Raw genomic sequence first — 40,428 nt, 5'->3', positions numbered from 1 at the left:
AAGCGGAGGATAAAACAAGATATCTCCATAATATTATGGCACTATATTACGTATTTGAGCGTGCCACAAAATACAAAGCTTTGTATATCAGTTAGTTAGAAATATACGAAACGGAAAAAGGGAGAGAATTTAGCAGGATGAGGTTAAAGATGGGCTAGAAGTCCCGCCAATACTGGGTAAACGGACAATAAAAAAACCTCAACCGAGAATGGTTGAGGTTTGGTTGTTGGTGGAGGCGGCGGGAATCGAACCCGCGTCCGCAAGTCCTCTACAGACAGTTCTACATACTTAGCCAAGTTATTTGATTTAACCTTTCACCCGCCAACCGGCAGGCTGGTGAAAGGCGAGTTACCTATTTTTTAGTATTTTGCAAAGTAACCCTACAAAATACGATCCTCGTTAGTGACTCCACTGTCTGTTGCCAGACCCGGCGTTGAGGCCCACCGGTGTGGAGTTCAGCCGAATTAAGCGGCTAAAGCGTAGTTTTCGTCGTTTGCGACTATTTTTTTTCAGATGTATTTACGAGGTAACTGATCCTCGGTATGCCCTGCGCTGCTTTGCAACCCACGTCGAAGCCGGATCGCCCCCGGCATAATTTATACTGTTTAATAAGATTGTGTTGAGACGAAAAAGTTCAAGTGGGTGATTCTAACAGAATCTCAGAAATGATTCTAAGGGGGTATCCTAGATATAATTGAGCAGATCTTCGGGCTGATCAATGAGATGATCTGCTCCCCAGGATTCAGGTGGCGCATCGTTACCCAGATAGCCATAACGGGCCACGATGGGTATTATGCCGGCAGCCAGACTAGCTTTGACATCCCGTATGTCGTCGCCGAGATAAATACAGTTCTGGGGTAAGGCATTGATTTGACGGCATGCGGTGAGAAGTGGTTCCGGATGCGGCTTGGTATTCACCGTATCATCACCACTGATGATACAGGCTGCGCGTTGATGTAGTCCGAGTGTTCGCACGAGTGGTTGAGTGAAGCGAGCAGGTTTGTTGGTCACGATTCCCCAAGGTAAATGATTGGCATCCAGTCGATCAAGCACATTGGCCATGCCTGGAAACAGGCAAGTATCGTGACATAGGCGCTCTGCGTAAAAGCGAAGAAATTCATCGCGCATCGCCTCATATTCTGAATCATCTGGCTTGAGATTGAAACCAAGATTCAGTAATCCACGAGAACCCGCCGATGCTTGAGTGCGAATAAGTCCAATGGGCAAGGGAGGTAATCCTCGTGCGAGGCGCTGCCGATTGAGTGCATGACCCAGATCAGGCGCGGTATCGGCAATGGTGCCATCAAAATCGAAAAGAATCGCTTCAATCATCTATGGTTTAGCAGGCTCTAAGCTCGGAATGCCATGATGTAGTTGACGCTGGTATCGGATTCGAGTGCATAAACTTTGGTAAGGGGATTGTAGGTCATGCCAATAATCCTGGCGTCATTTAGTCCTGCTGCACGCGCCATGCGCGCGAGTTCAGATGGTTTGAGGAATTTCGCGTATTCATGGGTGCCGCGTGGTAATAGTTTAAGGATATATTCAGCGCCAAGGATCGCATAGAGATAGGCCTTAGGATTTCGATTAATGGTCGAGAAAAAGACCCAGCCACCGGGTTTGGCTAGTTGAGCACATGCTCGTATTACGCTGGCAGGATCAGGCACATGTTCAAGCATTTCCATACAGGTGACGGTATCAAAATGATGCGGCTGCTCTTTGGCGAGCATCTCAACGGTAATTTTTCGATAATCAACTTGGTGACCGCTTTCGAGTAAATGGAGTTTGGCGACTTTCAGTGCTTTATCGCTCAAATCAATTCCTGTCGTGTTTGCTCCGCGCGCAGCCATTGCTTCAGAAAGTATGCCGCCGCCACAGCCAACATCTACGACAGTTTTTCCTTCCAACCCACCGCTCAGTTGATCAATGTAATCCAGTCGTAGTGGATTAATTTCATGCAGTGGTTTAAATTCGCTATTAGGATCCCACCAACGATGGGCGAGTTGACTGAATTTCTCCAGTTCCATCGGATCTGCATTAATACCATCATTTTCCATGCGATTTCTATCCTTTATTTTTAGCTATTGAGGCGCTTCTGCCAGTGTATTGCTCGATTGATCAATTCCATTTCGTTCAGATTAACAAGTTCTCCCTCATCCAGCAATAGCTTGCCGTTGACCCAGACGTGGCTGACATGTTCTCGTCCAGCGACATAAACAAGATGTGAAACGGGATCAAAACAAGAGGAAAGTGTAAGTCCGGAGAAATCAACGGCGGTGATGTCTGCGGCTTTGCCAGTCGATAGAGATCCCGTGATTTTATCGAGTCCCAATGCAATGGCCCCATTTAGAGTGGCCATGCGTAGCGCTTGGCGAGCAGGGAGTACTTCTGCTTTGTTACTATTGGCTTTGGCAAGTAAGGCGGTAAGGCGCATTTCTTCGAACATATCAAGACGATTGTTACTCGCGGCGCTATCCGTGCCAATACCGACATTGATTCCATGTGCTAATAAATCAGTAACCGGAGCAAATCCACTCGCAAGCTTTAGATTGGATGAAGGGCAATGTGCAATATTACAATTTTGTTGTTTCAGCAAGCTTATTTCTTTGTTGGTCAAATGTACCATGTGCACCGCAATCAGGTTTGGGCTAAGTAAACCAAGTTGGTGTAAACGTGCGATTGGGCGGAGCCCAAAGGTATCCAGACTGTTCCTGATTTCATCGATAGTTTCATGCAGATGAATATGTACAGGCAAATTGAGCTGCTCGGCGTAAGTCATGATATTGGCTAAGGTTTTGTCACTCACAGTATAGGGTGCGTGGGGTGCAAAACAGAATGACAGCAGTGGATGCTGCGGATATTGATCACGCAGTACCAGTCCTTTTGCCAGATAATCATCGGCGTCGCTGGCATAGGAAGAAGGCAAATCAATGGTGATTAATCCGATAGCTGCGCGCATACCCATTTCAATGGCGGCTTTTGCAGTGATTTCCGGAAAGAAATACATATCATTGAAACAAGTAATCCCTCCTTTAAGCATTTCTGCGCAGGCCAGCGTTGCGCCATCCAGTACAAAATTTGCATCAACAAATCGGGTTTCTGCAGGCCAGATGTGATGATTAAGCCATTCCATTAAAGGCAGATCATCGGCTAAGCCACGCATTAATACCATTGCTGCATGAGTGTGCAAATTGATCAATCCTGGGATGATCGCATGATGATCCAGGGTGATATGGTTAAGCGGGGTAAACTGTGAGCATGCTTGCAAGCTTGGAACGATAGCTTTGATGATGCCATCATCAATCACAATGGCATGATCGATCAATACAGTTTTCTCTGGTTCGACTGGAATGATCCAGCGCGCTTCGATGACTGTATCAACGATGACAGGAGGGATCATTTTTAAAGTAAGCTAACAAAAAAGCCCTGCGCAATGGCAGGGCCTCTTTTCCTTAAGCCAGACTTAGAAACTAATCTTAATTCTCTTATCGTGTACCTGCTACTTCAATTTCTACACGACGGTCAGGCGCCAAGCAGTTAATCAATGCTTTAGTTTTTTGGGTACCCGGGCAACTATCGCCCGTTATTGGATTAGCTTCTCCTTTGCCGTCCGTAAAAATACGATCTGGACTAATCCCTTTGGCGGTTACCAGATAGTTCTTAACTGCTTCAGCACGTCTCATGGAGAGTTGCTTGTTATAGTCTTCCGAACCAATACGATCGGCATAACCAACGGCAATGATAAGATCATAGTTGATATTTGCTAGCTTATCTGCGAAATCACTTAAAGACTGTTTGCCTTCGGGTTTAAGCACGGCTTTGTCAAAATCAAACAATGCATCTGCAGAAAAAGAGATTTTTTCCGGTTCAGTTAGAGGTGCAGGAGCAGGAGCTGGGGCCTCAACTTTTTTTTCTATCTGACATTTTGGGAGCTGTGGATCGCATTCACAGGTTGCTGTTTCTTCGTTCCATTCCCTTGTGCGCCAACAGAGATTGCCTAAATCGGCGGAACTTCTTGATACGGCTCCACGATCATTCACATTGTAAGCTTTTACTTTCTCGGCATCACTTTCGCCTTGCCTATAGGGTGATTCTGCCGTCACTATTGTCGAAAATAACAGTGCTGACAAAACAGCAAGTACTCCTATTAGATACTTTCTGGTCGATACTATCTTTTTCATGCTATTGTCCTTTTCCGTAATTTGGGTTCACTCAAAATCAGTCAACTTCACAAAATCATTTGTTACTGATGCGATCTCGTGACACTTATCGATATATTGATCATTAATACACTACTTGGACGGATTATGCGTTCATGTTTTTATTTTTGTCAAACCAGCTTGTTGCTATTATGCAACACTGTGGCAATCAATTGAAATGGACTGATAGAATAGACTGGTATTATCTCAGGCAATGATTTGGCGGGATGTACGAAACTTAGAATTCGGTATTCGAGAAAATAGATGAGAGCAACTTAGATGAGAACAACTCGTCTAGTATTCAATTGCGTCGAAATATCCATAAAGTGTTTTGCTTGATTCGGGGCAATCAAGAAAGAAATAAATATTGGTAAACCCACTTCTGCTAGTCGGTGAAGTGAGAACGCCTAATTTAACAGTTGATTAATTTTGAAAATGAGTACGCTCGTGAATGATTCCATTCCCAATGTGACTATTTCTGCTCATAACTTGAGCCGCAGATTTGGTAACCATATTGCCGTGCGCAGAGTCGATCTGGAATTAAAGCGAGGTGAGGTATTGGGTTTGCTGGGTCCCAATGGTGCGGGAAAAAGTACGACCATGCAAATGCTAACGGGTAACTTGGCACCAACGAGTGGCAGTGTGCAAATTTGTGGTATCGATTTACTTAAAAATCCTCGTAAGGCCAAGCGCTATATTGGCTATTTGCCTGAGAACCCACCGTTGTATAAAGAACTAACAGTGGACGAATATCTCCGATTTGCTGCCAGATTGCACAATGTCGATTTGTCTAGAATCGATTTTGTGTTGACCGAAGTCAAACAACGCTGCGGGCTGAGTGATATTGGGCAGCGTCTGATCAGTGCGCTGTCCAAGGGTTATCAACAACGTGTAGGCGTTGCGCAAGCGATCATTCATCAACCTGAGATTATCATTCTTGATGAGCCTTCTGTGGGATTGGATCCTAATCAGATACGAGAAATTCGTACTCTAATTCGAGAGCTTGGTAAATCCTGTAGTGTCATTCTTTCTACCCATATTCTCCCGGAAGTCGAAAGTGTATGCGATCGTGTGCAAATCATGAATCAAGGCGTTATGGTGTTTAGTGCTGCGCTAACTGAGCTTAAACAGAAAGGCCTCAGCCTGGAGCGAATTTTTGAACAATTGACCCTGAAGAATGCAAATACTGGAAATTAATAAGATGATTTTGACTATTGCCAGGAAAGAATTGAAGTTATTGTTTGTCTCGCCCCTAGCCTGGACCTTTCTCGCGCTGATCCAATTAATATTAACCTGGGTTTTTTTGGGGCGTCTCGATGCTTTTTTAGAACTGCAAGCGCAGCTCATGCAGATTGCCAATCCACCTGGCGCGACAGAAGTGATCATCGTGCCGGTATTTGCGGTGGCATCAATAGTATTGCTGATGACAACACCTTTATTGACTATGCGCCTCATGGCAGAAGAGTGGCGTAACCATACCATGGCTTTGTTAATCTCTGCGCCAATTTCAATGACGGCCATCGTGCTGGGTAAGTTTCTAGGGTTAATGGTTTTCTTTTTATTAGCAACGTTACTTGCCGTAGTGTTGTCGCTTTCTCTACTCGTCGGGGGAGCAATGGATTTGGGCTTACTCGTGAGTAATGCTATCGGCTTATTATTGCTGGCTGCCTGTTTTGTTTCTATTGGACTCTATATTTCTAGTTTGACTTCTCATCCAGCGATTGCTGCGCTAGGGACGTTAGGCATATTACTAGCTTTATGGATAGCAGATATCGTTGTAAGTGATGTGAGCGGCGTTATACAGAATTTTTCATTGCTCAGGCATTACGAAAACTTCAATCGTGGTTTGATTGATTCATTTAGCTTTGCTTTTTTCACCCTTTTTATCGTTACTTTTCTGATATTGACGGTTCGTCGACTGGATGGAGAACGGCTTCATGGGTGAATTTGATTTGCCAATGATTTTGAGTGAATGATCTAGATGATTACGGTTAATAAAAAATTGCGACTGCATCTGCTGCTGCAGAATGGACTATTTGTGGTACTACTCTTGATATTGGTGGGTATGCTGGGTTATCTGGCGATAGAGTTTCGTACTCAATGGGATATTAGTCAAAATGGTCATAATAGCTTGAGTGAAGCAAGTCGCGATGTATTACAAAAATTAGATGGTCCGGTAAGTGTTACAGTTTATGCCACTACGCAGGATGCCCAGCTAGGCGATATCAGAAAAATCATCAGTGAGTTTGTGGCTGTCTACCAGCGAATTAAGCCTGATCTTGTGCTCAACTTTATTGATCCAGTTGAGCAGCCTAACCTTGCACAAGAAGCCGACGTTAGAATGAACGGTGAGATGGTGATGACCTTTAATGACCGAGCCGAGCATCTCACGACTATTAATGAGCAAACGTTTACCAACGCATTGATGCGATTGGTACGATCTGATCAAAAACAATTGATGATGCTTTCTGGTCATGGCGAACGTAAGCTTGATGGTATTGCCAATCGTGATATGGGAGAGTTTGGCAGAAAATTAACAGAAGCCGGCTTTAAAGGTGAAGCTCTGAATCTTGCCAGTACACAGGAGATCCCATCCAATACAAGTGTGCTCATCATCGCCTCTCCGCAAACTGATTTGTTGGCTGGTGAGGTAGATAAGCTACTCGATTATATTGAGCACGGCGGCAATTTGCTGTGGTTGGTAGATCAGGAATCTTTGTATGGCTTGTTGCCGCTAGCCGAAAAATTGGGCTTGACTTTCACGCCCGGTGTAGTGGTTGATCCGCAGGCTAAGCGGTTGAGATCGCCTGTCACATTTGCATTGGGAACGATTTATGGACAGCATGCTATTACCGAGAATTTTGATTTTATTACCGTATTTCCATTTGTACGACAAATTATTTTTAATGAAAATGAGGAGTGGCATGGTGTTTCGTTGGTTGAAGTAGCACCGCAGGGCTGGGTGGAGGTCAGTAAGTTGAATGATGAGGCCACTTTTGATGAAGCTAACGATATGGCGGGTCCGGTTAGCGTAGCAGTAGCACTCGATCGTACTATTGATGATCGTGAGCAGCGTATCGTTGTTGTCGGGAATGGACATTTTCTTGCCAATACCTATCTTGGGAATGGCGGCAATATCGATTTTGGAATTAATCTGATTAACTGGCTTGCGGGTGATGAGGATTTGATCACCATTCAGCCTCGTGCAACCATTGATAGTCAACTAATATTGAGCGAATCTGCATTAACTGCGATCGTAATTGGCTTCCTCATTGCGCTTCCCTTGCTGTTCCTAATGAGCGGACTAATCATTTGGTGGCGTCGAAGGAGAAGGTAAAGGTATGCATTCCCATTCCTGGCTTAATCTGATTATGTTTGCCACAGCTGTTGTGCTTGCAGCGTTTCTCTATATCAAACCTTCATTACAGGAAGAAGCGGCGTATAAAATTTCGTCGCTTTCGGCGGAATCAGTGCAGCATATCCGTATCGATAGGCAAGACACCTCGATTGAATTAAGTCGGTCTAATAATCGCTGGTACATGAAAAAACCTGTACAGGGTAAAGTGAACGAAGTAAATGTTGAGCGCATTCTGGAAATTCTATCTGCGACAAGCCAGCATCTTTTGCCATTAGAGAATCTAGATCGCTACGGTCTGGCCTCACCTGTTATTAGACTGCAAGTCGATCAAGAGTCATTTGATTTTGGTAACTTTGCACCCATCACCAACGAGCAATATATGGCAACTAGGCAACAGGTATTTCTGGTTTCACCACGCTACGCTGCTACGCTGTCGGCGTTGCCTACCGATCTCTTAAGTTCTAATGATCAAACGGTCTTTGTTGAATAATGCCCGAGTTACCCGAAGTCGAAGTTACGCGACAAGGCCTTGAACCATATTTATTAAATCAGCGTGTTGTGCACGTTACTGTTAGAAATTCACGTTTGCGCTGGCCGATTCCAAGCAATCTTGATGAGACGCTGGCAGGGCAGGAAATAGTCTCGATAGCGCGGCGTGCAAAATATCTCCTGTTCATTTGCAGCAAAGGAACATTGATTGTGCATTTAGGCATGTCTGGCAGCTTGCGTCTAGTGTCTGTTCCAGTACCAGCACAGAAACACGATCATTTTGACCTGGAACTTGCCAATGGTGTAATACTGCGTTTCAGAGATCCCCGTCGTTTTGGGGCAATTCTGTGGAGTACAGGAGATGTTATGCGACATCCATTACTGGCGCAGCTCGGAGATGAGCCGCTGTGTTCATCCTTTGATGGGAAGAGCTTGTATGAGAAGACGCGGCATCGGATCGTCAGCGTTAAGCAAGTGCTTATGAGTAATCAGATTGTAGTGGGTATAGGTAATATCTATGCTAATGAGGCATTATTTCGTGCTGGGATACATCCTAGAACATTGGCCGGTAAAATTGGTCTGAATCGGTATGAGAGACTGGCCTGCTCCATCAAGACAGTCCTTAAGGCAGCGATTGGAGCAGGTGGCAGCAGTTTACGGGATTTTGTTAAGTGCGATGGTAATCCGGGATATTTCCAGCAACAATATTGGGTGTATGGCCGGATAAACCAGCCATGTCGAATATGTGGCAGCTTGATTGAACAAATTAAGCAAGGGCAGCGTTCAAGTTTTTATTGCCCAAAATGTCAGAAGTGAGTTTGGTGGTTAACTGTAAAGGTTGATGGCGAGGCACTTCAACCTTTTTGATGCAAACATTATTGTAGAGTATGGATTTTATGGCACGGTGGATCATGATTGCTGGTGCAATCTTGCTTATTCTGGGTGCAATAATGCATTTGGCTCCTTGGCTATTAAGTTGGTTTGGCAAATTACCTGGTGATATCAGGATAGAATCAGAGCGGGGAAGGGTTTTTATACCCATTACCTCTATGATTATTGTGAGCATTGTGCTCACAATAATCATAAACATATTCAAACGATAAGTCGGGTTGCTTAGGGTGAGCAAAACAATGTGTAGTCAGAGAGTCTCATTGGGGCTGATTTATTAAAGTTATCTAGCGCGAAGTGGTTACTCGCTTAGAAAAACACGGAGTATGGGAATAATATGAGCATTACGTTTGTTGGCGGAGGCAATATGGCTAGCGCCTTAATTGGTGGACTGTTGCAGCAAGACTATCCTGTAACACAAATACGTGTTGTAGAAATAAGCCCTGAAATCCGTGACAAAATCAAACATCGATTCGGAGTGGCAACTGCTACCGAGCTTGAGAAGGGGGTTGCCGGTTGCGATATTATCCTCCTGGCAGTTAAGCCGCAGCAGCTTTTTACTGTAGCAGAACAACTCGCTCCTTTACTCACTGGTCAATTGGTTATTTCTATTGCGGCTGGCATCCGCACGCTCGATTTGTCTCGCTGGCTGGGTGGTTATAGTTGTATTGTACGTGCCATGCCCAACACCCCTTCCTTGATTCGTGCCGGAGTCACGGGTCTATATGCGCTACCTGCGGTCGCAATTCAACAGAAGGAAAAGGTTACCAATATTCTTAGTGCGGTAGGGTCAGTGTTGTGGGTAGAGCAGGAAGCGCTATTAGATGCCGTGACTGCTATCTCAGGTAGTGGTCCTGCCTATGTTTTTTATTTTATTGAGGCAATGCAGCAGGCTGGTGTGGAATTGGGTTTGAGCATGGAGCAGGCGAGGCAACTGACTTTGCAAACTTTCTTGGGCGCAGTGCAACTAGCAAATCAGAGTGAGGAAGATGTCGTTATCTTACGGTCCCGGGTAACTTCGAAAGGAGGGACGACCGAGCAGGCGCTGCAAAAGATGGATCAGGATGACATTAAAAATGCAATTGTGCGTGCAATTCATGTGGCTTTCAAGCGTGCTCAACAAATGGGTGATGAATTAGGTAGCAAATAGCCTTTATCTTCAAGCATCAAAATCTTCAGAGAGTAAAAAATGTCCAGTCAAATATTAGTATTTCTTATAGATACCGTGCTTGGCCTGCTTTCCCTTGCGTTACTGCTACGTTTCTATATGCAATTGTTACGCGCTTCTTACTATAATCCACTATCAAAGTTTCTGGTTGCCATCACCAATTTTATCGTGCTGCCTGTGCGTCGGGTAATTCCTAGTTGGAAGGGTTTTGATCTTTCCACATTAGCGCTAGCCTGGTTTACTCAGTTTGTTATCCTGGCTGGAGTGAACATTTTGCAGGGCTATGAGTTTGATTCATCCGCTGGAAGCACATTCATTGGGTTTGGGTTACTGGCATTAATTGAGCTTATTAGAATGACTTTGTACATTATTATGATCATGATTATTGTACAAGCAGTACTCTCTTGGATTAATCCTTATAGTCCATTAGCACCGATACTAGATAGTTTTACCCGGCCGATTCTAGGGGTTTTCCAACGTCGTATCCCTCCCATCGCCAATGTCGATCTGTCACCTTTGTTCGCCATTATTGTGGTGCAATTGCTATTAATGGTAGTGGCGGGCGTGCAACAGGAAATTTCAGTCATGTTCTGATGAGTTGGTATCGAAGTGATGGTAATCACAGTCTCATTTTGACACTTTACATTCAGCCCGGGGCAAAGCATACCGCATCGGTCGGATTGCATGGTAATGCGCTTAAAATAAAACTTTCCGCTCCACCTATTGAAGATAAAGCTAATAAAGCGCTATTAAAGTTTCTTGCTGAACGTTTCCAAGTACCATTACGACAGGTATCACTCAAGCAGGGGGCGCAGTCCCGCTACAAGATAGTCGAAATTTATCAGCCCACTGTGGGGCCGCAAGTACTTCTTGCAGATGATTGTTTAGAGTAGATCGGATTTGTGTTGGCTTATTAGCTTACTTCGCCGGATGGCGTGGTGCATTGATCCGCTTGCCTTGTGATTGTTTCCTTGGGATGGATATGTTTAATCCGATGCGATACTTCTCAAAAGTCTTTATCAATGGCTAAACTTGTTAGCGGCAATCGGTATACTTGATGTCTCATGCTTTCCCAAAATCGTTTCATCATAAGAAATTCCGATTCCTTTTACAGCTTTTCTTACGTTGAATTCACGTTATGTAGTTGACTACAATGGATAGGTGTAACTAAGAAAGCCAGTTTTGCTACACCTAAAATATTTACAGATGGAACGATGACCCCGATAAAATGGCTGATCGGTATCAGTAGGACGTGATAGTGGTACCCCGCAATTGATTAAGAATGAATCTGGATAATGCTTATTACTAGACCAGTGCAGCACTTGGTTACGGTGTGCAAACTGCTCAGCTTCCCCTGGAAAGGTTGGCACAGTAACAGATTGAAAGAGTTCCTTGCGCAAAGAATCGATATCTTATGAGCCTGCATCCTGTACTTTTTCTCTACAAAAACTTTCCACCAATCAATTCTTTTTTAGCATTTTATGGCTAATAAAAAACTTGCTTGTATGCCATTTATATTATTGAATGGCTAGTTTGTGTTTTACTAGTAAACAAATAGCGTATCCTTTTCTTAATGAATAAAAAGATCTGTAATCAAATAAATGAAAATTCAGTGAAATATTTGGATTGATGGCAGAATGTACCGTGGTAAAACGGCCATTCATTTAATTTTAGAGGAGAATATAGAGGATGAAGTACAAGAGTATTGAGGAGTTCAGAAATTATGTTTCTGAACGTAACCCCGGTCAGCCAGAATATATGCAAGCTGTTACTGAGGTTATTGAGAGTTTGTGGCCGTTTATCACCAGTAATCTACGCTATGCCGAGCATGGCTTGCTAGATAGAATCGTCGAGCCAGAACGCATAATTATATTTCGGGTTGCCTGGGTCGATGATAGCGGTGAAGTAAAAGTCAATCGTGGTTATCGTATACAACATAATTCAGCGATTGGCCCATATAAGGGAGGTATTCGTTTCCATCCTTCAGTTAATCTCTCCATTCTCAAGTTTTTAGCATTTGAGCAAACGTTCAAGAACGCTTTGACAACTTTACCCATGGGAGGCGGTAAAGGAGGCTCAGATTTTGATCCTAAAGGGAGAAGTCCTAATGAAATCATGCGTTTCTGCCAAGCTTTTGTGAGTGAGTTATTTCGTCACATTGGTGCTGATACGGATGTGCCTGCAGGCGATATTGGTGTGGGTGGCCGGGAAGTCGGTTACATGGCGGGTATGGTCAAAAAATTGACTAATCGTTCAGATTGTGTGTTTACCGGTAAAGGGATCAGTTTTGGGGGATCATTGATACGTCCGGAAGCTACGGGTTATGGTACGGTCTATTTTGTTGATGAAATGCTTAGGCATGTTGGGCAATCATTGGATGGCTTACGTGTTGCCGTGTCAGGATCGGGTAATGTTGCGCAATATGCAATAGAAAAAGCAATGGCCTTTGGGGCAAAAGTAGTGACTGTTTCAGATTCGAGTGGCACGGTGATTGATGAGGCAGGGTTCACACCTGAAAAGCTCGCTATGTTGTCAGAAGTAAAAAATCGCCTTTATGGTCGTGTAAGTGATTATGCTGAGAGAATAGGAGCCAAGTTTATTCCAGGAGAAAAACCATGGCATGCGCCTGTAGATGTTGCGTTACCGTGCGCAACCCAGAATGAGATCAGTGAAGACGATGCGGCATTTTTGATTAAAAATGGTGTAATTTGTGTGGCAGAAGGCGCAAATATGCCTTGTACAGCTGGTGCTGTGAAGCGTTTCGAGCATGCTAAAGTTTTGTTTGCACCGGGTAAAGCGAGTAATGCGGGGGGGGTGGCTACCTCTGGCCTGGAAATGAGTCAACAAGCAATGCGGCTTTTCTGGACACACGAGGAAGTTGATGCGCGTTTACAGGAAATTATGAGGGCTATTCACCAAGCATGCTTGCAATATGGCGAGCAGGAAGATGGTCGTATCAATTATGTTGATGGCGCTAATGTAGCTGGTTTCGTGAAAGTGGCGGATGCAATGTTGGCTCAAGGGGTAATTTGAGGAATTGAGAGACTAATAACTTGATCATTCTAGTAATAATAAAGCTTTGTTGCTTCTAGTTGATGGGTTATCGCAACGAGGTGTCGCGATAACCTAGATTTAACCGATAAGAGTCTGTGATTTCGAATGATTCTTACTCTTGCGTATTTTGAATTCAAAAGCTAATAATTCTGGCATGAGAAAATTTTTAATTGGTTTATTCCTGATCTGTTACATGAAATCGCTTGCAGCCGGTCAAGGGGAAGATTTTTTGGCGATGCGGGAGGCATTCAGGGTGGGGGATGCTGCACGCGTGGCATTTTACGCCAAGCATCTGCAAAATCATGTGCTTGCACCGTATGCTGAATATTATCAATTGCGTTTATATCTGGAAACGATTGATATCGGCACAATTAGGGAATTTCTCGCGCGCCGCCAGGAGAGTCTTGTTGCAGATAAGTTGCGAGGGGACTGGTTAAGAATTCTTGGAAGAAAGCAGCAATGGGCGTTGTTTGCCGAAGAATATCCAAAGTTGAGCAATAAAGATGAGGGACTCATATGTTATTCCCTGCAGCAGCGCCTGGCTGCGGGAGATAGAGAAACGCCGAATGAAGCGCGATTACTTTGGTTTACTGAGCGTGATATGGCTGATAGTTGTACTCCAGTATTCAATATACTGGTTACGACGGGACGAATATCGACGGAAGATATCTGGTCTCGAATTAGACTCGCGCTTGAGGCAGGGAACGCAAGTGTAGCACTGCATGTTAGTCGCTATTTGCCAGCCAACCAAACGCTTAATGCGCAGAAGCTCAAAGAGGCTGCAAAGGATCCGCAACGTTATCTGGAGAAATACCAGAATGACTTTAGATCTCGGCATGATCGTGAGATTGCAATGTTCGCTTTATCGCAGCTACTGCGCAGCGGGATCAATCAGGCTTATGCCCGCTGGCATAAAATACGCAAACAGTTCTCAGAATATGATCAGTCCTACTTTATGAGTAGTCTGGCGTATCGGGCAGCCCTTAAACAAGATTCTCGGGCGCTTGGCTGGTTTCTAGAGGCTGCAAATAGCAAACAGGCCTATCCACTTACCGAAGCTAAACTTACCTGGAAAGCACGAATTGCACTTCGAGAGGGAAAATGGGATCTCGTTTTGCAATGTATAGATAGCATGTCGGCTGCGATGCAGCAAGCTGACGTATGGCGCTACTGGAAGGCGCGAGCGTTAAAAACAAAAGGCGAGCTAGCCGCGGCTAATGAAATTCTTGCACCGCTGAGTCACGAGCACAGCTATTATGGACAGATGGCAAAAGAAGAGTTGGGAGTTATGCTGAGTGTTCCAGCTGCCAACTATCAATCCAGTTTGGATGAAATCAGAACGATGCAGCAAGTGCCAGGAATTCAGCGGGCACTTACCCTGTACCAGCTTAATCTGCGTGTGGAGGCGAATCGTGAATGGGTTTGGACAATGCGTAAATTTAGTGATGCGCAATTGTTGGCTGCAGCAGAGGTGGCCTATCGCCATGGTTTATATGATCGAGCGATCAATACGGCTATCCAAACGGTATCACAACATAATTTCAATTTGCGCTATCTGGCGCCATACCGTGACCAGATGCGGGAAGTATTGAGATATCATGAGCTCGATGAAGCATTTGTGTATGGATTGATCCGCCAGGAAAGCCGCTTTATTGCTGATATTAAATCGAGTGCTGGCGCCATGGGCTTAATGCAATTAATGCCCGCTACTGCAAAATGGGTTGCAGAAAAATTGGGTATGCAGAATTTTCACAATCATCTCGTTACCGATATTAATACCAATCTCCGATTAGGGGTTTATTATTTAAAGCATGTATTGACTTTATTTGATAATCAGCCGCTATTAGCTGCAGCTGCCTATAACGCTGGGCCGGGCAGGGCAAAACAGTGGCGAGATGATATAAGGCCGCTAGAAGGGGCTATTTATGCGGAAACTATTCCTTTCAATGAAACGCGTGATTATGTCAAAGTAGTGTTGAACAATTCGATATATTATGCGAATAATTTTGGTCACCCGCATAAGCTTACATTAACGCAACGCCTAGGGACCGTTTCCCCAAAGCAGTAATTATTTTTTCATGAAAATTTATCGAGTAGGTGGTTCAGTACGTGATGAATTGCTGGGACTGCCGGTCAAAGATCATGATTATGTCGTTGTTGGCTCTAAACCGGAAGAAATGGTGCGGCTTGGTTTTCGCCCTGTCGGTAAGGATTTTCCGGTCTTCCTTCATCCTCAAACACAAGAACAATATGCTTTGGCGCGCACTGAACGCAAAATTTCACGTGGATACAAGGGATTCGAAGTCTATGCCTCCCCTGAGGTGACATTACAGGAAGATTTAGCTAGGCGTGATCTGACGATTAATGCAATGGCCAAGGACCAAAATGGAAATATTATCGATCCATTTAATGGGATCGCTGACCTTGAAGCGGGCGTGTTGCGTCATATCAGTCCGGCTTTTGTCGAAGATCCCGTTAGGGTGCTGCGTGTTGCGCGCTTCACTGCACGCTTGGGTTTTCATATTGCCCCTGAGACGCTGGATTTGATGAGGGAAATGGTGCATAACGGAGAAACTGAAGCACTCGTCCCAGAGCGGGTATGGCAGGAAATTGCACGTGGATTGATGGAACATCATCCCTCACGGATGTTTTATGCCCTGCGTGAATGCAGTGCGTTGTCGCGCATCATTCCTGAGGTTGATGCGCTATTCGGTGTTCCCCAGCCAGTGCAGTCTCATCCAGAGGTCGATACCGGGGTACATATCATGATGGCTATTGATTATGCAGCAACACGTCAGTATTCGTTGACTGTTCGCTTTGCTACGCTTACTCACGATCTTGGCAAGGGAACAACACCTCCAGACGAGTGGCCGCGGCATATTGGCCATGAAATGCGCAGCGTTGCATTAGTAAAAGATCTGTGTGAACGTATCAGAATTCCTAAGGAAGAGCGTGATTTAGCGCTGCTTGTTGCACGTTTCCATGGTGATGTGCATCGTGCTGAGGAGCTACGGTCAGCAACAATTGCTGATATGCTGCAGGCAACGGATGCATATCGCAAACCAAATCGCTTTGAAGCGTTTCTCCATGCCTGTGCGTGTGATTTTCATGGACGCCCGGGTTATGCTGATAAGTCTTATCCGCAGTTTGGACGATTAACCAAGGCATTTAGCGCAGCTAAAAGTGTTGATGCAGGTGCCATTGCTGCAGAACTCAAGCGCAGTGATGTCAATCTTGCAGACTTACCCGTTCTGATCAATGCTAAGGTACGCGAGGCACGTATTAACGAAATAACGAATGTTTTATCTAACCTGGAAACCATGGTCGGGTAATATGGTTTAGGGGGGGTTCAGCAATACAAAGATAAATCAGCTGTGGCTCCCCAGTTTAGTTGTATATCCATTAAACATTCTTAGTTTGCGCATCAGCTAATAGCTCTGCTTGCCCATTAGAAAGAATAAAAACACGATCAGCCGCATTAATAACCGCAGGTTGATGCGATACCGCGATAATCGTATAATCTCGTGTTAGTTTTTGCAGCGTTTCGCAAATTGTTTTTTCACTTTCCGGGTCAAGTGCGCTGGTTGGTTCATCTAGTAACAGTAGGAGGGGCTGATGCGCCAGTGCTCGAGCAATCGCGATGCGCTGACGTTGCCCGCCAGAAAGCATACCTCCTCGCTCACCAACGATCGTTTGTAACCCGTCTGGAAAAGTACTGACAAAATCCCACGCACCAGCCTGTTGTAATGCTCGTTCCGCATCGGCGGAATTCAGTGCAGGTGCACCCACGAGCACATTATTGAGTATTGTGTCATGGAGTAGTACGGTATCCTGAGATACGTACCCGATTAGATGTCGCCATTGTCGTAAATCAATATTATGTAATGCAACACCATCAATGAGAATTTCACCAGATTTAGGTTCAGCAAGTCCACATAGCAGGTCAAGCAAAGTGCTTTTGCCTACCCCAGAAGAGCCGATTACTGCTGTAAAGGATTTGACAGGAATATCAATATTGAGATCCTTGAAAATTGACTTCCGATCATAATCAAAGGCTATATGACGAAGGCTGATACCCTGTTGCAGGGAGGGTTGTAAAGTACCAGTTGCTCTTTCAGCTGCAGCCTGGGCTTCTTCTGCTGCTGTTCGTAGTGCCCAATACGCGCTTTCCTGAACTGTGAGTTGTTGATAACGACGTTGTGTTTTATTGAGTAGACCAAGGATCCGGGTTAGCAAGAAAACCATAACCATTACTTCAGGTAGGGAAAGTTTCCAAACGACTAAAGCGAGATATAAGCCGCTTGCTGTCAGTGTTGCGAGTATGGGTTCTTGTAGCGCAAGTAAAGCGGCCCTACTGATGACTTCTTTGCGAGTGGCTTTTTCTAGTTGCCAGGATTGATCATGTAAAATGGCATCAGCCACATTGTCCCGTGCCATTGCTTTTAAGGATTTTACCGAACTGAGTACATCGGATAAATAGCCCAATAAATGGCGCAGCAAGTGCGTCTGTTTTGTACCAGCCCGACGAGTCGCACGTACTAGGCGATGCAGTATGATAAACAAGACAATGCCAATAAAGAGAGATCCAATGGTTGCCTGCCAGGAAATGAATGCGGCAACAATAACATATACGATGACCTCGACGGATAAAGCAAGCACATTGACACTGTGCTCAAAACCGTTTGCTGCACGATAGGCTTCTGTAGCAACAGAATTAGCTAGCGCTCCAGTTGGTTGACGCAGAAAATATTGCCAGCGACTGGCAAGTAATGCTTCAATGAGGTTTAAGCGCAGAGTAGTTGCAACATGAGCGACGGTATACCCTACTTGTCTGTTCGTAAGAAGGAGAATGGCTCCTTTTATGAGCATGCCACCAACGATGATCAGCAAGATGATATCAATACTAGGTTCAATTCCGATGCGATGTAGGGTTTGAACCATGAATCGCCCAATACTGGACTCATCTGTCTCGCCTACAGCTACGGAAAGAAGCGGAAGTAGTGCTGTCAGGCTAAGTGCTTCGGCGACCCCTGCTAATAATAACGCAATCAAGACGAATGCGCTGCGCCGTGGGAAAACCATAATATAGGTAAGTAATGTGCGCATAGACTGATTTCTTTGTTTTACCTATTTTTGAAGTTGACTGAGGTTTGGGTAAAGCGAGTAAATGGAGGTGTGATAGCTATATCAGTAATCTTAAACGTACGATACTTCTTTATTTATCATGAGATACTGGTGAGAAACCAGGACACCTCGCTTCGTACTTCATATTTATTTGAGCCGTAACCCAGCCGGAGAGTAGCCATGAGAATTTTCTTGCCTGTGCATGCAGATCGTACACATTTTACGTCATTATTTTGTATTAGTAATTCGGTTTCCCTGGTCTTTTATCAAAGACTACCTGGGAAGGTATTTTCCGATGTTAGCCCAAATATTTCATAAATTGGCACGTGCCAATTTATGAAATATTTGGGCTAGTTCGATGGTAATTCGATAATTCCTTCAAAAACAGTGCTCACGGGTCCAGTCATCAAGACAGATTGGTCTTTTCCTTCCCACTGTATCCATAAATCGCCGCCATGGGTACTGACTTTGACTTTAGATGCGAGTAGACCGCGTTCAATGCCCGTGACCACAGCAGCGCAGGCACCTGTTCCACAGGCCAGTGTTTCTCCGGCATCGCGCTCAAAGACGCGTAATCGGATGTGATGTCGATCGATGATTTGCATGTAACCAACATTAACATGTTGTGGGAAGCGTGCATGTGATTCGATCTGAATCCCTTGGGTTGATATCGGCGCATCATCTACATTGGCTACAATTTGAACAGCATGAGGATTACCCATGGAAACAACACTAATCTCTATTTGTTTATTGTCAACGTCAAGCAGATAGGTCAAAGCGCGTTTCTCAGCCACAAAGGGGATATCTGCGGGTTCAAATCTAGGAATGCCCATGTTGACGGTCACTTTACCGTTTGCTTCCAGTCTTGGGAAGATTAAACCGCTTGCTGTTTCAACACAGATTTCTTTCTTTTTAGTTAAGCCTTGGTCATGTACAAAGCGTACAAAGCAGCGCGCACCGTTCCCGCACTGTTCTACTTCATTACCATTGGCATTAAAAATCCGATAACGGAAATCTGCATTACCGCTCGCTTTTTCAACTATTAACACCTGATCGCAGCCAACTCCAAAATGGCGATCAGCCAACCAGCGAATGTTTTCAGGAGTAAGTGAAATCAATTGACTGATACCATCAATGACCACGAAATCATTACCTAGTCCATGCATTTTGGTAAACTTTAGTTTCATATAGTGTTTATCTATTGTTCGTGATATTAATTCTAGTGGCTTAATCTCTGCCCGGCGTTAAATGTCTGGGCCTGTGTATACTCTATACAGTAAGTGCATTGACCGCCATAATTGTAATATGTTTTAATCCGCTTACATAAAGACGGCTAGCTCAGCGGTAGAGTATCACCTTCACACGGTAGAAGTCATTGGTTCGATTCCAGTGCCACCTGCCAATTTATTCCTGTTAACAAATTGATCTCTCTATCACTGTCTGGGAATTGCTTCGATTCCATTGGGGGATTATAGGGACTAATAGATTTGTATCTTGGCAGTGATCCTATAGTTATAGTGGATATATAAATGAATATTAGTCTCAGCCCTAGAATATGGCAGATCTTTTGGGATTCTCTCTTTTCTAAACGTTATATTTTCTTTTGGATTGGAATGTTGCTCGTGTCCCAGTCTTGTAATGCTGATCTCGTGCAGACGATAGAGCGAATTAAGCCGTCGATTGTGGGTGTAGGTACTTTCCAAAAAATGCGCTCTCCCCCCGTTAATTTCCTGGGGACTGGTTTTGTTGTTGACGATGGACGGTACATTGTTACCAATGCTCATGTTGTTCCAGATTCAATGGATACAGCAAGGAACGAATCATTGGTTGTATTAACAGGCAAGGGAAATAATCCCGAACTTAGGACCGCAACAATGGCTGCCCTTGATAAAGAGCACGATCTGGCTGTGTTTCGGATCAATGGAGCATCTTTACCCGCATTAAAGCTAGGCGATGCAGAAAAGATTCGTGAGGGGCAAGCGCTTGCTTTTACGGGATTTCCGCTAGGTATGATACTTGGTTTTTATCCAGTAACGCATCGAACTACGATCTCTTCGATTACCCCAATTATATTACCTGCTCATAATACTAAACAGCTTGATGCTGGAAAGATCAGGCAACTACAGAAATCAGCCTTCGAAGTATTTCAGCTTGATGGAACAGCTTATCCTGGTAGCAGTGGCAGTCCGCTTTATGATCCAGATAGTGGGGAGGTGTATGGTATTGTGAATATGGTGTTTGTCAAGGGAAAGAAAGAGTCGGCGCTAAGTAATCCAAGCGGTATAAGCTATGCAATTCCTGGTAGCTATATACGGGATTTATTGAAACGCAAGCAGCTTTAGTAAAGTGAGTCACTCATACAGCGTAATTTTCCTCGAACTAGTGCAGTTAGAAATTAGAAAATAACAATAAACGAGCCATATTATCAGTAATTAGCTATTTTTTATTTAAAGTAATATTGGGTAATTAGGGAGAGCTAAGGCACATTGAAGTTTTGTTACTTAAATAATTTTAACGAGGAGAGGTGTTTTGATTCGTGTTTATAACCATTACATTTCTAGATTTACGGTATTACTTATTAGCATTGAGATATGCTTGCTAATGATTATTTTTTTTCTGGGTGTTGGTATTCGTTTTCATTATTTGGAGACATCCTTCATTGATTTGCTTTTTTCTCAGTTACCGGGAGCCATTGTTTTTACTTTGGTAATGATTGCATGTATAGCTGCGATGGGTATGTATCAGCTAGATTCAAAGCTGGATATTGAATCTACATTGTGGCGTTTGATGCCATCTTTAGCAATAGGTTTTGCGATTATGACGCTGATTTTTTATCTATTTCCAGAGCTATATCTAGGTCGTGGCCTATTGGCAATAGTGATATCGCTTGCATTATTGTTAATTCTTATAACTCGAATGATCTTTTTTCGATGGCCTGGTCTGGAAGTTTTTCGATCACGTGCCATAGTGCTTGGAACAGGAAGCGGAGCAGAGGAGCTTTTGAGTATAGCAGAAGATAGCTCGATTTTACGTAATCTAAATATTGTTGGTTTTGTTCCATTTTATGGGGAAGATCGTCGCGTGCCTGTTTCGGTAGTATTGCCAAAACAGGGTTCACTGGCATCTTTGGTGAATCAGTGTGATGCTAGCGAGATAATCATTGCAACCCAGGAGCGGCGAGGAGGGGGATTTCCCATTCAGGAATTGCTGGAATGTAAGATGCATGGAATAAAGGTAACGGATATCGCTACCTTCTTTGAGCGTGAGCGTGGTCATATTCGTATGGATTCGTTTTACCCAAGCTGGCTAGTATTTGGTGGTGGTTTTGATCAAAGCTTTTTTAGAACTACGGTCAAGCGCATTTTTGATTTACTCGCAAGTTTAATGATCTTGCTTATTTCATTGCCAGTCATGTTGCTGGCAGTGGTTCTTATTTTAATTGAAGACGGTAGACCTATTTTCTATCGGCAGGAAAGAATTGGAAAGGGTGGGAAGATCTTCCAGGTAATTAAGTTTCGCAGTATGCGGAATAATGCAGAAAAAGGTGGTCAGCCGCAATGGGCGGCAGCAGACGATCCTCGCATCACTAAGATTGGGAAGATTATCCGCAAATTGAGAATTGATGAGCTTCCTCAGATTATTAATGTACTCAAAGGAGAAATGAGTTTTGTGGGACCTCGCCCTGAGAGACCTTATTTCGTCGATATGCTTACTGAGAAGGTGCCCTATTACAATGTGCGGCATAGTATTAAACCTGGAATAACTGGATGGGCGCAAGTACGCTATCCGTACGGTTCTTCAGTAGAGGATGCAATCGAGAAACTGCAATATGATCTGTATTATGTAAAAAATCATAGTTTATTTCTTGATCTCATCATACTAATAGATACTGTGGGTGTTGTTCTTTTTGGTAAAGGCGGGAGGTAAAGTCGGGTATTACTTATAATATGTTGACGACAATTGCTACGGCTGGCTATGTGACAGCAGCTGTGGCTTATTTTCTCTTATTTGTCCTTTTACTGACGAGTTGGCGCGGACGCCTGTATGGATTACTGTTGGCGATTGCTTGTCTAGTTTCTGTTTTCTGGGCTGCAGCTATCGCAGGCCAATTATACTGGGACTATCCATCTGTTTTCTTGATAGAAATCCTGGAAATTTTCCGGCATGCTGGTTGGTCCATATTTTTGATTACTTTACTGGGTCCTTTTCAGCCGAGAAAAGAAGATTCTACTCTCCTGAGAATAAGGCCAGCCGTAGTGGTCATTGCAGTGCTTTATCTTATTTTTTTCGTATTCATTATTTTTCTTAATAGTAGCAATAGTATCGAGTTTACCCCACATGGTCAGCTGCCCGGTTCTTTTGGTAATTTCTTTACTGGCCTGTTAATGGCCGTAATTGGCATGATTCTCGTTGAGCAGTATTACAGGAATACGTCACCCGAACAACGCTGGGGAATAAAGTTTATTTGCTTGGGAATGGGAAGTATCTTTGTATATGATTTTTACTTATTAAGTGATGCGCTGTTGTTCAGAAAGATAAATGTTGATATATGGATTGCTCGAGGATGGGTCAATACTTTGATCGTTCCTTTGATAGCACTCTCAGCTGCACGTAACCCAAAGTGGTCTGTGGGTATTTCGTTATCACGGCATGTTTTGTTCTATTCATCTGCCTTATTTGGTGCAGCCGTATATTTGCTTGTAATGGCAGCTGTTGGCTACTACCTAAGGCTTTCCGGAGGGACTTGGGGAGCAGTTTTACAGTTGACTTTTTTATCTGGCGCGATACTGCTTCTTATAATTCTATTGTTTTCTGGCACTACTCGTTCCTGGCTTAAAGTATTTATTAGTAAGCATTTTTATAGCTATAACTATGATTATCGTGAGGAATGGCTACGTTTTACACGAACTCTTTCGGAGGGTGAGCTCGAGTTAAGGGCGCGTGCGATCAAAGCGCTTGCTCAATTAGTGGAAAGTCCTGCAGGTGGACTGTGGTTTAGACAGGAAAATGGAAGGTATCAGTTAATTGCGGGTTGGAACATTTCTCTAAAGAAAGAAATTACCGAAGCTAAGAATAAATTTTGTCAATTCCTGGAAGAAAAGGCATGGGTTATCGATTTACGAGAATATCACGCAGATCCCAAAAAATATTCAGCTTTGGTGCTGCCAGATTGGTTGTCTGACATTCCAGAATCTCGGTTGATTGTGCCATTAATTTTGCATCGAGAATTGCTGGGATTTGTTATATTGATTGAGCCTAGGAGTGCTATCAATTTAAATTGGGAAGTTAGGGATTTGTTGAGGGTTGCGGGTACTCAGGCAGCGAGCTATTTGGCACAATACGAAGCTACCAATGCGCTTTCAATCGCGCGTCAGTTTGAATCTTTCAATCGCATGTCAACTTTTGTCGTGCACGATATCAAAAACTTGATTTTTCAATTATCTTTATTACTTTCGAATGCTGAAAAGCATAAAGATAATCCTGAATTTCAGAAAGATATGATTGAAACAGTGAATTTTTCAGTGAATAAAATGAAACGGCTGCTTGAAAAATTAAGCAGTGGAAATCAATCGGAAAAATCCAATATTCTTTACCTTGATCAATTGTTACAGCAAATTATAGAGAGGAAATCGTTCAATATGCCAAAGCCTCTGCTTGAAATTACTGATTCCGGATTGATGGTAGAAGCTGATTATTCTCGCCTGGAGAGAGTACTTAGCCACCTGATTCAGAATGCAATTGAGGCTACTCCTAAAAATGGGCAGGTTTGGGTTCGACTCACAAGAAAAGATAATTCAGCTGTAATAAAAATCGAAGATACGGGGCATGGCATGAGCGAGCAATTTATTCAGAAAAAGCTTTTTAAGCCTTTTGAGTCTACTAAAGCAGCTGGTATGGGCATCGGTGTTTTCGAGAGCAAAGAATATATTAACGAGCTTGAAGGACAACTTGCTGTTGATAGCCAAGAATTGGTAGGAACAACTTTCTCAGTTATGCTACCACTTTATCGAGAGCACCCGGAAAGCTAGTTTGATATTTAAAACTAACTTGTTTTTCTAGAATTAGTCGGGTTTCTTGCTTATTTTGATAAATTGCTTGTAAACAGAGTTTGTTATGATGCGTACTGTTTTTGGGTGTTATTGAAAATCTGTGCAGAGTAGGATTCTAATTTATTTTGCAAGGTATCAATATAACTTAATAACTTAGCTTTATGCGTTTTTAATGCAAATTCTGTTAATGTGTTGAGGCACTATATAAAAAATGAAAGCAAGTGATAGTCGAAGAAAATTGCTTGTGATCGAAGATGATCCAGGTTTGCAGAAACAATTACGCTGGAGTTTTGATGCTTACGATGTATCCGTGGCAACAGACCGCGAAAGCGCACTTGCGCAAGTCCGTCGACATGAGCCTGCGGTCGTAACCATGGATCTTGGTTTGCCACCCGATCCAGATGGGGCTTCGGAAGGATTGGCCACGCTGCAACAGATTCTTGCGCTTGCGCCTGACACCAAAGTAATTGTTCTGACAGGTAATCAGAATCATATAAATGCCCTGAAGGCAATAGAATTAGGTGCGTATGATTTCCATCAAAAGCCTTATGATCCCAAAATGCTGAGTTTAATTGTTGACAGAGCCTTTTATTTGTATGGCTTGCAACGAGAAAATCGCAGTCTGCTACTATCTCACTTAGATTCTCCAATTTCTGGAATTATTACGCGCGATCCGGACATGATTAAAATGTGCCGTAACGTTGAAAGGGTTGCGACCTCGAATGTAACCGTTATGCTGCTTGGTGAAAGCGGTACAGGTAAGGAAGTTTTGGCTAGAGCGCTGCACGAGCTGAGTGTTCGGAAAGAAGGACGGTTTGTCGCAATAAATTGTGCTGCTATTCCTGAAACTTTGCTGGAAAGTGAGCTGTTTGGTTATGAGAAGGGCGCCTTTACCGGTGCTATTAAACAGACGCTGGGGAAAATTGAGCTGGCTCAGGGGGGGACTTTTTTTCTTGATGAAGTAGGCGATCTGCCCCTATCATTGCAGGCAAAATTGCTTCGATTTCTCCAAGAGAGAGTGATCGAGCGAATTGGAGGGCGAGAAGAGATTCCGGTAGATGTGCGTGTTGTCTGTGCGACCCATCAGAATCTCAAGAAATTGATCGAAGAAAGTCGTTTTCGTGAGGACTTGTTTTATCGTTTAGGTGAGATTTCCATTAGAATTCCTCCCTTGCGCAATCGAGTGGGAGACGCAGTGCTGCTAGCGCATCATTTCAAGAACAAGTTTTGCATAAAAGAGGGGCGTCACTCATTGAGTTTTAGTCAGGAAGCGCTGACTGCAATTGAGGCTCACCATTGGCCAGGTAATGTTCGTGAAATGGAAAATCGTATAAAACGTGCTGTTATTATGGCGGAAGGGCCACAGATTAGTGCGGATGATTTGGAGCTTCAGGAGTCTCAAATCCTGATGGAGCCGATGAATTTACGTGAAGTTCGTGAAAGAGAAGAATGCAAGGCCTTGGTTAGGGCGCTTGCAAAAGTAGATGGTAATATTGCAAAGGCAGCCGAGCTACTCGGTGTCAGCCGGCCGACTTTATATGACCTAATGAATCGGCACGGTCTGAAATGAGTAATGTGGCGTTATCTGAAGATAATTGATAAGTTATCCATTACGCCTTAAATTCTGAAATGCCTCATCTTTTTCATGAATTGATTTTTAACACTGCAAATCGTAGTGTTAATACGGAGGGACTTGTATACCAGCAGCAGAGATTGGATTATGCTGCCTTGGCACGAGAAATTGAACTTGCTGCAGGTGCTCTGCTGGCTTTGGGATTAGGGCGGGGGGAACGTCTTGCTATTTATCTTGAGAAACGATTTGAAGCAGTCATTGCCATGTTTGGTGCTTCCGCAGCGGGAAGCGTTTTTGTGCCAATCAATCCGTTACTTAAAGCAGAGCAGGTTGCTTATATTCTTAAAAATTGTAACGTAAGGATATTGGTGACTTCAATTGAGCGACTTAATTTGCTCATATCAGTTCTGCCGGAGTGTCATGATCTTCATGTAGTGATCGTAGTTGGGTCAGCAGAAAATCTTCCAGTGATTTCAGGTGTATATATGATCCTCTGGCAAGAGGCACTGACTATGGCAAGATCAATCCATGCCCATCGGTGTATTGATAGTGACATGGCTGCAATCTTGTATACTTCTGGTAGTACAGGCAAACCTAAAGGAGTAGTACTTTCCCATCGTAATCTGGTAACCGGTGCAAAAAGTGTTTCCCAATACCTAAAAAATAATCAGGATGATCGAATTTTATCAGTACTACCGTTCAGTTTTGATTACGGATTGAGTCAGCTAGCAACGGCTTTTTATGTTGGCGCAACCAATGTGTTGATGAATTATTTATTACCGCGCGATATCATCGACGAAGTAATACGAGAAAGCATCAGCGGTCTTGCTGCAGTTCCTTCCCTATGGATTCAACTTGCTCAGCTAAAGTGGGAGAGGGCTACCTCGCTTCGCTATATTACTAATTCAGGAGGAGCAATGCCACGGGCAGCACTTGATCAGCTTCGTCGTAAGCTTCCAAATACCAGTATATTTTTAATGTATGGTTTGACAGAAGCGTTTCGTTCGACTTTTTTATCACCTGAGGAAGTAGATAGACGCCCAGACTCTATTGGCAAGGCTATACCCAATGTTGAAATATTAGTGTTACGTGAAGATGGTTCACAATGTGCGCCAGGTGAACCCGGGGAATTGGTGCATCGTGGGCCGCTAGTGTCCATGGGATACTGGAATGATGCTGAGAAGACTGAAAAATGTTTTAGACCTCTCCCGCGCCAGTCTGGTTTGACTATTCCAGAGATGGCTGTATGGTCAGGAGATACGGTACGTATGGATGAGGCGGGCTATTTATATTTCGTTGGTCGTCGCGATGACATGATCAAAACTTCGGGTTACCGGGTCAGTCCTACTGAAATCGAAGAAATTATCTACTCAACAGAGTGTGTTGTGGAAGCAGCGGCGATAGGTGTGCCTCACCCTACCTTAGGCCAGGCAATTATCGTGGTGGCGGTACCGCTTGGAGGAGTAGATTTGGATCCTGAGGCGTTACTGTTAGCCTGCAAGCGGCATCTTCCAGCTTTTATGGTGCCGAACCTGGTCACGTTGCGGAAAGATCATTTGCCACGTACTCCCAATGGCAAAATTGATCGTAGAAGTATAGCTCAGGAGCTTCAGCATACTTTTATGTCGATAGGCACATGACGGTCATGTGCCCGAAACATGCCCCCATGAGGCAATTTTCGGTTCGCGATAATTGCCTTCAGATAGGGGGCATCTCTCTTTTACGACTAGCGCGGCGTGTTGGTCAGACTCCTTTTTATGCCTATGATAGGCGATTGATTGCTGAGCGTGTCAACCTATTGCGTCGCTACCTACCTGAGGAGATTCATCTTCACTATGCGATGAAAGCTAATCCTATGCCCGCTGTTGTTCAGCATTTGGCTGGTCTGGTGGATGGTATTGATGTTGCTTCTGTCGGAGAGATGAAAATTGCGCTAGATACGGAAATGCCTCCTGAGAGAATTAGTTTTGCCGGTCCTGGCAAGAACGAGCATGAACTTGCTTGCGCTATTGCCGCAGGGATTGTTATTAACATGGAATCCGAGCGGGAGCTGGAGCGTATCGCGACGCTAGCCGCACAGATGGGTATTTGTCCTAAAGTTGCTGTTCGAGTCAATCCAGATTTTGAGCTTAGAGCATCTGGAATGAAAATGGGGGGAGGGGCGAAACCATTTGGTGTTGATGCAGAACGGGTTCCCGCTATGCTTATTCGTATAGGCAAACTGGGGTTGGATTTAGAAGGGTTGCACATTTTTTGTGGCTCACAGAATCTTAAGGCAGAAGCTATCCAGGATGCTCACGAAAAGACTTTACAGTTAGGCTTGCAACTTGCGCAAGCTTCGCCTGTTCCGATTCGCACATTAAATATCGGAGGTGGTTTTGGAGTGCCTTATTTTCCTGGCGAAATGCCACTTGATCTCGTTGCGGTGGGAGAGAATCTGCAGCATTTATTAACTAAAGGAAAACTGGTACTTCCTGGAACGCGGTTTGTGATTGAACTGGGACGCTACATTGTGGCAGAGGCGGGTATCTATGTATGTCGTGTATTAGACAAAAAAATGTCGAGAGGACGGGTATTTCTGGTGACAGATGGTGGATTGCACCATCATCTTGCTGCTTCAGGCAACTTTGGTCAGGTCATCCGTAAAAATTACCCAGTGATTGTCGGCAACAAGGTAGAAACTTCTGAAACAGAAATTGCATCGGTAGTGGGTCCATTATGTACACCACTCGATTTGCTGGCCGATGAGATGGAATTGCCCAAGGCGGACATTGGAGACTTTATTGTCGTATTTCAGTCTGGTGCGTATGGCTTGACAGCAAGTCCAACAGCTTTCCTAAGTCACCCCATTCCGCAAGAGGTGTTAGTCTAGCTTCTTCTAAAGAATGGCTGTCATAATTTATTTTCAGGATAGTCACGCACCTAAATCCTATTTAGATAGGATGTCTGAGATTCTTTAGCATGGGTTTAAGAAACTGGGCTTATTTATAGCTCGGGATTAATCAAAATATACATTCGATGATCATCAAAAGAGGAAACCAATATGAGCGGATTATGCGGATGGGTCGGATATAGCAGTACTGATGATGAGATTCAGCAACTCATTGAACGAATGGTTTATCCACTTATTCGATTTGATGGCAGCCAAGCTCGATCCTTGACTGGAAATAGCGCTGCTCTGATTATTGCTGCGAGCAATCGATACACTCACGTTTACCAAAAAGATGGGTGGTTAGTTGGGTTATGGGGATATGTTAGATTCCGAAATACTGAATTGAATCAGCTTGCGGGTGTTGAGGGAGTAGCGAAGATTCTGGCAGATCAATGGCAGAAAAAAGGGGAGAAAATACTGGAAGATCTCACCGGTGAATTCGTTTGTTGCATTCTAAATAGTAATTTACAAGAAGCTATTTTAGCAACTGACCGGATGGGAACACGACCGCTTTTTTATCAGGTATCGCATCAGGGCTTATTGTTTGGCTCATCGACAGATACTATTGCAGCGCATCCGCTTGCTACACCCGAGGTCAATCTCCAGGGTTTGTATAATTATGTTTTCTTTCACATGATACCGGGTCCGGATACTGTCTATCATGGACAGAAGCGCTTACTTCCTGGTGAATATCTAAGCTATAAGAAAGGAAGTATAGAGGTTAAGAAATACTGGCAAGTACAATTTAGGGAAAAAGAAAAGAGACCATTTATTGAGCTTAAGCAGGAGTTTCTGTCTTTGCTGCATTCGAGTGTAAGTGAAGCGGTAGGAGACCAAAAAGTCGGTACATTTCTGAGTGGTGGAACTGATAGCTCGACGGTTGCTGGGATATTGGGAGAAGTGACCGGTCAACCCGCTAGAACCTACTCTATTGGATTCGAGGCTACAGGGTACGATGAAATGGAATATGCGCGTATTGCTGCAAGGCATTTTTCAACAGATCATCATGAATATTATGTCACACCTGAAGATGTCGTTACTGCTATCCCACAGATTGCGACTGTCTTTGATCAGCCCTTTGGTAATGCTTCTGCTATTCCTGCTTTTTATTGCGCACGCATGGCTAGAGCCGATGGTCTTGATACTTTGTTAGGAGGTGATGGCGGAGACGAGCTGTTTGGTGGCAATGTGCGCTATGCAAAACAATATATATTTTCACTTTATGAAAATTTGCCTTCAGTATTGCGGAAAAAGGTTGTTACTCCACTAGCGCTTAATATTCCAGAAGGTAATGGCCTACAATTCGTGCGTAAGGCACGTAGTTATATTGAGCAAGCATCGATACCTATGCCTGGGCGAATGGAAGCCTATAATCTGCTGGTGCGCTATAACTATGAGAACGTATTTACCAGTGAATTTCTGGCAAATATAGACCCCATCCAACCTTCAGTATTATCGCGCCAAACTTATGATCAGACGCATGCGCATAGCCTAATAAATCGTATGCTTGCTTTTGACTGGAAATTCACACTCGCTGATAACGATTTGCCTAAAGTAATCAAAGCATGTGAACTAACGGGAATGGATGTCTCTTTTCCCTTGTTAAATAATGCGATAGTAGATTTTTCTGCTCGCCTTGAACCCCAGCTCAAGCTTAAGGGAACAAAGCTACGTTATTTCTTTAAAGAAGCGTTACGTGATTTTCTACCGGATGAAATTATTGTTAAACAGAAACAGGGTTTCGGTCTTCCTGTTGGGATCTGGCTTCAAAAACACAAGTTATTGCAAACGTTGGCTGCAGATAGTTTAAATGATTTGAAGTCACGCAAAATTATTCGCTCTGATTTTATTGATAAACTGCTTGGACAATATTTGTATGAACACGCAAGTTACCACGGTACCATGATTTGGTTGTTAATGATGTTGGAGCATTGGTACAAGCAACGAATAAATATATAAATTTAGTTCGTTGATACAATTTTATGCCAATTAATTTATTTTTTATTAAATATATATTTTTCCATCATTTCATGATATTTTCGACGAGAATAATGATTCGTCGTATTTTGGCGACAATTTATTTTAAATAACATTAACTTGTGAAGTTTCGTCGATGGATAGATGAGCCTGAATAAGAGTATGATTTTTATATTTTTTAGTTCCAAGGAATATAGATAGGTTGAGGCTCTTTTTTATAGGATAGCACTGGAGTTTCTGGCGAATGCTGATTATTTTGAAATAAAGGAAAACTTCGAATCAGTTCATTGATTTGGATTGGAAGCTGACCAGTAAAATTAGCTTAATTATTTATTAAAAGTTTTAACCAGCTTGCTTGCTAAGGATTGTCATGAATGATATCACCACAGCATTTCATGAATACTTTGAGATTATTATTGCTGATACTCCAGCGTTATTAAAGAAGGTATTTAATCTAAGATATCGAATTTTGTGTGTTGATAATAAATACCCAGATATTGATGCATCAAGTTATCCTGACGAATTGGAAAGTGATGAATATGACAGTTCTTCTTTGCATTTACTATTACGACATAAACCATCCAATACTTTTGTAGGAACTACGCGTCTGATTTTATCTAATCCCCTCGATATTAATCAAAAGTTTCCTGTTGAGTTACATACGCAATTTTATCCAGCATATACCAATATGAACGTGCAGCGACGGTCTGCCGTTGAGATTTCGAGATTTGTTATTCTTCGTAACTTTTTCAGACGAAAAGATGATTTCCATTTTGTAGTTGGTAAGATTTCAAAGCACTCTGATGAGAGCGGGCGCAGGCGATTCCCCCATCCGATGTTAGGGCTGGCTATTGGTATTATTCAAATATGTGCTAAATATGATATCTATCACTTATTTTCAGCAATGGATCCGGCTCTGAATAGGCTATTTGGTTTTTATGGCATGCAATTCGAGCCTATCGGCCCATTAGTTAATTATCATGGCCAACGACGCCCTTATTATGTCTGCCTGATTGATGTGCTGGAAAGGATGTATACAAATTATCGCGATATCTGGGAACTGGTGACCGATAATGGTAGAGTCTGGCCAGCAAATCTCGAAGATTTCAAGTCGATATGTAGATGTCGGCAGGGCGTGCCCTATACTGATACTAGCATTGTAACTTGTTAGCATATTTTCAGTATGGCGGTACGCATCACTGTTCATTATTTGTGCTGTATTTTTCTACTATTTCTGTTGATCAGTGCGCCATTCGTTGCAAGTGCTCCGCAAACCAGTGGTTCCGTTGAGGTAGTCGTTCATCTCAGCGTTAATATACGACACCTTTCCAGAAACTCATTACGTGCTATTTTTGGCATGCGTCTTAGAGCATGGCAGGATGGCTCCCCTATCCGGGTGTTCGTGCTGCCTGACGATGCGCCGTTGCACAATCTCTTTGCCAAAGAGAAGCTCAATATTTTTCCCTATCAATTACGTTCAGCATGGGATCGGCTTATCTTTTCAGGGACAGGCCAGGCACCCTTTCTAGTAAGTTCCGAAGAAGAAATGCGCGTTCGGGTCGCCACGACCCCGGGCGCTATCGGCTATTTGAAGAGAGTAAATATAGATGATAGCATCCAGATCCTTCATGTTCATGTTGAATAGACTTATTATTTTGATTGGCTCTTTGAGTCGAGTGGTGATGCTATTGACTGGATTGCATCCATCATGGATTAATGCGGCAGAAAGACCAGATCTGAAAGGTCTGCAGGTTCATGGCTTCTTGAGTCAGGGATATATAAAAACAACCGCAACACGAAATGATGTGTTTGGCGATAGTACCAGGGGGAGGGGCAGTTTCGATTTTAGAGAGATTGGAGTGAATGCTTCGTATCGACCCTTGACGAATCTCCAATTTTCAGGGCAGTTACTATCCCGCCAAACAGGCGAAGATAGTAAAGGTGGTATTCGTATCGATTATGGTTTTGTCGATTATACTGCAATCACGACTGAGACTAAAGAAGTAGGGGTGCGTTTAGGGCGAACCAAAAACCCTTTTGGTTTTTATAATGAAACTCGCGATGTACCCTTTACCCGGCCGAGTATTTTGTTGCCACAATCGATTTACTTCGATCGGGCGCGTAATTTAGCGTTGGCTTCAGATGGTATACAATTATATGGCGAATCTCGTTCCGATTGGGGTGACGTTACACTTCAGTTTGTAACGGGTTTTCCACAAGTTGACGATAAAAGTACCGAGGCAGCTATTTTGCGAAAAAACCAGTCAGGTGATCTAACGCCGAGATTATCATATTTAGGGCGTCTGATTTATGAGCGAGATGGCGGGCGATTACGTTTGGCAATAAGCGGAGCGCAGGTCAATGTAGGGTATGATCCAGCAGCGAAGGATCGATTGAGCTCAGGTTCAATCGAATTCTTTCCATTAATCTTTTCTGCGCAATATAATGCTGAGCACTGGAGCATTACTTCGGAATATGCATTGCGGCATATCGAAATGAAGAACTTTCATCCTCTTGTTGACAAGAGCTTTACCGGTGAAAGTTTTTATTTTCAAGGTATTTACCGGTTTAGCCCAGCCTGGGAGGCCGTCTTGCGGTATGATGTACTGTTTACAGATAGAAAAGATCGTGATGGCAGTGAATGGCATGTTAAAACTGGATTTCCTTCTGACAGTCGCTTTGCTAAGGATTTGACTGTGGGGCTACGTTGGAACATTACTCCTGCGATTATGCTACGCGGCGAGTATCATCGCGTAAATGGCACAGCCTGGCTTTCTACATTGGATAATCCGGATCCTGCTTTTACCGATCGACATTGGAATCTCTTTGCTGCCCAGGTTTCTTATCGCTTTTAAGCAGAAATCTGCATGAAACAGAGTATTTTGGAAAAAAACACTCAGCTTGCTAAGTTTGATCATGGCGCATCATCTCGATTTGCTAGTCTGAAATGGAAGATTTCGCTACTCAGCAGCATAATTTTGCTGATAGTGGTGACGACATTCAGCATCATTAATTATCAGCGCTTCATCGATAATATTGATCAACAAAGTGATCTACAATATCAGCGATATGCCAAAGAGGTTGAAAAACTCATTGAGCAAATTTCATCTAGCTCACATCAGCTGATCAGAATGATTCCTTTCCTGAAAGGAATGGATGCAGCCTTGTCTGCACAAAATAATGAGCAGATTGCAAATGCATTTGAACATCACTGGCAATTATTGCAGCTTCAAGATGGAATTGAAGCGGTAAGGTTTTATGATCAATCTAATCAGCTCCTGATAGGTTGGGATAGCTTTGAAGCGGATATTTATCGAGATACGCTTCTTTTGAAGCATGTTCGTGAAGTCAATTTATATGAACAGCCCGCCAATCCATTAATCTGCATAGAAAGTTGTATACAGTATACGATCGAGCCGCTTCTGGTGGAAGGTATTCGTACAGGAACGATCGTTATTGGCGCTTCTCTGGCCGATGTTTTCTTAGGTTTTAAGCGAACATTTGGCTCTGATATTGGATTGTTTCTAAAAGAAAAAAAATACACGATTAAACACAATGATGTATGGTTTCCTGATTGGGAGATACGCCTGGCAGCATTGACCAATAGAGATAAGAATCTTGAGATCCTTTATCAAACGGTAGAAGAGTACCCCGATCTGGCCAAACTGAAGCAGGGCATTCAAACCGAATGGAATAAACGTTACCAGCGTATAAAACTGTTTCCATTACAAGGGATCAGCATGACAGATCAGGCTCATTTGGTTGTCATTACTGATATTACCGCTACCATTGAAGCGATTCGTGATTCTATTTGGCGTATAGTCATCATCGGTCTAATTGGTTTAATTTTTTCAGAAATATTATTGTTTGCTATTCTTTCTAAGCCACTCTCACGGCTTAAGCATATTGTATTTACCTTGCCGCTTTTGGCGGGTGGCAGCTTTGGAATCTTCCGCGCTACGCTTTCTTCTGTTAACAGGAAGCAATGGCTAAAGGATGAGATTGATCTTCTTTATGAAGCTGCAGTGACGTTGTCTCATAAGCTTGAGAAGCTGGAGGATAAAGTCGTTTATCGTACAAAGCTGCTTGTTCAGCAACGGGATGAATTAAGCAAAGAAAAAGATTTTATTGCACACTTGCTTGATACAGCTCAGGTCATCGTGCTGACCCAGAATGTCAAAGGTAAGATAATAATGTTAAACGCATATGGTGAAATGCTGATGCGTTATACTGAAGAAGAGATTCGAGGTAAGCCCTTTCTTGAGATATTGCTACCTGACAGTGAACAGTACAATCTTGGCCAGCATTTAGAGGAGATCCATTCTGGTCGACGTGAACAATTGAGGCATGAGGCCATTACCTTATGTAATGATGGTTCAAAAAGACATATCGTTTGGTTGCATTCCCGGTTGTCATGGCAATCAGAAACAGATCCATCAGTACTTTCAGTTGGTCTGGATATTACAGAATACAAGCGTGTGGAAGGCCATTTGGCATGGTTGGCCGATCATGATCCGTTGACGAATCTATATAATCGGCGTCGTTTCAGTGAAGAGCTCGAGCATATGATCAATTGGGCGGAGAGATACCAACATCCAGGGGCATTGTTATTTTTTGATCTCGATCGATTTAAGTACATTAATGATACCAGTGGGCACCAAGCTGGCGATTCTTTGCTGAAGATAGTTGCAGACATGCTATCTCATGCAATTCGTGCTGCGGATATTACGGGACGTTTAGGAGGGGATGAGTTTGCAGTTATTCTGCCAGAAATTACGGCGAGCGGAGCTATTGAAGTCGCAAAGAAAATTCTATTTCGCTTGAGTGAGACGCAGTTAACGGTAAATGGTAGAACATATAAAATTGCAGCCAGTATCGGTATTGCTCTTTTTCCGGAGCATGGTAACAATGTGCACGATCTATTGGCTGCAGCCGATCTTGCTATGTATCAGGCCAAGGAAATAGGACGGGGTACCTGGCATCTGTTTTCCAATGACGATCAAACGAGAGAGCGAATGTATACGCTTGTGCATTGGAAAGAGCAAATCGAGTATGCTAACTTGAATGATAAGTATCTGCTTTATTTCCAGCCGATTATGGCGCTACCTGATAGAACGATCTCTCATTATGAGGTATTGCTGCGTATGTGCGGTAAGGATGGCACAATTCATTCACCTGCGGCTTTCATTGCTGCTGCAGAGCATACCGGGTTGATCCATGAGATTGATCATATGGTGTTGCGTAAGGCAATTGCACAAGCAGCCAAGATCAATAAATCAGGTAATCGAATTCGCCTATCAATCAACTTATCCGCGCATGCGTTCAATGATCCAGGATTACTGCCAGTGATTAGACAGGAGCTTATGGATAAAGGTGTCGACCCCACTCTTTTAATGTTTGAAATAACAGAGACTGCCGCTCTCGATAATTTACCTGGAACACGAAACCTGCTTCGAGAAATTAAGGAACTTGGTTGCGGTTTTGTGCTGGATGATTTTGGTGTTGGTTTTTCATCTTTCTATTATTTGAGAGAGTTACCTGTCGATGCTGTGAAGATAGATGGCTCATTTGTTCGGAATCTGGCGAGTAGCCCTGCTGATCTAATATTGGTTAAAGCCTTATGCAGCGTAGCAAGGGGGTTTGGTAAGAAAATTACCGCTGAATTTGTTGAAAATGAGGAGGTGTTGGTATTGCTGGAAAAAATGGAGGTAGATTTTGCACAAGGCTATCATATTGGCAAACCCTCTGCTGCTGCTGAAGTCTTTGGTTCATCCGAAGATTAATTGTGATTGTCAGTAGATTAGACATTCCGTTGTGCTAACGAAGAAAATAAATCAGGTTACTTTTCTCGCTCTAGAGCTGCGGCAAAGAAGCCATCAGTTTGATGAAGTGCTGGTGATAGCTGCAAGTATTCGCCTGTGTCAAGCGGTATTTTCTGTTGTGCCAGAAGACTTGCACAATTTAATCGGATGAAATGAGGATTGCCAGAGAGGAAAGATTCTATAATCTCTTGATTCTCTTCGGGAAGTAGGCTGCAGGTAGCGTAAACTAGTCTGCCGCCTGGTTTAAGTAGATTGGCAGCAGAAGAAAGGATGGTTGCTTGTTTGTATTTTAATTCCTCGATACTTTGCGGTGTTTGCCGCCATTTTAAATCTGGGTTGCGGCGTAATGTCCCTAATCCACTGCAGGGTACGTCAACGAGTACTCGATCTATTTTTCCGTACAGGCGTTTTATCCTAATGTCATTTTCACTGCTGATGCGTTGAGGGTGTAAATTGGACAAACCAGAGCGTTTGAGACGTGGTTTCAGATTGTTAAGACGTTTCTCAGAGATATCGAAAGCGTAAATGCGGCCCTGGGAGTGCATGAGCGCGCCCAGCATCAATGCTTTGCCACCAGCACCTGCACAAAAATCAACAACCATTTCACCCCGCCGGGGTGCGAGCAGATAGCCCAGAATCTGACTACTTTCATCTTGTACTTCTATTTTTCCAGAAAGAAATAGCGGATCTTTATTAATGGTGGGTTTGCCAGTTAGACGAATACCGATAGGTGAGTAGGGGGTAGCGTGCGCCTCGATACCTTTCTGATTTAATAGTGTGAGCACCTCGTCACGTTTTACAAACAGCGTGTTGACGCGTAAGTCTAAGGGAGCAGGATGCTGTAATGTTTGGCCCAGCCTGAGAATCTCAGTATCGGGTAAAAATTTTTGTAATTTTTCCATGAGCCATTCGGGAAATTCTGCTTGAATAGCAAGCGGTTGTGACGCTAATGTGATCGCTTTGATGTGCGCGAGCCATTTGGCTTCGCTTTCATTAATGAAAGAGGCCAGTTCACGCAAATTTATGCCTTCAAATTTGACTAGGTAAGCCAGAAGCAGAGTGCGGGGTGTTGCTTTCTCAGTCAGGCATTCCAGAAAAAATCTGTGACGTAAAATACCGAACACTATTTCTGCAATGACAGCTCGATCATTCTGACCCGCCATCGAATGATCACGGAAAAACAGGCGGAGCAGGGTATCGGCGGGGGATCTCAGCGGTAATATAGTACGTATGGCTACCGTGGCCATGTCGAGTTGGGCAAGCGTTGGGCGCATAATTAATTGGATGGGTAATGATTCGAGAACGTCTTAAACTGATCCGTGAGAGGTTTAGCTTTTTTCTGTAAGAGGTATGACGTATTGATTAAAGGCGTGCAAAAATTTATAACGGGGCCATCAATGCGTTTGAAGAGAATTTTCATTGATCTAAGGGAGGCGAATATAAAGCATGGTTTTCTATGGCTGCCGCCCGAATTTCTACACAACTATTGGTAAGCGTAAGACGATCTTCCAAGAACCAGCGCACGGCTTGCGGGTAAATCCGATGTTCTTGCTGGAGAACACGCGCAGCCAAAGCTTCAGGGGTATCTTCAGGCAGCACAGGGACTGCAGCTTGAATAATGATAGGTCCATGATCGAGTTGCGAAGTAACAAAGTGTACCGTGCATCCATGGATTTTTACACCTTCTTTAAGTGCGCGCGTGTGTGTGTTCAAGCCGGAAAAAGCAGGTAGCAAGGAAGGGTGAATATTGATCAATCGATTCTGATAATGGCTAGCAAAGCTGTCACCAAGAATGCGCATGAAGCCAGCAAGCGCGACCAAGTCGGGTTGGCAGGCATCAATTTTTTCTGCTAGGGCGGCGTCGAACGTTTCGCGATCTGGATAAGCGCGATGATCGACGACATGAGTCTGGATGTGACGCGATCGAGCAATTTCCAGCCCTGTTGCAGCTGGATTATTACTGATTACGGTGATGGTCTTAGCTGGGAGTTTTGCATCAAGTAGCGTTTGCATGTTGCTACCGCGACCAGAAATAAGAATAACCAGTGATTTCATCATACTTATATTGGTTAAGCAATTAAAATGGCTGGCTCGTCGGCGTGACGTTGCTTGATATGGCCGATTCGCCAGACAGTTTCTCCACAGGCATGTAAAACGGCCATCGCCTCATCAGCATGTTCAGGTGCAACCACCAAAACCATTCCTATGCCGCAATTGAAAACCCGAAACATTTCTTCATTAGCAACGTTGCCTTGCTGTTGCAACCAATGAAATAAGAGAGGAATTTCCCAGGAATCCTGCTGGATATAGACCATCATTCCTGTAGGCAAAATGCGTGGAATGTTTTCTAGTAGCCCCCCACCGGTAATATGGGCAAGACCTTTCACAGGCAATTTTCTGATTAATTCCAGTACAGGTTTTACGTAGATACGGGTTGGCGCCATGATGGCTTCTATCAGAGTGCTATTCCCTAATTTGGCGTTTAAATCAACAGGATGTTTTTCGATAATTTTGCGGATCAACGAAAAGCCATTGGCATGCGCACCATTGGAGGCGATTCCTAGAATGATATCGTTTTCCGAAATGGTAGATCCATTGATGATGCTACTTTTCTCTACGATTCCCACGGCAAAACCAGCCAGATCATATTCGCCTTCTGGATACATGCCGGGCATTTCAGCCGTTTCTCCGCCAATCAAGGCACATCCGGCTTGTTCACAGCCTGCCGCAATACCTTGAACAACTCGAGTGGCCGTATCTACATTCAAGCTACCGCAAGCAAAATAATCCAGAAAGAACAGCGGCTCTGCACCCTGAACGAGGATATCATTGACGCTCATGGCAACCAGATCGATTCCAATGCTGTCGTGCTGATTAAACTGGAAGGCAACCTTTAATTTGGTGCCTACGCCATCGGTTCCAGATACCAATACCGGATTGCGGTATTTCTGAGGGACCTCAAAAAGTGCACCGAAACCTCCGATTCCAGCAAGTATCTCCGGGCGCCATGTGCGTTGGGCAAAAGGTTTGATTTTCTCAACCAGAAGATTGCCTGCATCAATGTTTACGCCGGCATCGCGATAGGATAGTTGTTCTGGCTTAGGATGTTGGGAATTAGATGAAGTCAAGTTGAGTTCTCGCTTGGTTACGGATAGAGTGCCACTTTTCGGAAAGTGTAATTTTACCGCAAATGAACTCTAAACACTCTGAGGATCAACATTATCTTTGGTGGATCATTCTGATCGGTGTATTTGGGGCGCTGATTTATCTTTTGAGTCCAATGCTGACGCCTTTTTTACTGGCTGCAGTTATTGCCTATATCTGTAATCCACTCGTCTCATGGCTGTCAGTCCAAAAAATTTCCCGAACCTTGGGAACGGTGCTGGTCATGCTCTTATCACTGGGTGTATTCACGGCCATGATTTTAGTCATGATGCCATTGTTTGAGAAGGAGATAATGCGGTTGGTTGAGCGTACTCCGGATTACCTTGAAACCGTTAAGAGTCAATGGATCCCCTGGCTGAAAACAACGCTCGGAATCGACCTGCAGCTGAACGTGGCCATGCTCAGACAAGCCTTGGCAGAGCACTGGAAAAGTGCTGGGGGTGTTGCTGCTAAGATGCTACCTTCACTGACGAGCGGTGGCATCGTGGTATTGGATTTTCTAATGAGTTTGCTGCTTGTGCCAGTTGTGCTGTTTTAGAAGCTGTCTGGCAAAACGATTTCCATTAGAATCAAGGATTTTTTGATAGTAAGCTAAGAGATGTCATACAAAACGGATATAAATGATGAGG

33 protein-coding genes and 1 other RNA gene are annotated in these 40,428 nt (G+C 43.7%); 24 read left to right on the top strand and 10 right to left on the bottom strand.

What is annotated here, in order from left to right; genetic code table 11:
• Window positions 1-227: 227 nt before the first annotated feature.
• From ssrA to BLP80_RS09465, 5 genes are all read right to left on the bottom strand, one after another.
• Window positions 228-588: a transfer-messenger RNA gene (ssrA, locus tag BLP80_RS09485) on the bottom strand.
• Between the two features lie 96 nt (window positions 589-684).
• Window positions 685-1,332: an HAD family hydrolase gene (locus tag BLP80_RS09480; RefSeq protein ID WP_090542637.1), complete on the bottom strand. Its 648-nt coding sequence runs from the start codon at window positions 1,330-1,332 to the stop codon at window positions 685-687.
• A gap of 17 nt (window positions 1,333-1,349) precedes the next feature.
• On the bottom strand, window positions 1,350-2,057 hold the full coding sequence (gene ubiG / locus BLP80_RS09475; protein WP_090542635.1) for a bifunctional 2-polyprenyl-6-hydroxyphenol methylase/3-demethylubiquinol 3-O-methyltransferase UbiG: 708 nt from the start codon (window positions 2,055-2,057) through the stop codon (window positions 1,350-1,352).
• A 20-nt stretch (window positions 2,058-2,077) separates the two neighbouring features.
• The gene (locus BLP80_RS09470; protein WP_090542633.1) at window positions 2,078-3,400 is read right to left on the bottom strand and encodes a TRZ/ATZ family hydrolase; all 1,323 of its coding nucleotides are present in this window, start codon (window positions 3,398-3,400) and stop codon (window positions 2,078-2,080) included.
• An 85-nt stretch (window positions 3,401-3,485) separates the two neighbouring features.
• Window positions 3,486-4,181, bottom strand: coding sequence for an OmpA family protein (locus tag BLP80_RS09465; protein WP_090542631.1), 696 nt, complete (start codon window positions 4,179-4,181; stop codon window positions 3,486-3,488).
• A 465-nt stretch (window positions 4,182-4,646) separates the two neighbouring features.
• Here BLP80_RS09465 and BLP80_RS09460 point away from each other — a divergent pair, with 465 nt between their 5' ends.
• The 12 genes from BLP80_RS09460 to BLP80_RS09405 all read left to right on the top strand — a co-directional run bounded on the left by BLP80_RS09460 (window position 4,647) and on the right by BLP80_RS09405 (window position 16,488).
• Entirely contained in the window at window positions 4,647-5,396 is a 750-nt protein-coding gene (locus tag BLP80_RS09460; protein WP_256203576.1) for an ABC transporter ATP-binding protein, read from the top strand.
• Window positions 5,397-5,400: 4 nt separating this feature from the next.
• Entirely contained in the window at window positions 5,401-6,144 is a 744-nt protein-coding gene (locus tag BLP80_RS09455) for an ABC transporter permease (protein WP_090542646.1), read from the top strand.
• A gap of 36 nt (window positions 6,145-6,180) precedes the next feature.
• Window positions 6,181-7,536, top strand: coding sequence for a GldG family protein (locus BLP80_RS09450; RefSeq protein WP_090542627.1), 1,356 nt, complete (start codon window positions 6,181-6,183; stop codon window positions 7,534-7,536).
• Between the two features lie 4 nt (window positions 7,537-7,540).
• Entirely contained in the window at window positions 7,541-8,047 is a 507-nt protein-coding gene (locus BLP80_RS09445) for a DUF4340 domain-containing protein (protein WP_090542625.1), read from the top strand.
• Window positions 8,047-8,862 (top strand): bifunctional DNA-formamidopyrimidine glycosylase/DNA-(apurinic or apyrimidinic site) lyase, encoded by an 816-nt coding sequence (gene mutM / locus BLP80_RS09440; protein ID WP_090542623.1) that lies wholly within the window; start codon window positions 8,047-8,049, stop codon window positions 8,860-8,862. The genes BLP80_RS09445 and mutM overlap by 1 nt, the downstream gene beginning before the upstream one ends.
• 71 nt (window positions 8,863-8,933) lie before the next feature.
• A complete protein-coding gene (locus BLP80_RS09435; RefSeq protein ID WP_218120420.1) occupies window positions 8,934-9,149 on the top strand; it encodes a DUF2905 domain-containing protein in 216 nt (71 codons plus the stop codon).
• 122 nt (window positions 9,150-9,271) lie between these two features.
• Complete coding sequence (proC, locus tag BLP80_RS09430; RefSeq protein ID WP_090542620.1) at window positions 9,272-10,084, top strand: pyrroline-5-carboxylate reductase; 813 nt, start codon at window positions 9,272-9,274, stop codon at window positions 10,082-10,084.
• A 39-nt stretch (window positions 10,085-10,123) separates the two neighbouring features.
• A complete protein-coding gene (locus tag BLP80_RS09425; RefSeq protein ID WP_090542618.1) occupies window positions 10,124-10,696 on the top strand; it encodes a YggT family protein in 573 nt (190 codons plus the stop codon).
• Entirely contained in the window at window positions 10,696-10,995 is a 300-nt protein-coding gene (locus tag BLP80_RS09420) for a DUF167 domain-containing protein (protein ID WP_090542616.1), read from the top strand. Before BLP80_RS09425 ends, BLP80_RS09420 begins: the two co-directional genes overlap by 1 nt.
• 796 nt (window positions 10,996-11,791) lie before the next feature.
• Window positions 11,792-13,135 (top strand): NADP-specific glutamate dehydrogenase, encoded by a 1,344-nt coding sequence (gdhA, locus tag BLP80_RS09415; protein WP_090542613.1) that lies wholly within the window; start codon window positions 11,792-11,794, stop codon window positions 13,133-13,135.
• Window positions 13,136-13,349: 214 nt separating this feature from the next.
• Window positions 13,350-15,224 (top strand): lytic transglycosylase domain-containing protein, encoded by a 1,875-nt coding sequence (locus BLP80_RS09410; protein WP_256325031.1) that lies wholly within the window; start codon window positions 13,350-13,352, stop codon window positions 15,222-15,224.
• A gap of 10 nt (window positions 15,225-15,234) precedes the next feature.
• Window positions 15,235-16,488 (top strand): multifunctional CCA addition/repair protein, encoded by a 1,254-nt coding sequence (locus tag BLP80_RS09405; protein ID WP_090542609.1) that lies wholly within the window; start codon window positions 15,235-15,237, stop codon window positions 16,486-16,488.
• 70 nt (window positions 16,489-16,558) lie between these two features.
• Here the strand turns inward: BLP80_RS09405 and BLP80_RS09400 are convergent, their stop codons facing one another.
• Both BLP80_RS09400 and dapF read right to left on the bottom strand, forming a co-directional pair.
• On the bottom strand, window positions 16,559-18,262 hold the full coding sequence (locus tag BLP80_RS09400) for an ABC transporter ATP-binding protein (RefSeq protein ID WP_090542607.1): 1,704 nt from the start codon (window positions 18,260-18,262) through the stop codon (window positions 16,559-16,561).
• Window positions 18,263-18,630: 368 nt separating this feature from the next.
• Window positions 18,631-19,467, bottom strand: a complete 837-nt coding sequence (gene dapF / locus BLP80_RS09395) for a diaminopimelate epimerase (RefSeq protein WP_090542605.1) — start codon at window positions 19,465-19,467, stop codon at window positions 18,631-18,633.
• Between the two features lie 426 nt (window positions 19,468-19,893).
• Between dapF and BLP80_RS09385 the strand changes: the two genes are divergently transcribed.
• The 11 genes from BLP80_RS09385 to BLP80_RS09335 all read left to right on the top strand — a co-directional run bounded on the left by BLP80_RS09385 (window position 19,894) and on the right by BLP80_RS09335 (window position 36,595).
• Window positions 19,894-20,622, top strand: coding sequence for a S1 family peptidase (locus tag BLP80_RS09385; protein ID WP_176754328.1), 729 nt, complete (start codon window positions 19,894-19,896; stop codon window positions 20,620-20,622).
• A gap of 187 nt (window positions 20,623-20,809) precedes the next feature.
• Window positions 20,810-22,207 carry a TIGR03013 family XrtA/PEP-CTERM system glycosyltransferase gene (locus BLP80_RS09380; RefSeq protein WP_256325030.1) on the top strand — a complete coding sequence of 466 codons (1,398 nt, stop codon included), beginning with the start codon at window positions 20,810-20,812 and terminating at the stop codon, window positions 22,205-22,207.
• Window positions 22,208-22,227: 20 nt separating this feature from the next.
• Window positions 22,228-24,309, top strand: a complete 2,082-nt coding sequence (gene prsK, locus BLP80_RS09375) for an XrtA/PEP-CTERM system histidine kinase PrsK (RefSeq protein WP_090542600.1) — start codon at window positions 22,228-22,230, stop codon at window positions 24,307-24,309.
• Window positions 24,310-24,541: 232 nt separating this feature from the next.
• A complete protein-coding gene (gene prsR / locus BLP80_RS09370; RefSeq protein ID WP_090542598.1) occupies window positions 24,542-25,900 on the top strand; it encodes a PEP-CTERM-box response regulator transcription factor in 1,359 nt (452 codons plus the stop codon).
• 59 nt (window positions 25,901-25,959) lie between these two features.
• The gene (locus BLP80_RS09365) at window positions 25,960-27,543 is read left to right on the top strand and encodes an acyl-CoA ligase (AMP-forming), exosortase A system-associated (protein ID WP_090542596.1); all 1,584 of its coding nucleotides are present in this window, start codon (window positions 25,960-25,962) and stop codon (window positions 27,541-27,543) included.
• Window positions 27,544-27,569: 26 nt separating this feature from the next.
• Window positions 27,570-28,775 (top strand): pyridoxal-dependent decarboxylase, exosortase A system-associated, encoded by a 1,206-nt coding sequence (locus BLP80_RS09360; protein WP_371128821.1) that lies wholly within the window; start codon window positions 27,570-27,572, stop codon window positions 28,773-28,775.
• Between the two features lie 171 nt (window positions 28,776-28,946).
• Window positions 28,947-30,794 (top strand): asparagine synthetase B family protein, encoded by a 1,848-nt coding sequence (locus BLP80_RS09355; RefSeq protein WP_090542592.1) that lies wholly within the window; start codon window positions 28,947-28,949, stop codon window positions 30,792-30,794.
• A 388-nt stretch (window positions 30,795-31,182) separates the two neighbouring features.
• The gene (locus BLP80_RS09350; RefSeq protein ID WP_090542591.1) at window positions 31,183-31,983 is read left to right on the top strand and encodes a PEP-CTERM/exosortase system-associated acyltransferase; all 801 of its coding nucleotides are present in this window, start codon (window positions 31,183-31,185) and stop codon (window positions 31,981-31,983) included.
• A gap of 12 nt (window positions 31,984-31,995) precedes the next feature.
• Entirely contained in the window at window positions 31,996-32,457 is a 462-nt protein-coding gene (locus BLP80_RS09345; protein WP_176754327.1) for a type 2 periplasmic-binding domain-containing protein, read from the top strand.
• On the top strand, window positions 32,447-33,667 hold the full coding sequence (locus tag BLP80_RS09340) for a hypothetical protein (protein ID WP_218120419.1): 1,221 nt from the start codon (window positions 32,447-32,449) through the stop codon (window positions 33,665-33,667). Before BLP80_RS09345 ends, BLP80_RS09340 begins: the two co-directional genes overlap by 11 nt.
• A 12-nt stretch (window positions 33,668-33,679) precedes the next feature.
• On the top strand, window positions 33,680-36,595 hold the full coding sequence (locus BLP80_RS09335; protein ID WP_090542589.1) for a bifunctional diguanylate cyclase/phosphodiesterase: 2,916 nt from the start codon (window positions 33,680-33,682) through the stop codon (window positions 36,593-36,595).
• A gap of 56 nt (window positions 36,596-36,651) precedes the next feature.
• Here the strand turns inward: BLP80_RS09335 and BLP80_RS09330 are convergent, their stop codons facing one another.
• The 3 genes from BLP80_RS09330 to purM form a co-directional block, all read right to left on the bottom strand.
• The gene (locus BLP80_RS09330) at window positions 36,652-37,908 is read right to left on the bottom strand and encodes an RsmB/NOP family class I SAM-dependent RNA methyltransferase (RefSeq protein WP_090542587.1); all 1,257 of its coding nucleotides are present in this window, start codon (window positions 37,906-37,908) and stop codon (window positions 36,652-36,654) included.
• Between the two features lie 142 nt (window positions 37,909-38,050).
• Window positions 38,051-38,689, bottom strand: a complete 639-nt coding sequence (gene purN / locus BLP80_RS09325) for a phosphoribosylglycinamide formyltransferase (protein WP_090542585.1) — start codon at window positions 38,687-38,689, stop codon at window positions 38,051-38,053.
• 14 nt (window positions 38,690-38,703) lie between these two features.
• Window positions 38,704-39,762, bottom strand: coding sequence for a phosphoribosylformylglycinamidine cyclo-ligase (gene purM / locus BLP80_RS09320; protein ID WP_090542583.1), 1,059 nt, complete (start codon window positions 39,760-39,762; stop codon window positions 38,704-38,706).
• Between the two features lie 62 nt (window positions 39,763-39,824).
• Here purM and BLP80_RS09315 point away from each other — a divergent pair, with 62 nt between their 5' ends.
• Window positions 39,825-40,337: an AI-2E family transporter gene (locus BLP80_RS09315; RefSeq protein ID WP_090542581.1), complete on the top strand. Its 513-nt coding sequence runs from the start codon at window positions 39,825-39,827 to the stop codon at window positions 40,335-40,337.
• The last annotated feature ends 91 nt before the right edge of the window (window positions 40,338-40,428 follow it).

This window comes from Nitrosomonas sp. Nm132, assembly GCF_900100485.1.
Taxonomy (GTDB): Bacteria; Pseudomonadota; Gammaproteobacteria; order Burkholderiales; family Nitrosomonadaceae; genus Nitrosomonas.
The sequence above is the reverse complement of the archived record's forward strand: the minus strand, read 5'-3'. Positions and strand labels throughout refer to the sequence as shown.

What these genes read in the sequence shown, in the direction of transcription:
- BLP80_RS09480 (WP_090542637.1), bottom strand. Translation starts at nt 1,332, where the DNA reads ATGATTGAAGCGATTCTTTTCGATTTTGATGGCACCATTGCCGATACC.
- ubiG (WP_090542635.1), bottom strand. Translation starts at nt 2,057, where the DNA reads ATGGAAAATGATGGTATTAATGCAGATCCGATGGAACTGGAGAAATTC.
- BLP80_RS09470 (WP_090542633.1), bottom strand. Translation starts at nt 3,400, where the DNA reads ATGATCCCTCCTGTCATCGTTGATACAGTCATCGAAGCGCGCTGGATC.
- BLP80_RS09465 (WP_090542631.1), bottom strand. Translation starts at nt 4,181, where the DNA reads ATGAAAAAGATAGTATCGACCAGAAAGTATCTAATAGGAGTACTTGCT.
- BLP80_RS09455 (WP_090542646.1), top strand. Translation starts at nt 5,401, where the DNA reads ATGATTTTGACTATTGCCAGGAAAGAATTGAAGTTATTGTTTGTCTCG.
- BLP80_RS09450 (WP_090542627.1), top strand. Translation starts at nt 6,181, where the DNA reads ATGATTACGGTTAATAAAAAATTGCGACTGCATCTGCTGCTGCAGAAT.
- BLP80_RS09445 (WP_090542625.1), top strand. Translation starts at nt 7,541, where the DNA reads ATGCATTCCCATTCCTGGCTTAATCTGATTATGTTTGCCACAGCTGTT.
- mutM (WP_090542623.1), top strand. Translation starts at nt 8,047, where the DNA reads ATGCCCGAGTTACCCGAAGTCGAAGTTACGCGACAAGGCCTTGAACCA.
- BLP80_RS09435 (WP_218120420.1), top strand. Translation starts at nt 8,934, where the DNA reads ATGGATTTTATGGCACGGTGGATCATGATTGCTGGTGCAATCTTGCTT.
- proC (WP_090542620.1), top strand. Translation starts at nt 9,272, where the DNA reads ATGAGCATTACGTTTGTTGGCGGAGGCAATATGGCTAGCGCCTTAATT.
- BLP80_RS09425 (WP_090542618.1), top strand. Translation starts at nt 10,124, where the DNA reads ATGTCCAGTCAAATATTAGTATTTCTTATAGATACCGTGCTTGGCCTG.
- BLP80_RS09420 (WP_090542616.1), top strand. Translation starts at nt 10,696, where the DNA reads ATGAGTTGGTATCGAAGTGATGGTAATCACAGTCTCATTTTGACACTT.
- gdhA (WP_090542613.1), top strand. Translation starts at nt 11,792, where the DNA reads ATGAAGTACAAGAGTATTGAGGAGTTCAGAAATTATGTTTCTGAACGT.
- BLP80_RS09410 (WP_256325031.1), top strand. Translation starts at nt 13,350, where the DNA reads ATGAAATCGCTTGCAGCCGGTCAAGGGGAAGATTTTTTGGCGATGCGG.
- BLP80_RS09405 (WP_090542609.1), top strand. Translation starts at nt 15,235, where the DNA reads ATGAAAATTTATCGAGTAGGTGGTTCAGTACGTGATGAATTGCTGGGA.
- BLP80_RS09400 (WP_090542607.1), bottom strand. Translation starts at nt 18,262, where the DNA reads ATGCGCACATTACTTACCTATATTATGGTTTTCCCACGGCGCAGCGCA.
- dapF (WP_090542605.1), bottom strand. Translation starts at nt 19,467, where the DNA reads ATGAAACTAAAGTTTACCAAAATGCATGGACTAGGTAATGATTTCGTG.
- BLP80_RS09385 (WP_176754328.1), top strand. Translation starts at nt 19,894, where the DNA reads ATGTTGCTCGTGTCCCAGTCTTGTAATGCTGATCTCGTGCAGACGATA.
- prsK (WP_090542600.1), top strand. Translation starts at nt 22,228, where the DNA reads ATGTTGACGACAATTGCTACGGCTGGCTATGTGACAGCAGCTGTGGCT.
- prsR (WP_090542598.1), top strand. Translation starts at nt 24,542, where the DNA reads ATGAAAGCAAGTGATAGTCGAAGAAAATTGCTTGTGATCGAAGATGAT.
- BLP80_RS09365 (WP_090542596.1), top strand. Translation starts at nt 25,960, where the DNA reads ATGCCTCATCTTTTTCATGAATTGATTTTTAACACTGCAAATCGTAGT.
- BLP80_RS09360 (WP_371128821.1), top strand. Translation starts at nt 27,570, where the DNA reads ATGAGGCAATTTTCGGTTCGCGATAATTGCCTTCAGATAGGGGGCATC.
- BLP80_RS09355 (WP_090542592.1), top strand. Translation starts at nt 28,947, where the DNA reads ATGAGCGGATTATGCGGATGGGTCGGATATAGCAGTACTGATGATGAG.
- BLP80_RS09350 (WP_090542591.1), top strand. Translation starts at nt 31,183, where the DNA reads ATGAATGATATCACCACAGCATTTCATGAATACTTTGAGATTATTATT.
- BLP80_RS09345 (WP_176754327.1), top strand. Translation starts at nt 31,996, where the DNA reads ATGGCGGTACGCATCACTGTTCATTATTTGTGCTGTATTTTTCTACTA.
- BLP80_RS09340 (WP_218120419.1), top strand. Translation starts at nt 32,447, where the DNA reads ATGTTGAATAGACTTATTATTTTGATTGGCTCTTTGAGTCGAGTGGTG.
- BLP80_RS09335 (WP_090542589.1), top strand. Translation starts at nt 33,680, where the DNA reads ATGAAACAGAGTATTTTGGAAAAAAACACTCAGCTTGCTAAGTTTGAT.
- BLP80_RS09330 (WP_090542587.1), bottom strand. Translation starts at nt 37,908, where the DNA reads ATGCGCCCAACGCTTGCCCAACTCGACATGGCCACGGTAGCCATACGT.
- purN (WP_090542585.1), bottom strand. Translation starts at nt 38,689, where the DNA reads ATGAAATCACTGGTTATTCTTATTTCTGGTCGCGGTAGCAACATGCAA.
- BLP80_RS09315 (WP_090542581.1), top strand. Translation starts at nt 39,825, where the DNA reads ATGAACTCTAAACACTCTGAGGATCAACATTATCTTTGGTGGATCATT.